Source organism: Psychromonas aquimarina ATCC BAA-1526 (assembly GCF_000428725.1).
In the GTDB taxonomy this organism is placed as follows: Bacteria; Pseudomonadota; Gammaproteobacteria; order Enterobacterales; family Psychromonadaceae; genus Psychromonas; species Psychromonas aquimarina.
The window spans coordinates 57,672-106,083 of record NZ_AUAM01000019.1; the positions used below are offsets into that span (position 1 = coordinate 57,672).

Below are 48,412 nucleotides of genomic sequence, written 5' to 3' on the forward strand. Positions count from 1 at the left end.
AATTCCACAATACCTGTTTTATCAGAAACACTTAACAGTGCTCGTTTAATCGGTCGGCTATTTTCCATTTTCTTCCACATTCCTCGGTTAATGAATCAATAAGCAAAAACCAAAATTGGTTTTTTTCACTCATACAATACAATTTCTTTGAACTCGGACGGGTATTCTACCCGAAAATGCCGGGAATTTGAGCTGTTTTATTGAATTTATGCATATTAACTATGGTTCATCATCCAACCTATCGGGCGTCCGGGCTGCAGTGCGCCGAGGATACAGCCTGTGCATTTTTGCGGCTAATGTAAAGCCAATATCTTATCCAGATATTCTAACGACAGAAGAAAAATTTAATAGAAACGTCACGACAAATGATTCAAAGCCATAGGGCGGTGATGTTGAAACCAGCGGTTAAATTCGCTGCTGGACAAGGGTTCTGAATAATAATAGCCTTGTATGATATCAACCTCTAAAAAACGCAGTTTAGCCAGTTGTTCTTCATGTTCAACACCTTCAGCAACAACAGATAGCTTCAATGCATGCGCCATATTGGTAATTGCCGTTACCAGCGCTTCCCCCTGCTGATCTTTACTAATATCAACGATAAATGCCCGATCAATTTTCAAACAGTCAAAGGGGTACTTTTTCAGATAATTTAACGACGAATAACCCGTGCCGAAATCATCCAGGGATAAACGCACACCACGGTCAACTAATTGATGCATAGTATTTAATACCGACTCCTGATTACCAAGCAGTAACCCTTCGGTTATCTCCACCTCTAAAGATGAAGGCCTGACTCCGGCAGCCGCCAGCGCCCTGTCAATCACATTCACTAAATCTCCGTATAAAAACTGCCTTGGAGAGACATTAACAGCAAGATAAAAATCATCTCCAAATTTTTTCTGCCAGATTTTCAGCTGCAGGCAGGCCTGCTCTATAACCCAGCTGCCTATACTGACTATTTCGCCGCTTTTTTCTGCAACCGGAATAAACTGATCCGGATAAACCTGTCCTAAATGATCGTTATACCAGCGGATTAATACTTCAGCTCCCATTAAACGGTCGTCCAGACTGCTGACAAAAGGCTGATATACAAGGCTTAGTTCGGAATTTGCAAGTGCTTTAGTTAAATATTTTTCGATGCGCATATTAGCCTGTAATGACTCTTCAAGCTCACCGCTATAAATCTGCGTTTGTTTCGAAGATGATGATTTTGCGGCATGCAGAGCAATATCCAGTTTTTTTAATAGAGCTTCAGTGCTTAACCCCTCATTGGGGCTGAATACAATGCCGATATTAACCGTAAGTTTAAGCTCAACATCCTGCAGCCTGACAGGAAATTCAAAAAAAGAGTGCAGCCGCTTAATTATTTTATTAAGAGCCTGCTGCGAATTTACCCTATGCAGAACAAAAGCAAATTCATCACCATTATAACGGCAGAGCATCGACAGCTGATCGCCGATCATGCATATTTTCTGCGCGGTATACTTTAAAGCCAGATCTCCAATTTCATGCCCAAGGGTATTATTAATTCGTTTGAAATCGTATAAATCAACAATACAAACTGCAGCGCTGTGATGCTCTTTAACGTTATTAAAATATTTTGTTAACTGGTTAATAAATACATTACGATTTAAAAGCCCGGTTAACGGATCATACTGCAGAAAATGTTCAATGGTTTGTGCGCGTTTTTCTAATCTGCTTACCTCTTTACCAATAATAACCAGCGAGCTGTTACTAATACTTTGTGAAAGTTTAAACTGGGAAAACTCAAATTCGTGCACCTCACCATGTGGATCGATAATCTCTTGTATGTAAAGAGGTTTCCCACTATTTCTTGCAGTAAAGCGGCTTAGGGAATTAACTAAAGCATGCGGGAATATATTCTTAGCACTCTTTCCAAGCACCTCGTCACTAGTCTGCCCCAGTAAATCACATAATAATTTATTAGCGATGATAATTTCATCATCGCTGTTTTTAACAAACACGATGTAGGGGATATGCTCAATAATAGTCCTCAACATCTGCTCCTTACCCTGAAGGAGCTCAAGCATCTCCTGCTGCCTGCTGATATCCCGGATACAGCCCTGCAGCTCCGGCCCGGCTGAACTTTTATTACTAACGGTACGGATCTCAGCCCAGATAATCGTACCATTTTTACAGATAAGCCTGCTTTGCTGAGAATGGGCTTGTAAATTTTCACGTTCGCTCTGTTCACTAATCGAATTAAAATCACCGGCATCATAAAATAATGAAGAGAACGGACGTAATAACAATTCTGCTTCGTTATAACCCAGAATAGATTCACTAAGTGCTGAAATAAAAGTGATACTGCCGGCAGGGTTCAAATGAAATAACACATTACTGGAATCTTGAATAAGCGCTTCGGCGATCTTTATTTCATGCTGTTCAAATGCTTCGCTCTGTTTTCTTTTGAGCTGCAGGGTAAAAATTTGATAACCCCAGAACAATGTGCTGAAAACAAGTAAGAAAATCATTTCTATCTGATTAACTTCTTCATTGCTGAGTTCACGGTTTAATAACGATGGAGATAGATTAATATAAAAGAAATAACAGGAAATAAGTATTAAAAAGTAACGTATGAGGATCGTCGCAGCATGGTTTTTTAACATAAGCCCCCCGAACTATTTATTAAATAAGAGTCGTAACTAGTTATAGTAAAAACCATCAAAAACCCAACAAAATAATGTCACATTTTTTACATTCAGGCAAAAAAAACCATGCAGAGCATGGTTTTTATTAAAGAAAGGAGGAAATTAAATATGGTATGGGGTGCTTAGCTCATGAACAGCATCAATAAATACCTTGGCGTTTTCAGGCGGCACATCAAGATGAATACCATGACCTAAATTGAAAACATGCCCGTTTCCTTTGCCGAACCCCTGCAGAATAGACGCGACTTCTTCTCTGATACGCTCGGGTGATGCATATAACATTGAAGGATCCATATTACCCTGCAGTGCTACGCGGTCACCGACACGCGCTTTAGCGCTCGCCATATCAATCGTCCAGTCAAGACCAATAGCATCACAGCCGGTATCAGCAATAGACTCCAGCCACTGCCCGCCGTTTTTAGTAAACAGGGTTACTGGTACTTTTTTGCCGTCATAGGTCCGCTGCAGACCGTCGACAATTTTTGCCATATACTGCAGAGAAAAATCTTTATAGTCACGCGGAGATAAAACACCTCCCCAAGTATCAAAAACCATCACAGACTGAGCACCGGCGGCAATCTGCGCATTTAAATAATCAATAACCGAATCTGCAAGTTTATCCAGCAGTGCATGTAAAATCTGCGGATCAGCAAAAGCCATTTTTTTAATCTTGGTAAATGCTTTTGAGCTGCCGCCTTCAACCATATAAGTTGCTAAGGTCCACGGACTGCCGGAGAAACCGATCAGCGGCACTTGACCTTTTAATTCGCGGCGAATAGTACGTACCGCGTTCATAACATACTGCAGCTCGCCTTCAGGATCCGGCATAATCAAATTATCAACATCCTTTCTGCAGGTAATAGGACGTTCAAATTTAGGGCCTTCGCCTTCTTCAAAATAAAGCCCCAGTCCCATTGCATCAGGAATTGTTAAAATATCAGAGAATAAAATAGCGGCATCTAAATCAAATCTACGCAGCGGCTGCAGTGTCACCTCACAAGCAAGCTCAGCATTACGGCATAACGACATAAAGTCACCGGCCTGAGCACGGGTTGCTTTATATTCTGGCAGGTAACGCCCTGCCTGACGCATCATCCATACCGGTGTTTTATCTACCGGCTGTTTTAATAACGCGCGAATATAACGATCATTTTTTAATTCAGTCATACTTATTTAATTCCATCAAAATTTAGATATGTTGCAAGTATGCTATCACTTTTAACATCTTTTATATTCAATAATTATTTATCAGGGCACAAAAATTTTCATTCTGATAACTAACGACACTGTTCGATTAATTTATCGATAAGTTTTCGTGCAAGTGTGCCGGGGTTCGGCAGCACAGGTAGATTATCAATATCGTACCAGGCGGCAGAGCAAAGCTCTTTAGGATCAATAGAGATATTTCCCGCTCTATATTCCGCGGTAAACCCCATCATCAGGGAGTGTGGAAACGGCCAGGGCTGGCTAGTAACATATTGAATATTTTTTATTTTAATACCAGACTCTTCATAAACCTCCCGTTCAACACAAGCCTCTAAAGTTTCTCCCGCTTCGGTAAAACCAGCCAGCGTTGTATAAACGGGGCGGTTATCTTTTTTATGACGCTGGTGCAGTGCCAGTAGAATTTGTTTTTCTTTACGGATGCCGACAATAATACAGGGGGAAACTCGCGGATAAACGCGGTGCTGACAGTGATAACATTTCATTGCAGTTTCCCAGTTAATGACCTGCATTTTTTGTCCGCACTGTCCGCAGAACTGATGTGTCTTATAAAACAACGATATTTGAAAAGCGCGCCCGGCCATATCGAATAAAGCATCATCTACAGTGCCAAGCAGTGAACGTAATTGAGAATATTCCCCCAGACCAACATCCGTCTTCTCCGGCAGCTCTACTAAATAGCAGGGGCTTGACTGATAATCTCCAATTTTTATTTTACCGGCAACCAGCTGCGCTGAAAAAGTTAAATCATCAAGACAGCCGTAAGGCACAAAGCTTCCCTGCGGCTGCAGCACAATTTCTCCCTGAGCAAGAATAAACCACCAGGCATTTTCCTGGTGGTTAATTTTCATATCTATTGATTTCATTTAAATTCCTTAACTGCTCGGATTACTTTTAAAAAAATAATATCCCATAAACAACAATCAGAAAGTCAATAATTCTGCACACTTAAATGGGCCTAGTAACAATTGACGGGATTGGCTGAAGCTCACAGTTATACAGGAAGATTATCTTCAAACTCAAATTCAAGTTGACGATCAGGAGAATTTTCTTTAGTTTTTAGTTTATGAAACCGATGTCTACTCAAAAGGAAGCTGTATGCTGACCAAATTAGAACAAGCAAAAGAAGAGTGGGGCGGCACCCTTACTGTTATTGACAACTGGCTGGAAGAACGTCAGAACCTGGTTGTTTTATATTGTGAATTAGCAGGTTTACCACCTTATCAGCAGGCAACCCGCTGTTTACCAGAACAAGAAAAAATAACTAAATTCTGCCAGCTGCTGCTCGACTACGCATCAACTGGACATTTTGAAGTTTACGAGCAGATCATTTCTCAATGTAAATTAGACGGTGAAAACAACCTGAAAATTGCACAGGAACTCTATTCACGTATCACCACCACAACCGATACCGCCCTGAACTTTAATGACAAATATGCGGAATCTGCCAATGACAAAGCACTGCTTGATTTTGACAGAGATCTGTCGGAATTAGGGCAGATTATGGAAGGTCGTTTTGAACGCGAAGATCAGTTATTAGAAGTTGTGCATCTGCACCATACTCTGGCGTAGAATAACAGCCGCCTAGAAACAAAAAAAACCAATACCGTAAAGCTGTATTGGTTTTTAATGTGTGCAGAAAATAACTATCTAAACGTTTACCGGAACCTGCGAATCCAAACTGTTTTTAAGTAATAAGAAATATTCTTCAATAAATTCAATTTGTGAAGCACTTGCAGGTTTGTCCCACAAACTTCCTAAAATCTGCTCAATATCCTCGACCAGCTTGTCACCTTCTGCAATAACCACAAGTCGAGTTTTATTACTCAACTGCGGCTGCTGCTGACAGAAACATAGAAGCATATCTGCAACTTGATCAGAGACAATATCTGAAATCAACTCGCCCTTATCAGAGCCCTTCTGTCCTTCAAAAATATCTAAATTGTCAGCAAAATAACTTATACAAGCATCATATGCATCGCTTTTTAATAACATCTAACTATCCTAATTAATTGGCATAATTACAATATAGTCATATTTACATAATTCACAATAGCCGCATGAAGCACATTAAATAAAATTTATATCTGCTTAAAGTTGTTTTTTATCATAATGAAGCGTAAGTCTGCGACATCTCTTTTAAGAACAGATCGCGGCGCTTAACAAAGGCTTTCTGCTGTTTCTGCGGCACTTTCTGTGACAGCGGCAGATCCACCTTCATCGCATTAACCGGTTTATTATAAACATGGAATTCGTAATGTAAGTGCGGTCCTGTAGATCGCCCGGTATTGCCTGATTTAGCAATTAAAGTGCCCATTTTCACACGCTGACCTTTACGCACCAGTATTTTACTTAAATGCAGGAAGCGAGTGGTATATTTTCGGCCGTGTTTAATCACAATATAATTACCAGCAGCCGGATGATAACCAGCCCGTATTACCACACCGTCACCAACTGCATATACTTTAGTCCCGGTGGGAGCGGCAAAGTCAGTACCGTTATGCGGACTGATCCTTTTGGTTATCGGATGCAGCCTTTTGTTATTAAAGGGAGAACTAATACGGTATTTTCCGTTAAGAGGATAACGGCGATAAGCCTTAGTTAAACCGTTACCTTCTGTGTCATAATAACGGCCGTCTTCATTTAAAAATGCACTGAAAGTCTGATGACGGGTCTTAATTAAAATCGCTAAAACTTCACTCTCAAAACTGTATTCACCGTCAATATACTTTTTGGCAACTAAGACATGAAAACTGTCACCGGGGCGAAGCTGACGGTTAAAATCAAACTTATCCTGCAGTGCACTGGATACCTGCTGAATCTGCCCGGCAGATAACCCCGCTTCTTTCGCATCAATATAAAAGCTGCCGTTGACACTTCCCTGGAAAGAGCTGTTTCGCCAGTCTCCTGGTTTTGTTTCTAATAAAGAAACATACTGCTCATCTTTTAAAGTGAAGGTTAAGGTGTTGGCACGATCGATAATAACTTTTAAAGCAAGCAGCTTATTTTCCGGACTGATTAACAGTTTTACATGCTGCCCCGGCAGTAAATTACCTAAACGCAGGTATTGTTTATCGACTTCTAATAATTCCTGCAGTAAAGCGGCTGACAAGCCTTCTTTTTGAAAAATCCCGCTCAAAGTATCACCGGCTTTAATTTCAACTTCAACTTCCTGATTGCCGGAAAAATCAGGCAGTGCTTTATCATATTCGCCTTTGTCGGCAGTTATCGGCTCTGCCACGGCATAATCATCGCTAGGGACAACCGCAGTAGGTAAAACCAGCTGACGTTTAATCGTTTTTTCTGCCGGATCCCGGGCAGGAATAAAGGAGATAACCAGCAGAAAGACAAAGAGAATAATTAAAGCAAAAAAGTGTTGTCTAGGCATATTGTTAATAAATGAAATAAACGCCTTTAAACGAGTCAGAAATAACATAATACAGCTCAATACAGTAGTCAGAATAGGAGATCGAGGGATCTAAAGCGGCCTAAGTATATCTTAAATCGACAGCTTTTTTTATAAAAAGTAATAAACATATATATTAATTAAATACGACTATTTATCCACCAGGATTTTCAGAAAACAGCTCATTTCTGCTTATACAAAAAAATATTATAGTGTTTTTCATCACAAAAAAATGTAAGATAGACGTCTAGATGGAAAAACATCTAAATCTATTCAAGCTATTATTATTTTAGGAGCTCACATGTCACGTGACTTATTTACTTCAGAATCAGTATCTGAAGGTCATCCGGATAAAATCGCCGATCAGATTTCTGATGCGGTACTTGATGCAATTTTAAAACAAGATAAAAAAGCACGTGTTGCTTGTGAGACTTATGTAAAAACCGGCATGGTGATGGTTGGTGGTGAAATCACCACTGATGCATGGGTTGATATCGAAGAGATCACTCGTAAAACCGTGCGTGATATCGGTTACACCAGTTCAGAAATGGGGTTTGATGCAGACTCTTGTGCTGTATTAAACGTAGTAGGTAAGCAGTCTCCGGATATCAACCAGGGTGTTGACCGCAGCGATCCGCACGAACAGGGCGCCGGCGACCAGGGGTTAATGTTTGGTTATGCAACGAATGAAACAGATGTTTTCATGCCTGCACCAGTTACTTACGCACACCGTCTGGTTAAACGCCAGGCAGATGTTCGTAAAAAGAAAATTCTGCCGTGGTTACGCCCGGATGCAAAAAGCCAGGTAACCTTTGCTTATGACCATGGTAAAATTGTCGGTATCGATGCAGTGGTACTTTCAACGCAGCATTCTGAAGAGATTAAACAGGATGATCTGATTGAAGCGGTAATGGAAGAGATTATCAAACCTGTACTGCCTGCAGAACTGCTGACTGAGCACACTAAATACTTTATCAACCCAACCGGCCGTTTTGTTATCGGCGGACCAGTGGGTGACTGTGGCCTGACCGGTCGTAAAATCATTGTTGATACCTACGGCGGCACAGCACGTCACGGCGGCGGTGCTTTCTCTGGTAAAGATCCTTCAAAAGTTGACCGTAGTGCGGCATATGCGGCACGTTACGTTGCCAAAAATATCGTTGCAGCCGGTCTTGCTGATCGTTGTGAAATCCAGGTTTCTTACGCAATTGGTGTTGCAGAGCCTACTTCTATCAGTGTTGAAACATTCGGCACAGAGAAAGTTAAAAAAGATCTGATCATCGATTTAATCCGTAAGCACTTCGATCTTCGTCCTTACGGCCTAATTGAAATGTTAGATCTTATTAAACCAATTTACCAAGAAACAGCAGCTTACGGTCACTTTGGTCGTGAACAGTTCCCTTGGGAATCACTAAATAAAGTTGAAGATCTAAAAGCAGATGCATTTTAATTTTTAATTACTTATTTCAGTTATTAAAAATACATGCTTAGTTTAGATGATAAGAAAGCACTCCAAGTCAAAGGTGAAGATTGTTTCATTCTGGCCGAGTGCTTTTTTGATCGCCCTTTTAAACGCCCTGCTTACCTGTTTAATCAACGAGGTAAAAGTGCCGGCACAGCACATCTGCAGCGTAATCTGATTAAATTCAATCCTGTCCTGTATAAACAGAACCAGGATGAGTTTCTGCAGCAGGTTGTTGCTCATGAAGTTGCGCATCTGATTACTTATCAGCTTTTTGGAAAGGTTCGCCCGCACGGCAGAGAGTGGCGGCAGGTGATGATTGAAGTATTTAACCGCCCGGCCAACACCACCCATAACTTAGATATTAAAGATGTTATCGGTCAGCAGTTCGAATACCGCTGCTTATGCACCAGCCACCAGCTGACGATCCGCAGGCATAATAAGGTATTAAAAGGGGCAGAATACTTATGTAAAAGCTGCAGAGGCATTTTGAGACCAAGCAGCTAGCTAGGCATACAAATCCATATCGGCTTAATTCAATCTATCCTAGCGGTTAAAATTATCTAAAATAATACCCGCCGCCGTCGTCGCGTTTAATGACTCTGCCTGATCTGAATTCAATGGGGGACGGGATTTTATCTCTTAACTAGCAACGTTTGAAATTATCTAAAATAATACCCGTCGCCATCGCCGCGTTTAATGATTCTGCCTGACTGAATTTAATGAGGGATAGTAATTTCCCCCTTAATTATCAGCGCTTAAAGTTGTCTAAAATAATACCCGTTGCCATCGCCACGTTTAATGATTCTGCCTGACCAAAGCTGGGAATGGTTATCTTATTTGTAATGAATTGCGCGACCTCATTTGAGATTCCATGTGACTCGCTGCCCATAACAATAAAAGCACTCTTCGCTAATGCTGTTTTATGAATATTATCACCTTCCAGAAAGGCACCATAAACAGGTTTGGACTGCTTAGATAAATACTCAGTTAAATTTGTAAAGCTCACCTGTACGCGGGCAAATGAGCCCATACTGGCGGCAATCACTTTCGGATTATAAAAATCTGCACAGTCGGGGCTGCAGACAACCTGTTCGATACCATACCAGTCAGCAACACGAATAATCGTACCTAAGTTTCCCGGATCGCCAACCTGATCTAATACTAAAATCAGCTCGTTACCACGAATCTGCGGCGATTCGCTTTGTTTACACTCAACCACAGCAATAACACTGTTATTTGAAACTAACGTACCGGCTTTTTTAAGCTCTTCTTCTGTTGCTTCAACAGTAACAGCAACCAGCCCTTTTTCTGCCAGCAGTTTAGCGTGTTCATTAATGTAACTGCACGTTGCAAAAATCTGTTTTACCGTAAAATCAGAGTTAAATAATTCACCGACATTTTTTTCTCCCTGCACTAAAAACAGGCCATGTTTTTTGCGCTGTTTTTTCTGCTCAAGAGCATGGATTAGTTTTAACTGATTTTTAGATATCATGATTTGTTTCCAATTTTTTAATAAAAGTACTGATTATTTAAGATAGCAGCACATTATAAGCGCATCTTCGCGGCCGTTTTCACTTGGGTAATAACCTTTGCGCCGATCTACTTCAACAAAACCCAGCTTGTGATACAGACTTAATGCATTCTCATTTGAAGCACGTACTTCCAGCCATATCTCCTGCTCATTATTAGCCAGCGAAAAATCCAGCAGGTACTGCAGCAGCATGCCCCCTAAGCCTTTACCCTGATGGTCAGGAGAAACAGCAATATTCATTAAGGTCACTTCCCCGGCAACCGAGCTTGCAACAAAATAAGCAAGCACCTGATTATCAGCTAATAACACATGATTAAAGTAGCGTTTTCCGAAATTACTCAGGAACAGTTTTTTTGACCAGGGGTGTGTATGACTCTGCTGCTCGATATTATGAACAGCCTCAATATCCTCCAGACTCATTGCTAAAATCTGCAGGTTATTTTTATTAATTAAAGGCACAGAATTGTTTCCATAGGGCTTTTTTATCTTCAGGATTGTCAGCAAGGCGCAGTAAAGAGGGAGAAGTTAATAACTTATGCCCATGGGGCTGATTGATTTCACCAACTGTTGTCCATATATATTCCGGTAAGTCTCCCTGCTGATCTTCAAACTCACTCATTGAGCAGTGATACACATCGTCCGTTTTAAACTTAAAAGCAGTAAGTATCTTTTCCATTAACGGATGCTGAAAATCTTCATCTGAACAGATCACTAATAACGAATAACGGCTTAAATCAACTGGATCTGCATTCTTAGAGCGGGGAAATAAATCTGGTTTACGGATCTGCCAGCGGGTGATTCCCATTTCTTGTAAATAAACAGCTTGTTGGTGCTTCATAGCAAGTCCAGTAAAAAATTCAGCGCGATTGTTCCGGCAAATATAACATTGAATAGGAGCTAATCGAAGTATTGATAATAAATTAACGGCTGTTAAAAACAACAAAACCGCAACGCACTGATGACGATGCTTCTCATGATTTGATAGATAATAGTTTACAGGTTATCAGAAACGAAAAAGGCTCAACAGTAAACTGTTGAGCCTTCATCTAAATGTGGCAGGGGTGGAGAGATTCGAACTCCCAACATACGGATTTGGAATCCGTCGTTCTGCCGTTGGAACTACACCCCTGTTGTTGAGCGCAATAATACCGAAACAGAAAATAAAGTAAAGCCCCCTTTGCAATAAAACGAATCAACTGCTTAGAAATACAGCAATAAGACAAAATACTGCTCAATAGACATTCAATTATTATCAGGCTCACTAAAATAGGAGTTATTCATAAATATGCGTAAGCACATCGGCACTTAATGTAAACAGCTTTTCTTTACGCTCATCACCTTTGTCAAACAACAGCACCATGGTTCTATAACCTTCCCCTCTCTGCTGATATTTTTGTTCAATACTAAAAGTAGCATTTTCATGAACGGCAGTGTCACGCATTGCTTTAACTGTCATCTGCTCTTCATAATCCTGATAATCCGTTGTTATATAGCTGTTATCAGCTATTTCACTGTCTTGAAAAGAAACAACACGCCAAGGCAGCTCACAGCTAGACTGATCAGCCGAACAGCGGTACCAGGTAAACTTAGCTTTTTGAAACTTTTCATGATCCACAGGATCGTTTAAAGATTCATTGGATAATTTCGCCGTCATCTGCGGATATCCCTGCATTTCAGTTAACGGGTCCAGATAAAATAAAATATCGATCAGATCGCCCTCGTATTTCCCTTCAAGTCCAGACCATACCCACTGGAAGGTCGATGTCTCAGAGTTCCAGTAACAGCTGACTTCTTCTGCTGTACATAAAGCCCAGCTGTCCTGCGCGGGGATACCATAATAAGCTTCAATCTCAAGTAACTCCTGAGGCCATATCGCAGGAACTTCCTCTTTTGGCGGGAGGGGAATGCCAGGTGTTACATCGCCGTCATTTTCAGGAAGCTGTACAGGAGGCTGAATTTCAGCAGGCGGTGTGCTCTCTGAATCACAGCCGCTTAAAGCAGCAGACAGGGATAAAAGTACAACAGGAGATATTTTTTTAAACATAGTGTTTTCCTTATATAGAAATTTTGCATATAGATGTTTAATTCACTCCGATTACAATAAACGATTAAAATCCTTATTTTGGAATATTAAAAATTCCTAAAAAAGATCCCCAGCTCTCTATCTTCGCTATTAATTTTCCGGGTAATGAAAAGTCCCAGAAAAATGATTATGAAAAATTTCACCTTTAAGTTAACTACTCGTAGCCAGCAGCTTCGCTCTGGTGTATTTTTATACTCTTACTACCTGAAGCAATTTAATAAGGATGTGACGCAAATGAGTAATCCAGCACCATTAATCAAACCAGCGAATCCTAACTTTTCATCGGGGCCATGTGCAAAACGCCCGGGTTATGATGTTAATAAGCTGGACATTTCAACACTAGGGCGATCGCACCGCTCGGCTGCCGGTAAAGATGCGCTGCACAAGGTGATCAGTGATACTGCGGAGCTGCTGCAGTTACCAGAAGGTTACCGCGTGGGGATCGTGCCGGCGTCGGATACCGGAGCAATGGAGATGATCATGTGGTCTATGCTCGGTGCCCGCCCGGTTGATATCTGTTACTGGGAGTCATTTGGTCAGGGCTGGTTTGCAGATATCACTAAACAGTTAAAGTTACAAAATGTAAATCCGTTAAGTGCTGATTACGGTTTACTACCTGATCTGTCACGGGTAAATCCTGATAATGATCTGGTCTTCACCTGGAACGGCACCACCTCCGGCGTGAAAGTTGAAAGCGGTGATTTTATTGCAGATAATCGCCGGGGCTTAACTATTTGCGATGCAACCTCTGCGGTATTTGCCATGCAGATGCCCTGGGAAAAACTAGATGTAACAACATTCAGCTGGCAGAAGGTATTAGGCGGCGAAGGCGGACACGGTGTTATTATTTTAAGTCCGCGTGCGGTTGAGCGCTTAGAGAGTTACACACCAAGCTGGCCGCTGCCGAAAATATTCCGTTTAACAGCAGGCGGCAAACTAATTGAAGGTATCTTTAAAGGCGCTACCATCAACACCCCTTCTATGCTTTGTGTTGCTGATTATCAGGATGCATTAAACTGGGTAAAAGAGATCGGCGGGGTACAGGCAAGTATTCACAAGTCTTTGAATAACCTTGCGGTATTAGAAGCTTATGTGTCACAAAACAGCTGGATTAATTTCTTAGCAGAAAACCCGGCAAACCGCTCCAATACCAGCGTCTGTTTATCGCTTGATTTAGATGACACTCAAATTAAACAGTTTATAAAACTACTGGCAGATAATCAGGCTGCCTATGATATCGGCGCCTATAAAGACGCACCAAGCGGATTACGTATCTGGTGCGGCAGTACTGTACAAGAAAGTGACTTAACAGCACTTTTACCATGGCTTACCTGGGCTTACCGGGAAGTCTCAAAATGAATCAACAAACCTGATAAAAGGTTGGAGCAAACATGAGCGAGAATAATTTCGATTTCGACTATATCTGTATCGGCGGCGGCAGCGGCGGCATCGCTTCTGCTAACCGTGCTTCTATGTACGGCGCTAAAGTCGCGATAATTGAAGCAAAAGACCTTGGCGGTACCTGTGTAAACGTCGGCTGTGTACCCAAAAAAGTAATGTGGCACGGCGCCCAGATCGCAGAAGCAGTCAACCTGTATTCTGAAGATTATGGTTTTGATGTAGATGTGAAAGCCTTTAACTGGGCGAAACTGGTTGAAAACCGCCAGGCTTATATCAGCCGCATTCATGACTCCTACGACCGTGTATTAGGTAACAATAAAGTAGAAGTTATTAAAGGTTTTGCTAAGTTTGTTGATAAAAACAGTGTTGAAGTCGATGGTAAAATTTATAGCGCAAAACATATTACCATTGCCACCGGCGGGCGTCCTACTATTCCTAATATCCCCGGTGCTGAATTTGGTATTGATTCCAACGGCTTCTTTGATCTAAATGAACAGCCGAAACGTGTCGCTGTGATCGGCGCTGGTTATATTGCAGTGGAAATTGCCGGCGTATTACACGCCCTAGGCACAGAAACACACCTGTTCTGCCGTAAAGAATCGGTATTACGCAGCTTTGATACAATGATTATTGAAACGTTAACCAAAGTGATGGCTGCAGAAGGCCCGACCTTACATACGTATTCCGTCCCTAAAGAAGTCGTTAAAGAAAGCGACGGCAGCTTAACCCTGCACCTTGAAAATGGTGAAAGCCAAAACGTCGACACCCTCATTTGGGCAATCGGCCGCCATCCGGCAACGGATGTGATTAACTTAGCGGCAACGGGTGTTGAAACCAATGAGCGCGGTTATATTAAAGTGGATGCTTACCAGGAAACCAATATCCCTGGTATCTACTGTGTGGGCGATATTATGGAAGGTGGTATTGAGCTTACCCCAGTGGCCGTTAAAGCGGGTCGTCTGCTTTCAGAGCGTTTGTTTAATGGTAAAACTGACGCAAAAATGGATTATGATTTAGTCGCAACCGTGGTATTTAGTCATCCGCCGATTGGAACTATAGGTTTAACTGAACAAGATGCAGTTAAACAATATGGTGAGGATAATATCAAAGTGTACCAGTCTGGTTTTACTGCCATGTACACTGCCGTCACTAAACATCGTCAACCATGTAAAATGAAATTAGTCTGCGCAGGCCCAGATGAAAAAGTGGTCGGTTTACACGGTATTGGTTTTACAGTGGATGAGATGATCCAGGGATTTGCAGTAGCAATGAAAATGGGCGCTACAAAAGCTGATTTTGATGCAGTCGTTGCTATACATCCGACCGGATCAGAAGAGTTCGTTACCATGAGGTAATTTCTCTGCACATAAAAAAGCCCCGCCTAGAAAACTAAGCGGGGCTTTTTATTATCAGTGCCTTAACTAAACTGCAAAGGGATATTTAATAGCTTCGTGATGTTCATACCCCACCACCTCAAAGTCATCCATGGTTACCCAGGTTTCTAAATCTTCTAAGCTTTGAATTTTTGGATTAATTTTCAGCTGCGGTGATGCAAACGGCTGACGTTTTAACTGCACATCACGCATCAGCTCCAGCTGGTCTTCATAAATGTGAGCGTTTACTATCTTATGGTAAGCCGTACCAGCCTTTTTACCGGTGATCTGCGCCATCAGAGCCAGGAAGGTAAATACCTGTACCTGGTTAAAGTTAAGACCCAGCGGCACGTCACATGAACGCTGATAGCTAGTCAGGTGCAGCGTATCACCCACTAATGAGAAAGTATGGGTATGCATACACGGGCGTAAACAGCCCATATCAAATTCGCCGGGATTATAAAAAGTAACAATCTCAGCACGGTCATCAATCCCTTTGCTTAAGTTATCTACAACTTTACGCAGCTGATCGATTGTCTGGCCGTCCGGTTTTGCCCATGAACGTCCCTGGATACCGTAGACACGGCCCATATCATCTTCACCTTTACGGTATTTATTATTCAGCCATGCTTCATTAAGATTGGCATTTGCATCCCAGGTTTTAGTACCTAAAGCGCGAAAGTCAGCGGCATTATCATAGCCGCGGATATAACCTAGAAACTCAGCAATCGCCGATCTATAAAAACTCTTACGCGTGGTGATCATAGGGAACTTGTTATTTTTTACATCATACTCAAGATCCGCATTAATCACGGTTAAGCAGCGTTTACCGGTACGCTCGTTCTCAATCCAGACACCATCATCAATAATACGCCGGCATAAATCTAAATACTGTTTCATCTCTTCTCACCTAAATTTGTTTAATTATGCTTTTTTAGCCCTGTTCTTTTTTTCCTTACTCACTTCAGGCAGCTTGGCTTGTTTACGATATGCAAAAGTGATTAAAGCCAGGCCTGCAATCACCATCGGCAGGGAGAGGATCTGTCCCATACTTAAACCAAAAGTTAATAAACCTAAATGTGCATCCGGTTCACGGGCAAACTCAATAATTATCCGGAAAATACCATAACCTAATAAAAATAATCCCGCCACTGAACCGGCCGGACGAGGTTTACGGATAAACATAATTAAAATAATAAACAGCAGTACGCCTTCAAGCGCAAATTCATAAAGCTGTGACGGATGACGTGGCAGCGGTCCGGCATTATGGAAAATGATACCAAACGGCGAATCAGTTACCCTTCCCCACAGTTCTGAATTGATAAAGTTGCCAATACGCCCGGCCCCAAGTCCTACCGGCAAAAGAGGAACAATAAAGTCACCCACAGCTAAAATTGAGCGCTGATTTTTTCTGGCATAATAAACGATAGCTAATATCACACCGATCACGCCGCCGTGGAAAGACATGCCGCCTTCCCAGATTCTAAACAGGTAAACGGGATTATCTAAAAACCGCGAGAACTGGTAAAAGAACACATAACCGGCACGGCCTCCGAGGATCACCCCCATAAAGCCGTAAAAAAGCAGGTCGCTAGCCTGTTCGCGAGTCCAGACACCGCCTGATTTATCGCACTGACGGTTCGCCATCCAGAACGCAAAAACAAAACCAACCAGGTACATTAATCCGTACCAGCGAATATCCAGAGGTCCAATGCTGACGGCAATTGGATCAATATTTGGTAAAACAAAATTTGATGCTGACATTTATCTACTCATATCACTGTGCTTTAAACGAAACAGCATCATAACCCAATCAACAAACGATACCAATCATCACCTTGCTTCACAGCAATAAAGACGCTAATCTGGTCGATTCTTATTCACCGGACTTTAACCTCAGAAAACATAAAACATGTCATTCTGACTGCTAAAGAAAGCCATTACACCTTACATGAGGCCTGATATACTCATGTTCTTGTCAGGCGTGATGCTGCAGGTGCTTAAGAACTATTAAGTCATTAATAACATCACAGAATTGAACACAACTGTTCATTTTATGTACAAAACTAGTGCAAAGTTAATCAATACTCCTTACAATGCACGCATAATACCAATGACGGTATGCTAAACACTGCAGGACAATAAACGGAATTATTGCCGAACAATAAACGGAAGTATTGCACTTGCAGTCCTATAATTTAAAACAGGTTTAAAATATGAATCCCACGCCCAATCTTCTGCAGCGTTTGTTAAACGTTAGCTTAGTTGTACAAATTGTTATCGGTATTGCTGCTGGTATTTTAGTCGCTTCTATCTCACCAGAGAGCGCATCCGCTATCTCTTTTCTTGGCTCTCTATTCGTGAGCGCATTAAAAGCTGTTGCCCCAATACTGGTTTTTGTTCTGGTTGCATCATCCATTGCCAACCAGAAAAAAGGCGCGCACACCAATCTTAAACCGATTATTAACCTTTACCTGCTTGGTACCCTGTTAGCGGCTTGTACCGCTGTTTTCTTCAGCGTACTTTTCCCTACCAACCTTGTTCTCGTAGCAACGGATATTCAGGCGGCGCCGCCGGAAGGTATTCAGGAAGTATTAAGTACTCTGCTGTTCAAAATCGTTGATAATCCAGTCAATGCACTGGCTACGGGTAACTTTATCGGTATTTTAGCCTGGGCTGTTGGTTTAGGTTTAGCACTGCACCATGCTAATGACAGCACTAAAGCTGCACTGCATGATGTTTCAGGCGCTGTCTCTAAAATCGTACATTTCGTTATCCGCTTAGCACCAGTCGGTATCTTTGGTTTAGTTGCCAGCACTTTTGCTTCTACAGGTTTTTCTGCATTAGCAGGGTACTCTCACCTGTTAGCGGTATTACTCGGCTGTATGGTTTTCATTGCACTGGTCGTTAATCCGACTCTTGTTTACTTGAAAACAAAAGCTAACCCGTACCCGTTAATTTTCCAGTGTTTACGTGAGTCTGGTGTAACTGCATTCTTTACCCGCAGCTCGGCAGCTAACATCCCGGTAAATATGGAATTATGTAAGAAGTTAGATCTTCACGAAGATACTTACTCAGTTTCAATTCCTCTGGGTGCAACCATCAATATGGCCGGCGCGGCAATCACCATTACCGTATTAACGCTGGCAACAGTAAATACTCTGGGTATCGAGTTTGATATTGCGACTGCTATCCTGTTAAGTGTAATTGCAGCTGTTTCAGCCTGTGGAGCGTCAGGTGTTGCCGGCGGTTCTCTACTGTTAATCCCGCTGGCATGTAGTTTATTTGGTGTGCCGAATGAAGTTGCTATGCAGGTTGTGGCTATTGGTTTCATTATCGGTGTTGTGCAGGACTCTGCAGAAACAGCATTAAACAGCTCAACTGATGTAATATTTACAGCGGCGGCATGTCGTGCTGCGGCAAGAAAAGAAGAAAAAACGCTGCAGACGTTAAATGTACAAAATTAAGTTAGTCACTTAAACAAAAATGCCGAGTTTTTATACTCGGCATTTTTATATCTGTAAAAAAATAAGAGTCTATTTACCTGCCCGGGTAAATCCGCCTAAACCCTTACGATCCAGGTAATTAACAAAAATAGCGCGGATCTCAGTACCGCTGTTTGCTTTCAACGCCAGATCACAACAGTTCTCTAATTCGTGCAGAGGCACGGCATTAATTAAATATTTTATCTTGCCCATATTGTTGGCATTCATACTCAACTTGTTATAACCCAGACCTAACAGAATTAAAGCACCGATCGGATCCCCAGCAAGCTCCCCGCAAATACTCACTTCCAGATCAAAACTACGGCTGTTATCGATAATTAATTTTAAAGACTGGATCACCGCAGGATGGTAACTGTCAAAAAGAGAAGCGACACGGCTGTTGTTTCTGTCTATGGCTAATAAATACTGAATTAAATCATTGCTGCCGATGGAAATAAAATCGACGCTTTGTGCTAACTGCGGGATAATAAAAATTGAAGACGGCACTTCAATCATCACACCGATTGCCGGCAGCGGAAAATCATCTGCCGTTAAGCCGAACTCATATTTAATCTCTTTCCATGCCTGGGTGATCAGACGTTTAGCTTCATTTACCTCTTCAATTGCGCTGATCATAGGCAGCATAATACGCAGATTACGGTGTTTTAAACTAGCGCTGAGCATGGCTCGGATCTGCACCAGAAAGATCTCCGGATGATCCAGCGTTAAGCGGATACCGCGCCAGCCGAGAAACGGATTCTCTTCAACAATAGGGAAATAACTTAACTGCTTATCGCCGCCGACATCCAGGGTGCGCATAGTGACCGGAAATTCAGAATACTGATCTAATAATTTTCCATAGGATTCAGTCTGATCCAGCTCGGTTGGAAAAGAATCCGTAAGCATAAAGGGCAGTTCACTGCGGTACAAACCAATACCGTCAAAATGGCCTGTCACAGCACCATGCTGATTAGCATTCAAACCAGTATTAAGTAGAATTGAAATACGCTGTCCGTCAAGTGTAACGGCATCCTTACTCTTGCCCAGCTCAACTAAATTTTTAAGCTCATTTTCTTCATCAAGCAGGACCTGATAATGAGTTAATAAGGGCTGATCAGGGAAGAGAATTATACAACCCGCATAACCGTCGATAATCAAGGTTTTGCGGTTAATATTATCTAGTGACAGCGACAGCCCCATTACCGCAGGAATACCTAATGCGCGGGCTAAAATAGCGACATGCGAGCTGACTCCGCCATGTACGGAGACAATGCCCTGCAGCTTCTCAGTAGGAATACTGGCAAGCATGGACAAAGTCACTTCAGATGCCACCAGAATAAGTTTATCGGGCAAGTTAACATCATCCTCAACCTGCTGGGTAAGATGATACAACAGGCGCTGTGCAACATCGCGAATGTCTGATGCCCGTTCACTTAAATAACGGTCGCTCATCGCTTCGAACTGTTTGATATAAGATTCAGCAACCACTTTAATCGCACTGGAAGCCGTTAAATGAGCTTCATTAATCTGACCGCGAATAGCATTTAAGAAGGTTTTATCTTTTAAAACATGTGAATATATATCAAACAGAGCAAAGGCTTCTTTTGACAGCTGTTCTTTTAGTGTTAATGCAAGATTAGAAAATTCATCACTGCATTTTTTTACTATCATCTCAAACAATAAAATTTCTTTACTGCTTGAATAGCTTTTCTCAATATTGACTTCAGCCAGAGTTAAAATCGGCCGTACCACATATGCTTCTGCTATTGCAATTCCAGAGCTGGCCGGACATCCCTGCAGGTGTATTGAAGCAGCCGGCTGATTAAGCTTATCAAGCTCTAAACGCAGCCCCGAGTTAGCTAGAACACTGGCAAGATGCATCGCTAAGGTCACCAGAAAAGACTCTTCTAATTCACTAAATAAACGCGGCTTCTTCTGCTGCACCACTAATACGCCTAATACCTGGCGTTTGTGGATAATCGGTGTACCTAAAAAGGAATTAAACAGTTCTTCCTGACTAGCAGGCAGGTATTTATAGTGAGGATGGTCGCTGACATTAGCAAGATTTAAAGGCTCACCTTTTTGATGCACCAGACCAACAATACCTTCCCCGAATTTAAGACGGGTTGCACCGACAGCCGTGCTGGCAAGTCCTTCACTTGCCATTAAGTTCAGCTCCTGCACATTAGGATCAGTAATAAAAATAGAGCAGCAGTCCACTTTCATGGTTAACTTTGTCTGCTGAACAAGCGTGTCCATAGCAGCCGTTAAACTTTTTGCATCTCCGACCTCTTCCACAATCTGACGCAGCTGACTTAACATGCCTGAATCCCTTACTCTAAAGAACTGAAAATAAAAACTTTTATATTCGTTAAATTAGTTTATCTGTTTTTATAAAAAGAGGCGCGCCGCCGCCGGGTGTTCTTTTTCTTTTCCGAATTACTTTTCATTAATGAAAATGCGGCTGTGGAGAATTCCTTTAAAGCTTTACGATAAACTTCACGCTTAAAGGATACAACCTGACGCACAGGGTACCAGTAACTCACCCAGCGCCAGTCATCAAATTCAGGATGCCCACATGCCTCAAATTCAATTTGCTTATCATCAGAAATCAATTGTAATAAAAACCAGCGTTGTTTCTGCCCGATGCACACAGGCTCGGGCGAATCCCAACGGACTAAGCGTTTGGGCAGTTTATAACGCAGCCAGTTACGGGTACTGGCTAATAATTTTACGTGTTCAGGTTTTAAGCCGACTTCTTCATGCAGCTCTCTATACATAGCCTGTTCAGGTGTCTCACCCTCTTTAATTCCTCCTTGAGGAAACTGCCATGAATGCTGTCCAAATCGTTTTGCCCATAAAACCTGTCCATTTTGATTACAGATGATGATACCTACATTTGGACGATAACCGTCAGTATCAATCACTAAAGCGCCTTTTCAGAGTTAAGATTCATTACATAGTTATTATGGGTTGTGCCCAGTTTATTAATGGTAATGAATACAAATTTAATCAATGACGCATTCTTTCACAGATCACCCTGCCCATCAAACCGATAAACCTAAAATTGTAGACTAACCAGCATGCTCAATTCGCAGAAAAAATGCAGTTGTTACATATCCACGTAAACTGTGCATAACTTTGTGTATAATAAACTCTTTTATCTATAACAGAGATTTATCATCTTACTGCCGATCTTTTACCTCTTCGATATATATCAATTTATCACATAAATAACAGTTAGTTACAACAAAGCCTTAATGTCAGAAAATTTAGATCTGTAATTAGATCCAGTAGTATTAATTCACAAACAGATGTGCATATCTACATAGTTCAAAAATTAACCACCTGCACTATATTGGACGATTTCAGGCCAATTATTAGACACAGATCTTGTTTTTGGTATTATTTACGGATAATAAATCTCACAGATCTCTTTTTTATGAATAAGTATTTAGTTATCCACTATAAAAGTGGATAACTCTGTGTAAGTTCCATGAGAAAATACTGAATAACCCTGAATATAAAATAATAAGGTAAGATACGCTTCAGTTAAATGAGTCTACAATCGCTTAAAAATGGTAATAAAATGATTAATCCTCCGCGCTCAACCACAGAACTCTTAAATCGATGCGAACAGATTGCAGGTTACTCCCTGTGTGAGTTAGCCGAATCAGCCGGGATTCCAATGGCAAAAGATCTGCGTACTAACAAAGGCTGGGTCGGACAGTTAATTGAATGGCATTTAGGAGCGACTGCAGGCAGTAAACCGGAGCAGGACTTTGCCCATTTAGGTATTGAACTGAAAACTATTCCAGTCGATCAGTCCGGCAAAGTGTTAGAAACTACCTTTGTCTGTTCCGCACCGATTTTAAATACAACTAATTTAACCTGGCTCAATTCCAATGTACGTAATAAATTAAGCAAAGTCTTGTGGGTGCCGGTACAGGGGGAGCGTGATATTCCCCTGGCAGAGCGTATTGTCGGCAGTGCTTTTCTATGGTCAGCAAGCCCGGAACAGGAACGTTTATTAGCCTCGGACTGGAACGAAATAATGGAAAAGATATCACTGGGGCAGATCGAATCAATTAGTGCACGGGACGGACAAGTTCTGCAGTTAAGACCTAAAGCGGCCAATGGACGCTGTTTAACCGATGCTTTTGGTGAAGACGGACAACTGATTAAAGTGCGTCCACGCGGTTTTTACTTAAAAAAGGCCCTTACCCAGGCAATTCTTAACCATCAATTTGATCTTTAATTAAGAAACAATTAAACTTGGTTAAAATTTATTCTAGCTTACAGTAGATTAACTAGCTGTCTTTTAAGGAGTTTATAATGTCTATCAAGAAGCAGTACTTGAAATCTAAACCTCAAGTCAAAGTTACTTTTGAAATTGAGAAACAGGACGCGCAGGATGCAGAGAATATTTCACTGCTTTCTGAACATAATAACTGGGTTGCTATTGAACTTAAAAAGTTTAAAAACGGTAAGTTCAAAATAGCTGAAAATATTTCCACCGAAGAGCGGGAAAGTTTTCAGTTCATTTACAAAGCAACAGCGGCAGACGGTCGAGAGTTTACCATTTTACCAGATGATGCCAGCAGCTATGTTGATAACGGCATGACCGACGGCGGTCAAAATGCAGTCCTGCAGATAGCACAATAATTTATCAAAAAAATAAATTATAAAAAAACCGCTAATCAGCGGTTTTTTTCTGTCTTTTAAATCTCATACTTGGAGCGGTCTCCCAGGTCATAATAGAGCGGCATTTTAAATTTTTTCCAGGCCATATATAAATATAAAAGAGCGGCCATAAAAAAACCACCAGCAGCCCATTCCCCTAAAGAGGCAACAACCGCCCCCCAGCTGCATACTAAAATAACCGGAACAAGTTTAAGTGTCGTTAATGAAAAACAGAAGCTTTCTTTAAAAGCAATACCCGCTAAGGTCACCGATAACAACCCCAGACTTAAATAAGCCAGCAGCAGGCCGCTTAAGGTAAAACTAACAGTCAGCAGCCATACCCCAAGCCAGCAGGCATTCACTAAAAGCAGCCGTACTGCTTTGTTATAAAGATGTAAAGATGAGGCCTGCATGAGCGTCGCCAAAGCTAAGAAAATCAAACTTTCTCTAAACCACAAAGGATAAAACAGCTGCTGCAGCGCTAAACCAGATAAAGCCAAAAACGTTAGAAACATACCGGAACGATACAAGGAGATAGTTAATTTATCCCAGCGGTCTAAATTTTCCTGAATATGCGGATCTGCCATTCACTACCCTCCGTAATAATCATCTATGCAGTCAAGCGTATACTATAATCTGTAGTTTGCCGGACATTATTTGAAAATAACAAACTAAATCAAACAGATAAATTGAGTGAAAAGACAAGTAAAGCACAGCAGTAAATTTACGTGTACTGTTTTAATTTACAGTATACAATTCTCCTGTTACCGTTAAACTTTATCTGTATACCAAAAGTCCAAATGCTGAGGAAATCATGAACAATATCGAAATTCGTGGCGCGAAAACCCACAACCTGAAAAATATAGATCTTTCCATTCCTCGCGATAAGCTGATTGTTATTACCGGCTTGTCCGGCTCAGGAAAATCATCTTTAGCATTTGATACTTTATATGCAGAAGGGCAGCGTCGTTATGTAGAGTCATTATCAGCTTACGCCCGCCAGTTTTTATCGTTAATGGAAAAACCGGATGTTGAACATATCGAAGGATTATCACCGGCAATCTCTATTGAACAAAAATCCACCTCTCATAATCCCCGCTCAACTGTGGGTACAATTACCGAAATTTATGACTACCTGCGTCTTCTGTTCGCACGTATCGGCGATCCTCGCTGCCCGACCCATAATGTCACACTAAACGCGCAGACAGTCAGCCAAATGGTCGATTCAATTTTAAGCAACCCGGCAGGCAGTAAAATGATGCTGCTTGCGCCGATTATTAAAGAGCGTAAAGGTGAACACGTTAAAACCTTTGAAAGCCTGGCCGCACAAGGTTTTTTACGGGCACGAATTGACGGTGATATTTGTGACTTAAGCGATCCGCCGGTATTAGAACTGCATAAAAAGCATACCATTGAAGTAGTGGTGGATCGTTTTAAGGTGCGCGATGATTTAAAACAGCGTTTAGCTGAATCGGTTGAAACTACACTAAACTTAAGTCACGGCTCAGCAGTATTAGCCTTTATGGATGGAGAGCAGGAAGAGCAGCTTTTCTCGGCAAACTTTGCCTGCCCGCACTGCGGTTACAGTATTGCAGAACTAGAGCCGCGTATTTTTTCCTTTAATAACCCGGCCGGCGCCTGTGAAACCTGTGACGGTTTAGGTATCGAACAATACTTTGATGCGCAGTTAGTAGTAACAGACAAAACCTTAAGCCTTGCTGACGGCGCTATTGAAGGCTGGAGCAGTAAATCTAACTATTATTTCCAAATGCTGTCGGCGGTTAGTGACCATTATGGTTTCTCTGTGGACACCCCCTTCCAGGAACTTTCTAAAAAACATCAGGGTTATGTATTAAACGGCACAGGCAGGCAGAAAATATCGTTCTCATACAGTAATGATAAAGGCGATCAGGTCTCGCGTCTGCATGCTTTTGAAGGCGTACTGCCTAACCGTTCCCGCCGTTACCGGGAAACAGAGTCAAGCGCGATGCGTGAGTACCTGAGCAAATATATGAACCGCCAGCCATGTTCAAGCTGTTCAGGTTCACGATTAAAAGAAGCCTCCCGCCACGTATTTGTTAATGATGTCAACCTGCCCTACATCGCACAATTATCAATTGCAGAAGCGGAATCCTTTTTCAGTACCCTAAAACTGCAGGGGCAGAAAGCCAAAATAGCCGATAAGATCTTAAAAGAGATCTTAGAGCGGCTTAGTTTCTTAGTAAATGTCGGGCTTAATTATCTAAGTTTAGAGCGCAGTGCTGAAACTCTTTCCGGTGGTGAAGCACAGCGGATCCGCCTTGCCAGCCAGATTGGCGCAGGTTTAATGGGAGTAATGTATGTCTTAGACGAGCCTTCCATTGGTCTGCATCAGCGCGATAATGAACGCCTGCTGAAAACCCTGACTCACCTGCGTGATTTAGGTAATACAGTGATTGTGGTGGAGCATGATGAAGATGCTATCCGTCAGGCGGATCATATTATTGATATCGGCCCGGGCGCAGGTATTCACGGCGGAGATATAATCGCTCAGGGTGATTATCAGGACATTATTAATGCAGAAAACTCATTAACTGCAGATTACCTCAGCGGGCGCAAAGAGATAGCAGTCCCAAAACAGCGCACCGCTTTAACCGATAAATGGATTAAATTAAGTGAAGCTTCGGGTAATAACCTCAAATCTGTGAATCTGGAAATACCCGTAGGTGTCTTAACCTGTATCACCGGGGTCTCCGGCTCGGGTAAATCCACCTTAATTAACGATACGCTTTACCCGCTGGCGCAAACTCAGCTCAATAAAGCCACCACGATTCAACCGTCGCCCTATAAAAAAATAAGCGGATTAAGCCATCTGGATAAGGTGGTTGATATCAACCAGAGCCCAATCGGGCGCACACCAAGATCCAATCCGGCAACCTATACAGGAATATTTACCCCTATACGCGAACTGTTTGCGGCTACACCGGAATCTCGCGCTCGAGGTTATAAACCAGGACGTTTCAGCTTTAACGTAAAAGGCGGACGCTGTGAAGCCTGCCAGGGGGATGGTGTAATCAAGGTTGAAATGCACTTTTTACCCGATGTTTATGTGCCCTGCGATGCCTGTAAAGGTAAGCGTTATAACCGTGAAACCCTATCAGTTAAATACAAAGGAAAAAGCATCCACCAGACACTTGATATGACAGTTGAAGATGCCTTTAAGTTTTTTGAACCCGTGCCTGTTATTGCTCGTAAACTAAAAACATTAATGGATGTAGGTCTTTCCTATATTCGTTTAGGACAGGCGGCAACAACACTTTCCGGGGGGGAAGCACAGCGTGTGAAGCTGGCAAAAGAGCTTTCAAAACGTGATACAGGTAAAACCCTGTATATTCTTGATGAGCCGACAACCGGTTTGCACTTCCATGATATTGCTCAGCTTTTAAAAGTCATTCATACTCTGCGCGATCATGGTAATACCATTGTTATTATTGAACATAATTTAGATGTTATTAAAACAGCAGACTGGATTGTTGATTTAGGGCCTGAAGGCGGCAATGGCGGTGGTATGATAATTGCAGAAGGTACTCCAGAGGATGTTATCAAGGTTTCCGGCAGCTATACAGGAATATTCCTGAAACCTATTTTAGAAAAATAATAATATCTAGACTACTTAATAATCGTGCTTAACAGGCTGATTCGAAGAGCTTAACAGCGTACAATAGGCAGGCAGCAGCTCTATTGTCTGCTGGCTCTCAAACTAGCTTTCAGCAGTATAAATCAACAAGCAGCTAGTTTAGGTATATAAACAGGAAAATAAATGGATTTACAACAGAAGTTAACACGGGCTTTTCTTATTACCTTTGCATTATTAATGGGCCTTGGCGCCCATTATTTTCAGCATAATCAGGGAGGAAGCGGGCTTGAATTAGCACAAAACAATGTAGTATGGATCTTTTTCTCCACTTTGATTGGTTTAGGTTTATGGAAAATCACTGTTCAGCAGAAAATTTACTATTCCCGTTTTACTCTCGTATTTTTAACTGCAGTAGTACTATTTTTAATCCCTCTATTTTATCCCAATAATGAACTGGCGGATCAAAGCTATACCCGTTTAATAGGACTGTGCGCCGGTTTTTTGCTGTTTGTTTCTCTGCAGCAGTTTCAGTTTAAGCGTATTCATATAGAGCGCCTGTTATTATTAATCGTACTTGCAGGTTTTATACAGTCCTGTTACAGCCTAATGCAGGATTATCTTTTACCTGCAGCTAATATCTTTGGTTATGATGTAGGATATGGTCGCCCCTATGGTATCTTCCAACAACCGAATGTACTGGCTTCTTTTATGGCAACAACGCTGATATTAGCAGGTTATCTGCTGCAGCTGGTTAACTGCAGAAAATTACAGTTTTTTTTGCTGCTCACCGCCCTGCTTAATATGTGGGTTATTACTGTCACCATGTCGCGTACAGGTTACCTTGGCGCACTAATCGCCCTGCTTGTATTTATTCCCTGGGCGTGGCAGAGTAATAAAAAGAAACTGGGGGCTTTTATTATTGCTATTTCCTTAGGGCTTGGTTTTGCAATGATCAAAGGCGAAGCTCTAGATACACGAAACATTGACAACCTAAAAGAAGCTGGCATTCGAGTTACTATATACGAACACAGCTGGAAGATGATAAAGGACAAACCACTGTTAGGATACGGATATGGTGGATTCGAAAAAAATTATTTAATCACTCACGCAGAACAAGTTGCGGATAAACTATCTCGCCCAGGGCTAACACATTTAACCCACCCGCATAACGATATGTTATTCTGGGCAGTGGAGGGTGGCCTAATACCAATAGTGGCGATTTTACTGCTGGTTATCTGTTTTATTCGTTTAATGCGGGCTTTCAAATTACCCCATGCATTAGCTTTAACAGCGTTAGTTATCCCCATTGCTATACATACGCAGACAGAGTACCCGCTTTATCATTCTGCTCTGCACTGGCTGGTGCTGATTGTATTGGTGTTTTATATCGATTATGAATCGGAAACGATACAGGAAAAAATCTTCAGGCCGACCTTTGCACTGCAGGTTTTCGCTCTGTTAATTCCACTGTTTAGCACTGTTTTTATGGTTACAAACCTGTATACCATATCTAAAATCACCAACTATGAACGCAGCAAGCAACCCGACATTCGCTTATTAATGGATATTATCAACCCTTTAGTTTTTGAAGATAGATTTGAGTTTCATCTTAATTATTTCCGTTTGTCCATGGCGATCAGGCTTAATAAAGCAGAAGAGATTCAGTCGGTTATAGACTCAACCAAGAAAGTACTTGAAGTTAAACCAAAGTCATTCTTTTATATTATTTTGTATCTGGCTTATATTAATAACAATCAGGTAGAAAAAGCCAAAGAAGTGTTAGATTATGCGCGCTATTTATACCCACGAGATAAACAATTAGCAGATATTGATAAACCGGTTAAACAAACTGAAAGTAGTAGTTCAGCTCAAAAATCAGCTGCTAGTTCGAGCCAGATAACAGAAAGCAGAGCATTACAAACTCAATAATAAATCAGAGTGTAAATTTATAATGAAACGGATTTTCAGATATAAAATAGTTAAAATTGCACCACCGCTATTCTTCAGTCTATTGCTGACTCATAAAGTGTGCGCGGACATTTATATCTATATCGACCGTAGCGGTAATCAGCATTTCTCACAGCGTAAAGTGAATGATAATTACCGTTTATTATTACGCAGTGAAACGAATGAAAATCCAGGCAGCTTTAAAAACTGGAAAGAAAAAAGTTACAGCAATATCAAAATACCAAACAGCAAAACACTGCAGAATAGATACCATGATTTAATTGTCCAGGCAGCCGGTAAATATAATTTAGAACCGGAATTTATTCACGCAGTGATCACTGCAGAATCAAGTTATCAGCGTAAGGCAGTCTCCACAGCGGGAGCAAAAGGGTTAATGCAGCTGATGCCGGTCACAGCTAAACGCTTTGGTGTTGATGATCCCTTTGACCCTAAACAGAGCATTCATGCAGGTGCGCTTTATTTAAATAAACTGCTGAAAGAGTTTAAAAGTAAGAAACTAGCCTTAGCTGCTTATAATGCAGGAGAAGGGACGGTAAGACGTTACAATCGGCAAATTCCGCCCTACCCTGAAACACAAAACTATGTAGCAAAAGTAATGCGCTTTTACCACTACTACAAAGATAATCTATAAAAATACGCCAGATACAAAAAAGCTCCGGCAAATGCAGGAGCTTTTAGTGTTTACTTAATTAACTTAAGTAATTCTTAGAAGTATACACGGCCGCCGAACATCCACATATCATCTTTCTTCGTATCGTAAATACCGTCACCGCCTAGATCAAACTGGTAACCAGCGTAGCCAACAACGTTTGACAGGAAGTTGTACTCAACCTGCAGGGCAGATGTGCTGCTAACTGTCTTGTTTAATTTGTCATTTTCAACTTCTTCAAAGTTAACACTGAAGTTTAAGCTGTTTGCAAGCGCATAAGCGGCAAGGAATTCGTAGTTATTAGTTTTCTCGAAATCACCAATAAATTCATTCTGTGCATAAACACCGGCAATGTATAAACCTTTACCGTAACTACCGTAAGATGCTGAAATAACTTGAGCTGTTGCATCTTCCTGTTTACCAGAAAAAGTAACATGACCTGTGTTATAAGCATAGTTTAGGGAGAAGTCCATTACTTTATAGCTTAATGCGATCTGTGCACGCTCACCGTATGATGTGATTGAACCAACAGTATCACTATGAGCCCCCTGCCAGCCTAGACCAATACTTAAAGCACCAGAATCACCAAAGTCTACACCGTTGCGGTAGCTAACCATCTTATCAGCACGGCCTGTACCGATATTGCCGTGATCTGTGTATAAGAATTCATTTGCAAAAGCGATTGGTAAATCCGCTACGCCGGCTACATCGTAATACGGCGCCCACTGAGTACCAACAACTGTACGACCGTAAGCTTCATGTGTCAGGCCAAGGTAACCAAGACGAGTAGTAAATGAGTTATCACCACCATCCAGCATATCCAAAGCCCACTCTGCTTTTGCATCAACAACAAAACCGTTGCCAAGGTCACGAGTTGCTTCGATATTAATACGTGGAGAGACTGAGTTTACTTCAGTATCACCTTCTTCAGATCCTGCTAGACCAGCAGATACGTGTCCACCAACAGCAAAAGTATTTACTTCATCGTTGTATAGTTCAACAGCAGATACTGCATTTGCAAATAAAGCAGCTGGTACTGCAACAGCTAATAGTGTTTTTTTCATAATCAATTCTCTTAAGTCAGTGGAATAATTTAATTAATTTGAACTTTATTGGACATTGTTTGTCAATGGGTAGAACACTAACAAAATCAAAACGACATTAAAACATAAAACAAGTCAATTATTTATAAAAATTAAATATTCTCGATGATGAAAACAAAGAGTTGCGGTTACTTTAAAGGCCATTTCTGCATAAAATGGCCTTTATGAGGATTTGATAATAAATTAAGAGATTACTGGATCTGCTTGTTCGCCCAGTCTGCAAACTGCTTTCTGGTTTCGTCATCGGCTTCATTCCACCAATAATAAAGCTTTTCTTCTGCTGTATTCGGCTTGCCCGTTAATGCACTGGTTTCCTTTAGCGCCCGCCCTTTTACCTCGCTGTCATGTTTATCAATCATATTACCGATCACACCGCGATCAACTTCAACAGATAACTTCTGAGAATAAGAAGCGAGCTTACCATGCTGATCTGTAACTTTAACCTCAGGGGATTTAGCAAAGGCCTTAGCTTTGCTAAGAGAAGTTATTTTTTCTGCTGAGGAAAGCTGGTACTGGCCGCCGGTGGTTACCTGCAGAGAAACTATAATAGGCGAGGACTTAACCGGCGTAAATCCGTTGCCTACGTCATCTCTCACAGTCTCTTTGTATTGTATCGCCACTTTCTGCAGACCAACGGGCAGGGTCACCTTATTTATTTTATTAAACAGCGAGCTTGATACCTCCTTACCATTCACGGCAATAAATTCAAATTCTTTAGATATTGTCAGTGAATCTGCCCATATATTAGAACTGCCCAGCAGCAGTAAACTTACAGCAATAAATTTTTTCATTGTTTACACCTTAAAAATATCTGTATACAGATTTAATAATAGAGAGCCGTCAAACCACATGGGTTAAATGGGCGATAGAGTTTCATTGGCTGATTTAAACATATTCATATCAGAGTTGAAAACAGTTTAAGCACTTCAGCGAGTTAGAAAGGAATAATCGAAGTGCTTTATTTGAAATGGGTATAGATTAAAAACTAATCGGTTTACGGGCTTTCTTTACTTTATGCTGTTTTTCAGATTTCTTTTGCGTTTTTTCGGCAGCGGTCTGCGTCGCCAGATAAGAGGTTTCGACACGATCTTCCTGCTCAACAAACTCATAATCTGCAGTTTCACCTTTTAAAGCGATTTGATAATGCTGATCATTAAAGCTGATCAGATCCCCTGCATACACTTTTTTGCGCTTTTGAGTTTCAACCTGACCATTAACAAAAACATAACCTTCCGCGATCACCTGCTTCGCTTCTCCGCCGCCGGAAACCAGGCTTTCGAATTTTAATATCTTATATAATTCAGTCGGTTCCTGCTTTATTTCTACCAAGGTAGCGTAAATTTCCTGCTCTTCTTCAAACTCGTGGTCAGTCATATCAACTTCTCTTCTCAATTATTTTGCAGTTAAACTATGATCCCAGTCTTTCCAGACCACTTCATAACCCTGCGCTTTCACCAATTCTGCCATCTGCGCGGGGGATCTGTCATCAGAAATTTCAAACTGTTCAAGGGCTTTTTCAGCCTGCTGTGCATAACCGCCCGGCTGAGTACTGGAACCCGCACTTAATGTGGTAATACCTAACGGTAACACATGATTTCTAAAATGCTCTGATTCACGTGTAGAAAGCGACAGCTCTACTTCAGGATTGAATAAACGATAAGCACAAATAAGCTGCACCAGCTGCTTATCATTCATTTCAGACTTTATTTCCATACCACCTTCACAGGGGCGCAGACGCGGAAATGAAATCGTATAACGGCTCTGCCAGTATTTTTTCTCAAGATAACTAAGATGGGCCGCCACATAAAAACAATCGGTGCGCCACTCTTCCAAACCGATTAAACAGCCAAGCCCCATTTTATGAATGCCCGCTTTGCCAAGCCGGTCATGTGTATCGAGGCGATAGATAAAGTCAGATTTTTTACCTTTAAGGTGATGCTCTGCATAGGTAACTGAATTATAAGTTTCCTGATAGACCAGAACCGAATCAACACCATAATCAATTAACACTTCATATTCATTCTGCTCAAGGGGCTGTACTTCGATGGTGATATGAGAAAAATGCTTTTTAATAACAGGTAAAGCCTGCTTGAAATATTCAACACCGACCTTACGTTCAGATTCGCCCGTCACTAATAAAATATGCTCAAAGCCCATTTTTTTTATGGCCAGACACTCATCTTCAATCTGCTGCATATCTAAGGTGGTACGGCGAATAGCATTGTGCATTGAAAAACCGCAATAGGTGCAGATATTACTGCACATATTCGACAGATACAGCGGGATATAAAACTGCTGGGTTTTACCAAAACGCTGCTGGGTGAGACGCTGAGATTTCAAAGCCATCTGCTCTAAAAAGGGCTCAGCAGCCGGTGAAATTAATGCTTTAAAGTCTTCTAAATCTAAACGCGATTTAGATAAAGCCCGCTTAACATGCTCTGCATTCTTACTATATATAGAAAGACGAATATCGTCCCACTGATAGTTTTTTATCTGCTCGCTAAAGGTCATTCTATTATTCCGCTTCTAAAAAAGCCGTCAGCGGACTTGATGCAACAGCATGGTTTACCTGCCCGGCTAAACCGGAAAGATAAGCCTGCCGTCCAGCCTGGACCGCTTTAGCAAATGCTTCACTCATAGCAACCGGGTTGGCGGCCACTGCCATCGCAGTATTTACCAGTACCGCATCGGCGCCCATTTCCATGGCTAAGGCAGCATGGGAAGGACTGCCTATTCCAGCATCAACAATCACCGGCAGATTAGCCTGCTCAATAATAATTTCTAAAAACTCCATGGTTTTTAGTCCTTTATTTGAACCTATCGGCGCACCTAAAGGCATCACGGCGGCACAGCCGGCAGACTCTAAATGTTTACATAAAACCGGATCGGCATGTACATAGGGTAAAACCACAAAACCATCATTTGCTAAGGTTTCAGCGGCCTGCAGCGTTTCTATCGGATCCGGCAGCAGATATTTAGGATCCGGATGAATTTCTAACTTAACCCAGTTTGTCTGCAGTGCCTCCCGTGCCAGCCGGGCGGCAAAAACAGCTTCTTTGGCATTACGCGCTCCGGAGGTATTAGGCAGTAAATTCATGCCGTTCTTAATCAGCGGAGCAAGAATATCATCATCTTTGTGCTGCATATCAACACGTTTTAACGCCATAGTGACTAATTCCGACTGCGAAGCCTGCAGTGCATCAACCATGGTCTGCTGATCGTTAAATTTACCTGTCCCGGTGAACAGACGCGAAGTGAAGGTTTTATCCGCAATCACCAGCTGGTCATTATCGACCATTTCATTAAATAACATAATCAGCCCCCTGCTATTGCCTGGAAAAGGGATATCTGGTCCCCCTCCTGTAAAAAATAATCCCCCCATAATGAGCGGCTTAAAATATTCTGGTTAACTGCAACAGCTGTGCCTTGTAATGGTTTATCCAGCACTTCCAGCAGCTCCTCAATATTACAGTCTGGTGCAACCTCTAAGGCTTGTTCATTTACAAATATATTCATCTGTTTTTCCCGCACACGCTGCATTCAGAATCTTTTTTGACGGCAAAAGTCTGCCAGTCAAGCGTTTTACCATCAAACAGCTTGAGTTTATTTTTTACACCTGAGGGTAACCCGACAAGATGTTTAATCGCTTCAAGCGCCTGCATAGTGCCGATCGTACCAACTACGGGCCCCAGTACGCCTGAATTACTGCAGTTAAGAGCCTGCTCGTCACTGTTAGGAAATAAACAGTGGTAACAGGCAGAATCAGCCTGGCGATGATCAAAAAACATTAACTGCCCTTCTAAACGAATGGCGGCACCGACAATCAGCGGTACTTTTGCTTTTACACAAGCTGCATTGATCATCTGACGACTCGCCATATTGTCTGTGCAGTCCAGCACCAGATTGACCATCATCAGCTCCATCAGAAGCTGATCTTCTGCCATCTCCTGATTAATACTGCGCACCCGAATTTCCGGGTTAATCATTTCCAGACGATGTTTCATCAGCTCAACTTTATCGCCGCCGATATCACCGGTCTGATAACCGATCTGGCGCTGCAGGTTACTCACTTCCAGGCAGTCAAAATCACATAAAACCAGTGAACCGACCCCTGCACCTGCCAGATACATAGCGGCCGGAGAGCCTAATCCGCCCATACCAATAATCAGCACTTTGCCGTTTTTAAGATCTTTCTGCCCCAACTCACCAACATCTTCTAATAACAGATGACGGCTGTAACGTAACATTTCCGATTCAGTAAGCATGCTTCACCTCAATAAGATTAATAAATCAGTTAGTTTAAAACTACTGCATCACTTGATTAAACGAATCAATCACAGTTTCGGGATCATCACTCAAAGTTATTGCTGTTACCACAGCAATGCTGCCGACCCCGGTTTTCCACACTTCAGGCGCACGCTCCAGGTTAATACCGCCAATCGCCACAGTTGCAGTACCTGCAAGCAGCTGCGCATATTTAGCTAAACGTCTTAATCCCTGCGGATCCGACGGCATATCTTTGGTCTGCGTGGCAAAAATATGGCCGAGCGCAATATAACTTGGCCTTAACTGCTTAGCACGCAGCATCTCATAATAACCATGGGTGCTCAGACCTAAACGTAAACCCGCATCGGCAATCACAGCAAGATCCGCAACATCCATATCTTCCTGACCTAAATGCACACCATAGGCCTGATGTTTAATCGCCAGCTCCCAGTAATCATTAATAAACAGGCGGGCATTATATTTTCTGCCTAACGCCACAGCATCAATTATCTGCTGTTCAACCTGCTCCGACTGCTTATCTTTAATACGCAGCTGCACTGTTTTTACGCCCGCCTTTAACACTTTTTCAATTAACGCAATACTGTCTAATACTGGGTATAGTCCCAGCTGCTGCGTACCGCAAGAAGCAAAACCCGGTCCCGCCTCTAAAGTACCGGTTAGATCTAATTCATAACCAATTTTAGACTCCGGCAGAACAACTTCTGGAAAGTCTGCTTTATTGCTCGGCCAGCCGATATGTGCAACCGCACCTTCGCCTTTGCCAAACGCTTTTGATGCTTTTAAGCCTTGATTTAGATAGGCTTTGGCAATGACTAAAGCATCTTCGATAAAATAATCCAGCGCCATGGCGGCGGTAAGAGCACTGGCTAACGTGCAGCCGGAACCATGAGTATGTACATTAGTTAAACGTTCACTGCTTAAGGCTATTTCACGTTTACCATCGGTCCAGTAATCCAGCGCAATTTCATCCACCAGCGGAAAATGCCCGCCTTTAATCAGCACGCTTTTACAGCCCATTGAGATAAGCTTTTCAGCGGCACCTTTTAATGATTCACCACTGATTAAAGCATGGCCGGATAGAGTAAGTACTTCACTGGCATTCGGCGTTAACAAATCCACACAAGGCAGTAGGTCAGATTTTATGACCTCATTTATACCTTCTTCAACCATACTGTCACCCGTTGATGCCACGGCAACCGGATCGTAAATAACAAAAGGAGGATTAGTCCAGGTTTGTTTAAACTCGGCTAGTTTTTCAGCGAGGATCTGTACGTGTTTAATACTGGCGATTAAACCAATTTTGATAACCTTGGCGGGCATATCTTCGGCTAAACGCAGCAGCTGCTCACTAAACATCTGTTCAGAAACGCTTTCTACTAAACTCACAGACTGTGAATTCTGCGCAGTAACAGCACTGATAACACAGCATCCGTCTGCACCTAATGCTTTAAAAGTATGAAGATCGGCTTGAATACCTGCACCGGCACTCGAATCGGATCCGGCTATTGTCCAGACAATATTACTCATTTTTTACCTGCTGATTTGAACAGTCTGCACTGTTTAATATATTAATGTTTTCGGATACAGTAGCTTAGCTGTGTTTCAGGAAATGAAACACAGCTAACAAGCAGAAAATTAAACCTTATCTAATACCGGAGGCTGATAAATTTCAGCGCCAGAAGCATTAAATTCATCGGCTTTATCCGCCATACCCTGCTCAGCAGTCATAGTAACGGTTTCATCCAGCAGTTGAATAGAAATTTCACCACTGTCTAATTTATCTGCAAAAGCACGCACATCCTGGGTAATTTTCATAGAGCAGAATTTCGGCCCGCACATGGAGCAGAAATGCGCAACTTTACCGGATTCCTGAGGCAGGGTTTCATCATGGTATTCACGCGCAGTGACCGGATCCAATCCAAGATTAAACTGATCTTCCCAGCGGAATTCAAAGCGTGCTTTGGATAAGGCATTATCACGGATCTGTGCTCCGGGATGTCCTTTTGCAAGATCAGCCGCATGAGCGGCAAGTTTATAGGTAATCAAACCGACTTTTACATCATCTTTATTCGGCAGGCCTAAATGCTCTTTTGGTGTTACGTAACATAACATTGCGCAGCCGTACCAGCCGATCTGAGCAGCCCCGATACCGGAAGTAATATGGTCATAACCCGGCGCAATATCCGTAGTCAGCGGGCCCAGGGTGTAGAAAGGCGCTTCAAAACAGTCTTCAAGCTGCTTATCCATATTCTCTTTGATCATCTGCATTGGAATATGGCCCGGGCCCTCAATGATAACCTGTACATCATATTCCCAGGCAACTTTAGTTAACTGACCTAAGATTTCTAGTTCCGAATATTGTGCCTGGTCATTTGCATCTGCAATCGACCCCGGGCGTAAACCGTCACCTAAAGAAAGCGCAACATCGTACTGCTGACAGATCTCACAGATTTCACGGAAGTACTCATAGGCAAAGTTTTCTTTATGATGAGATAAACACCATTTCGCCATAATCGAGCCGCCGCGGGAAACAATACCGGTGACACGCTTGGCAGTCATAGGTACAAAACGCAGCAGTACACCAGCATGAATAGTAAAGTAATCCACGCCCTGCTCAGCCTGCTCAATTAACGTATCGCGGAACACTTCCCAGGTAAGGTTTTCTGCCACACCGTTAACTTTTTCTAAAGCCTGATAAATTGGAACAGTACCGATCGGCACCGGCGAGTTACGCATGATCCACTCTCGGGTTTCATGAATATTACGACCAGTGGACAGATCCATTACCGTATCGCCTCCCCACAGGGTTGACCATACTAGTTTCTCAACCTCTTCTTCAATTGAAGAGCTCACCGATGAATTACCGATATTTGAATTTACTTTCACTAAGAAGTTACGCCCGATAATCATCGGCTCTAATTCAGGATGGTTAATATTGGACGGGATAATAGCTCGGCCTTCAGCAACTTCTTTACGTACAAACTCAGGGGTAATTGTCTCCTGCAGATCTGCACCAAAACTATGACCAGGATGCTGAAAATGTAACGCTTCACATTTTACACGGTCACGTCCCATGTTTTCCCGAATTGCAACATATTCCATTTCCGGAGTGATAATACCCTGGCGTGCATAGTGCATCTGAGTAACACATTTACCTTTTTTAGCACGCAGCGGTTTGGGTAAATCGGCAAAACGCAGTTCATCTAATGTCTCATCAGCTAAACGTGCTTTAGCAAAATCAGAACTTACATTAGCTAAGGTTTCAACATCATCACGGGCAGAGATCCAGGCTTCGCGTAATTTTGTTAATCCGACATGCACATCAATGTCACTTTTTGGATCAGTATAGGGACCTGATGCATCATAAACCGGAATCGGCTCATTTTTTTCAAAAACTGGGTGATCGGAGCTTCCGCCGACAAAGGTATCGGCCTGATGAATCTGACGCATCGCAACTTTAATCGGGTGAATTTCACCATTGATAAAGATTTTTTCAGAATTCGGATAAGATTCATTATTTAAATTCTGGATATAATCCTGCGCGGCCTGGCGGCATTCTTTACGGGATAAGTCTTTACGACTGGTGGTTTTTAAATTTGAGTTTACTTGATTAGACATAGCATTCTTTACCTTAATTATTTAAGAGTGTTTAAGAGTGCTTGTCGAAAATTCAGTGGAAAGAGTAAAAAAAACGGATCTGTTTTCTTTATGCTTGTTCCCTTCGCAGGTATTAACCCAATCAGGTTCCACGGATTCCACATCAAGATATAAACTGTTTTATTTATATCAGTGGTCTCAGCCCTAGGGCGCTCCGACAAGAAGCAGGCAGTATAGAAGAAAAAACTTTAAAATCAAATAGAACAATTAGCATTTTTTATGAAGTTCAGCCTGCGCCTAACAAATACTCAGTTAACAGTGCGATAACAACTTCTGCTTCAGCATGCTTTGAAACATAGCGACAGGCATGTAGTTTTTGGACTCCATGAAGAACTAACCACGGCCCTAAAATTAAGACATAAAAAACCCTGATAACTTTCATTACCAGGGTTTAACAACTTTAAAATAGCTTCTTATTTAAAAGAAATTATTTCTTAGCAGCAGCTTTTTCAGCTTTAACTTTCTCGGCAACAGCTTATGCTGCGCCTTTCTTTGGGCATAGAGACAAGGCATGCTGTCTGAGAATCAGGCATAAAAAAACCCTGATAACTTTCATTACCAGGGCTTAACAACTTTAAAATAGCTTCTTATTTAAAAGAAATTATTTCTTAGCAGCAGCTTTTTCAGCTTTAACTTTCTCGATAACAGCTTCTGCTACTGAGTTAGGACAAGGCATGTAGTTTTTGAACTCCATAGAGAACTGACCACGGCCTGAAGTCATTGTACGTAGAGAACCGATGTAACCGAACATTTCTGAAAGAGGTACGTCAGCTTTAATACGAACACCAGTAGCACCAGCTTCCTGACCTGCGATCATACCACGACGACGGTTAAGGTCACCGATAACATCACCAACGTGATCATCTGGAGTGAACACGTCTACAGACATGATAGGCTCAAGAAGCTGCGCACCCGCTTTAGGGATAGACTGACGGAATGCACCACGTGCTGCTAATTCAAATGCTACTGCAGATGAATCCACGGCGTGGAAACCACCATCGTAAAGTTCGATTTCAACGTCAAGTACAGGGAAACCAGCTAGTACACCAGTATCCATCATGCCCGCAAAACCTTTCTCGATAGCCGGGAAGAATTCTTTCGGTACGTTACCACCAACAACTGTTGATGTGAATGCAAAACCAGTACCTGGTTCACCAGGCTTGATACGGTAATCAATTTTACCGAACTGACCAGAACCACCAGACTGTTTCTTATGTGTGTAAGAATCTTCAATTTCCTGCGTGATTGTTTCACGGTAAGCAACTTGAGGTTCACCAACAACTAGGTCAACACCGTAAGTACGTTTTAGAATATCTACTTTGATATCTAAGTGAAGTTCACCCATACCAGACAGGATTGTTTCACCTGAATCTTCATCCGTTTCAACACGGAAAGTCGGATCTTCTGCAACCATTTTACCAATCGCAATACCCATTTTCTCAGTTGAACCTTTATCTTTTGGTTGAACAGAGATAGAGATTACCGGCTCAGGGAATACCATTGCTTCCAGGATGATTGGATCTTTTGGATCACATAATGTGTGACCAGTTTGAACGTTAGTCTTCATACCAACGATAGCGATGATATCACCCGCTTGTGCTGAAGTAAGCTCGTTACGGTCATCTGCCTGCATTTCACACATACGGCCGACACGCTCAGTTTTACCTGTAGCCGCGTTCATGATCGTATCACCTTTCTTAAGTGTACCAGAGTAGATACGAACGAAAGTCAATGAACCGAAACGGTCATCTGTGATTTTGAATGCTAACGCTTTAAGAGATTCTTCAGCATCAACAGTTGCTACACGGCCAGTTGGTTCACCTTCTTCATCTGTAAGAGGCTGCGGATCAACATCTGTAGGACAAGGCAGGTAATCAACAACAGCATCAAGGATAAGTTGGATACCTTTGTTTTTGAATGCAGAACCACAGTAAGTCGGGAAGAAGTCCATTGTACGTGTACCTTTACGGATACAACGTTTGATATCTTCCATAGACGGCTCTTCGCCTTCCATGTAAGCTTCTAATAGATCATCATCCTGCTCTAGAGCAGTATCAAGCAGCATTTCACGGTATTCTTCAACTTTATCAACCATGTCCGCAGGAACATCTTCAACTTTATAGTTTTCTGGAAGACCTGTTTCGTCCCAAACGTATGCTTTACGAGTTAGAAGGTCAACAACACCAACGAAATCATCTTCAATACCGATTGGTAGAACCATTACTAGCGGGTTAGCAGCTAGTACGTCTTGAGTCTGCTTAACAACGCGGTAAAAATCAGCACCCATACGGTCTAATTTGTTTACGAAGATAATACGTGCAACTTCTGAGTCATTCGCGTAACGCCAGTTAGTTTCTGACTGAGGCTCAACACCACCAGAACCACAGAATACACCGATACCGCCGTCAAGTACTTTAAGAGAACGGTAAACTTCAACAGTGAAGTCAACGTGTCCAGGAGTATCGATAACGTTAAAACGGTGGTTATCCCAGAAACAAGTTACAGCAGCAGACTGGATAGTAATACCGCGCTCAGCTTCCTGTTCCATGAAGTCAGTTGTAGATTCGCCGTCATGTACTTCACCAGTTTTGTGGATCTGACCAGTAAGTTTCAGGATACGCTCTGTAGTTGTGGTTTTACCCGCATCAACGTGCGCGAAAATACCAATATTTCTGTATTTAGTTAAATCTGTCATTTTTTATACTCTGTATGTAAAAAATTGAAATCAATATTCCCGGCGCATTATACAATTTTTACCGTTAAACAGAACACAGAATTAACAATAAATAGAAAATATGTCGCTTTTTTCACCATTATTTCGATTGATTTTTAAAAAAACATCAATTATCGACCGCTTAAGCGCAAAATATTGCCGAAATCTCCTGCTCAAATCATTTTTACAATAGAAAATTTACTCTTAATTAGCGGGAATTAATACCAGAGCAAATAAGATACAAAAGACAAAAGTACTTAAAGCGGTATTTTTTAACTCGCGATTAAACAGCTCTCCATCACGAAGATCTTTGAAAACCGCTTCATATAAAGAGAGGCAGCTTTTAATCAGCGGACTTAAGGTCAGCAGAAACATAAACTGCCAGATCTGCACATTTTCAATATTGAACAGATAACCCGCAGCTAATAAAGGTGCACACAAAACCAGGAACAGATGATATTTAAAAGCGGCTTTCCTTCCCCATATAACCACCAGCGTGGTTTTGTTGGAGTCTTTATCCGTATACATATCACGGATGTTATTAATATTTAAAACCGCGACCGATAACATACCGACACTGCATGCCGGTAATAATAACCACCAGTTAAAGGTCAAAGCATAAAGGTAATAACTGCCTGCAACCCCTAATAAACCAAAAAAGATAAATACCGCCAGATCCCCCATTGCCCGATAACCATAGGGCAGCCTGCCCATGGTATAGGTAATGGCGGCGGCAACAGAGAGCACACCAAACAGTAAAAACAGCAGCCAGCTGTGCAGATCCGAGCCTAATGCGGCTGCCAGTAAACTGAAACCTGAGATAAAGCATAAAACAGTTACTGCAATAATCGCTTTTTTCATACTCGAACGGCTGATCAGTCCCGTCTGCATGGAACGCTTAGGTCCGACACGCTTTTTATTATCTGCACCACTGACTGCATCTCCATAGTCATTAGCAAGGTTAGATAATATTTGTAATAACAAAGCGGTGATAAGTGATAATACAAAAATCAGCAGATCAAATATTTGTGCCTGAACAGCTAAGCCTGCACCTAAAATAATCGAAGAGGCCGCCAGCGGTAATGTGCGTAAACGCATGGCGCTTATCCAAACTTTAATTTGATTCACGTAAAATCCTAAACAATGATTGATTGTCTATTCCACTAGGAATAAGGTTATTTTCGCGTTACATTAACAAACCTAAATCTATAAATATATAAGCAGCCTATGCCTGTAACAAAACCTATTTATAAATCGATGATTAATTTTATTACCGAGCAATTACAACAGTTTGCAGAAAAGCAAGGTAACAAACCAAGGTTCAATCTCGATATTTCACTTTCCGCCTTGAATTTATTAAGTTTATTAAAAGGTCAGTCAGCCGCCGATGTTCCTATTTTTCCTACTATTTACTGGCAGGACAAAGAACAGCAGGAGACAATAGCCTGCTTCGGCTGCATAGATGAAAGAGACAGTATTCCATTACCTGAAGATCAGGCCCGCTATTTTGGCGGCCTCGCCTTTCAGCAGCATGGTCAGCAGTGGCATGATTTCCCGGCAGTACGTTTTATCCGTCCAGCACTGGAATTTAAGCGGCATAAAGAAAGCCTTACTTTGACCTGTCACTTTAACGGTCAGAACAATATTGAAGAAACAATCGCGCTGGTCAAGCGGCTGCAGAAACCGCTTCCCATTAACAGTGTTAATAACCATATAATTTCCCGCAGTGATCTGCCCGATCAGACACAATGGGCCGAGCTGGTTGATTTAGCCATTGAATATAAAGCGTTATTACCTAAAGTGGTATTATCTCGTCAAACTGAGCTGATTTGCGAACAAGCTGTTAACCACTGGGATCTGCTCAGCTGCTGGCAGAGCGCTAACCCGAACAGTTTTCATTTCAGCTTTCAGTTTTCCGAAAAACATGCCTTTATCGGCTGCTCGCCGGAGCGCCTCTTCTCACGAGAAAATAATCAACTTAAAACCGAAGCACTGGCCGGCACGGTTAACCGCGGGCGTAATGACAGAGAAGACAGCATATTATTGCAGAGTCTGTTAAGCGATAAAAAAATAGATCGTGAAAACTACCTGGTGCAGGAGTTTATTATCGCCAACCTTAAACGCTTAAAAGCACAGGTCAGCTGCGAAGAACCGCACGTAATGCAGCTGCAGCATGTACAGCATTTATGTGTACCGATAAATGCGGCATTAGATGCTGATACCAGCGACGCGGACTTATTATATAAGCTTCACCCCACTCCTGCTGTAGGCGGCTCACCTAAGCTGCCCGCCTTACAGTTTATCAATGATAAAGAACCCTACCTGCGCGGCTGGTATGCCGGAGCGGTCGGGTATATCAGCAAGCAGAAAAGTGATTTCAGCGTAGCTATCCGCACCGCCCTGATTGCCGGCGACCATATAAAGTTATTTGCCGGTGCAGGCATTGTAACCGGCTCTATCGCAAGTCAGGAGTGGCAGGAGTTAGATAACAAAATAAATACCATCTTAAATATTTTATCTGCCTGAGGATTTTATAAGCATGAGAGAATCATTTAATAAAGATTCCAAGTTTACAGAGCAATATTCAAATATTAACCTGTTATGGGCGGCACTTATTATTGAAGAGCTGGTACGTAACGGTATTACTGATTTCTGCATTGCACCGGGCTCCCGTTCAACACCGTTAACTCTGGCGGCTGCCAATCATAAAAAAGCCGTCAGCCATATACATTTTGATGAACGCGGTTTAGGATTTCTAGCCTTAGGCATTAGTTTAGCCTCTCATAAACCTGTGGTTATCATCACCACTTCAGGAACCGCGGCCGCTAATCTATATTCCGCAGTTATTGAAGCGAAGCAGAGTGAAGTGCCGTTAATTATACTATCAGCAGACAGACCGCCGCAGTTAATTAACTGCGGGGCTAACCAGGCAATCAATCAGCATGGCCTGTTTTCTGATTACCCGAGCTTTTTTGCACAAATCCCCAGTCCGACAGAGCAGATTAAACCGAGCTATCTGCTAACAACCATTGATCAAGGTCTGGCTAAGCAGAAAGAGCAGCCGGCGCCGATCCATTTTAATCTTGCTTTTTGTGAGCCTTTATATCCGGATAATAATATTATCAACTACCAGGACTATTTATCCCCTCTGGCTCAGTGGTTAAATGCAGAGCAGCCTTTCAGCAGCTATATTCACAAACAGAGCAGCAGAGTGAATTTTGAAGCTTCGCTGGCAGATAAAAAGGTATTAATAATTGCCGGACGCTTAAATGATAAAACTCAGGCGTTACAAACTGCACAGTTTGCACAGGATTTTAACTACCCGATGTTTGCCGATATTCAGTCATCGCTGAGCGGCAGTAAAAACAACATTTGTTATTATGATCTGTTACTTCAGGATGCATCTTTCCAAAAAGAACTGCAGCAGGCTGATATCATCCTGCAGTTTGGTGATCAGCTTATCTCAAAACGCTTAAGCCGGTTTATAGAGCAGTTTGCCGGAGAGTACTGGCTGGTCAAAGAAGGCTGTCGCCGTATTGATCCGAACCACCGCGTAAATAAACGCTTTACAATGAATGCCGGTGAATGGATTCAGGAACAAAAGAAACAGCTTCCGCAAATAGAAAAAAACTGGTTAATTAGACTTAAAGAATATAATCAGCAGATATCAAAACAGATCCTAACCCCGTTTTTCAACAATAATTGTCTCTCTGAGATTTCCGTTGTTCACAGCTTAGATAATTTACTGCCTGCTGATAAACCATTTTTTATCGGCAACAGCATGCCGGTGCGGATCGCAGACATGTTTATGAAAAAAAACCGCTCTCAGGTCTTCACTAACCGCGGGGCAAGCGGTATTGACGGCCTGACGGCAACCACGGCGGGTGTCAGTAAAGGCAGCAGTAAAGTCACCACCCTGTTAATAGGAGACACCTCCTTTCTCTATGATTTAAATTCTTTAGCATTATTAAAACAGCTCAAGCAGCCCGTTATTATTATTGTTATCAACAACGACGGCGGCGCAATCTTTAATCTTTTAGCCGTACCAGAAGCTCAAAAACAGGACTATTACCAGCTTCCACACGGTCTAAACTTTGCAGACAGCTGCAGGCAGTTTTCTATCGATTATTATAAACCTGCTAAACTTGATGAATTTGAACAGAATTACCAGAAAGCTTTACAAAACTCGGTCTCTTTAATTGAGATTTGTGTCGAAAACAACCAGACTAACAGTCAACTTGAAACACTTAAAGAGCAGATAAAAAATGCCACTTTTTAGTCAGACCCAGGGTAACCCGGCTCATCCGGCTTTAGTTTTTTTACATGGTTTTCTAGGCAGTCACCAGGACTGGTTTGAAACCATCGAACAGCTGAAAAACAACTTTTATTGTATCAGCCTGGATCTGCCTGGACACGGCCACTCGGTTACCACAGTAAGTCCTCTGCAGGGAGGATTTGCAAGCTGTCACCGTTTAATTAAAAATGCACTGGATGATCTGCAGCTGCAGAAATATGTCTTGATCGGTTATTCGCTTGGCGGAAGAATTGCACTTGATTATGCCCGCACCCAGAACGATACAAGAATCCAAGGCCTGCTTCTAGAGTCCTGCCATAGCGGATTAATAAGCGGCAGTGAAAAAGAACTTCGTTATAAGCATGACCTGCAGTGGGCAAAGCGTTTCGCTACACAAAGTGTTAGTGACAGCTTATATGAGTGGTATGAACAGGATATTTTTAGTGACCTTTCAACGGAGCAGAAAGACAGAGTGATTGAGAAACGCAGTCATAATTACGGCGTCTGCTTAGCAAATATGCTCCTTTCAACCAGTCTCGCTAAACAGAGCGATGCACTGCCGTTTATGCTCAGCTGCGGCCTGCCGGTCTATTACTGTTTTGGTGAAAAGGATAAAAAATTTAAACAGTTAAGCACTCGCTTTAGCGCCGCGAATATTCAGGTAACAGAATTTTTTGGTTTAGGTCATAACCTTCATCAGCAGGACCCGTTACAATACGCACAGTTTATTCAGCAGCACTTTAGTGAATAACTTTTTAACAATACACCTACTAATAATAAGAAGAGAATCAGATGGCTGACTTAGATTTTTACGCGCCGATTACCTGGCAGAAAAGTGAATTAAACTTTACTGATATTATTTATGATAAAGCAGAAGGCATTGCCAAAATCACCATTAACCGCCCGCAGGTTAGAAACGCCTTTCGTCCGCAGACCGTTAATGAAATGATTCAGGCACTGCATGACGCTCGTTATGACGATAAAATCGGTGTCATTATTCTTACCGGTGCAGGAGATTTAGCATTTTGCTCCGGCGGCGATCAAAGTGTTCGCGGTGATTCCGGCTATAAAGATGAAAGCGGCGGACATCACCTTAACGTCTTAGATTTCCAGCGCCAGATTCGTACCTGCCCTAAACCTGTAGTGGCTATGGTTGCCGGTTACGCCGTGGGCGGCGGTCATGTTCTGCATATGATGTGTGACTTAACCATAGCAGCGGAGAATGCTCAGTTCGGCCAGACAGGACCTAAAGTGGGCTCCTTTGACGGCGGCTGGGGTGCAAGTTATATGGCGCGTATTGTCGGTCAGAAAAAAGCACGCGAAATCTGGTTTTTATGCCGCATGTATGATGCACAGGAAGCCGTTGATATGGGACTGGTTAATACTGTTGTGGCGCTGGCTAATTTAGAAAAAGAGACGGTAAAATGGTGTCGTGAAATTCTGCAGAACAGCCCGATGGCTCTGCGCTGCTTAAAAGCGGCCCTTAATGCAGACTGTGACGGACAAGCCGGCCTGCAGGAATTAGCCGGTAATGCCACTATGCTGTTTTATATGAGCGAAGAGGGCCAGGAAGGCCGCAACGCATTTAATGAAAAGCGTAAGCCTGACTTTTCTAAATTCGGCCGCAATCCTTAACTAATAATTACGGGTGACAGCCCTGTCACCCTTTATTTTCATCTCCAGCCTGTCGCAATAGATAAAAACTATCAATTTAATTGGTATAAACAATTCGATTCTGTCTATAATTTCCCGCATGCTATAAACATAAAATAGCAGACCACAGTGTTATTAACTTATTCTTATTTAAGAGGAAAATCTCATGGTATTAGTAGGCAAGCAAGCTCCTGACTTTACTGCAGCGGCAGTACTAGGTAATGGCGAAATCGTAGACAGCTTTAACCTTAAAGAGTTCACTCAAGGTAAAGAAGCGGTTATCTTTTTCTACCCTCTTGATTTTACTTTTGTATGCCCTTCAGAGTTAATCGCATTCGACAAACGTTTTGGTGATTTCCAGGCGCGCGGTGTTGAAGTTATCGGTATCTCAATTGATTCACAGTTCTCACATAACGCATGGCGCAACACAGCTATCAACGATGGTGGTATTGGTGCAGTTCAATACCCGCTTGTTGCTGATGTTAAACACGAAATCTGTAAAGCATACGATGTTGAACTGGAAGAAGCGGGTGTTGCACTACGTGGTTCATTCTTAATCGACAAAAATGGTGTCGTTCGCCATCAGGTAGTAAACGATCTTCCGCTTGGCCGTAATATTGATGAAATGCTGCGCATGGTAGATGCACTGCAGTTCCATGAAGAACACGGTGAAGTTTGTCCTGCACAATGGGCTAAAGATAAAGCCGCTATGGACGCTTCTACAGAAGGTGTTGCGAAGTACTTATCTGAGCATTCAGACGATCTGTAATTAAAGACTTCAGTTAACCAGCTCTCCAGCCAATTAACTAAGAATAAAACGGCCTCTTTATCGAGGTCGTTTTTGTACCTGCTGTAGGTTTGGATGAGCTGCAGATAAAACGGCTATGGATGATTCTACAGAAGGTGCTGCAGCTGCGTTAACAAAGAAAGCCTATCTGAGCACTCAGACGATCTGTAATTAAAGACTTCAGTTAACCAGCTCTCCAGCCAATTAACTAAGAATAAAACGGCCTCTTTTTAGAGGCCGTTTTTGTCTCTGCGCAGCAGAATAAAGTCAGAGATAGAATTAGCTAACTCAAAAAACACTATCAGTGGAAATACCGCTCATAAATGTACTGTACATTTATTTAAGTGAAGAATAATAAGCTG

42 protein-coding genes, 1 tRNA gene and 1 riboswitch (1 of these 44 running past the window's edge) are annotated in these 48,412 nt (G+C 42.1%); of the genes, 16 read left to right on the forward strand and 27 right to left on the reverse strand.

The features are described from left to right. The 4 genes from purH to nudC all read right to left on the reverse strand — a co-directional run. Nucleotides 1–68 carry the start of a bifunctional phosphoribosylaminoimidazolecarboxamide formyltransferase/IMP cyclohydrolase gene (purH, locus tag G337_RS0108625; protein ID WP_028863532.1) on the reverse strand. 1,525 nt of this gene lie to the left of the window's left edge, so only the first 68 of its 1,593 coding nucleotides appear in the window; its start codon is at nucleotides 66–68; its stop codon lies beyond the left edge, outside the window. 288 nt (nucleotides 69–356) lie between these two features. Next, nucleotides 357–2,630: a sensor domain-containing protein gene (locus G337_RS0108630; RefSeq protein WP_028863533.1), complete on the reverse strand. Its 2,274-nt coding sequence runs from the start codon at nucleotides 2,628–2,630 to the stop codon at nucleotides 357–359. A gap of 144 nt (nucleotides 2,631–2,774) precedes the next feature. Beyond that, nucleotides 2,775–3,839 carry a uroporphyrinogen decarboxylase gene (gene hemE, locus G337_RS0108635; RefSeq protein ID WP_028863534.1) on the reverse strand — a complete coding sequence of 355 codons (1,065 nt, stop codon included), beginning with the start codon at nucleotides 3,837–3,839 and terminating at the stop codon, nucleotides 2,775–2,777. Nucleotides 3,840–3,949: 110 nt separating this feature from the next. Beyond that, nucleotides 3,950–4,762, reverse strand: coding sequence for an NAD(+) diphosphatase (gene nudC, locus G337_RS0108640; RefSeq protein WP_028863535.1), 813 nt, complete (start codon nucleotides 4,760–4,762; stop codon nucleotides 3,950–3,952). A gap of 232 nt (nucleotides 4,763–4,994) precedes the next feature. Here nudC and G337_RS0108645 point away from each other — a divergent pair, with 232 nt between their 5' ends. Beyond that, a complete protein-coding gene (locus G337_RS0108645) occupies nucleotides 4,995–5,468 on the forward strand; it encodes an Rsd/AlgQ family anti-sigma factor (RefSeq protein WP_028863536.1) in 474 nt (157 codons plus the stop codon). 78 nt (nucleotides 5,469–5,546) lie between these two features. Here G337_RS0108645 and G337_RS0108650 read toward each other — a convergent pair whose 3' ends face one another. Next, nucleotides 5,547–5,891 carry a DUF3802 family protein gene (locus G337_RS0108650; protein WP_028863537.1) on the reverse strand — a complete coding sequence of 115 codons (345 nt, stop codon included), beginning with the start codon at nucleotides 5,889–5,891 and terminating at the stop codon, nucleotides 5,547–5,549. Between the two features lie 112 nt (nucleotides 5,892–6,003). Continuing rightward, nucleotides 6,004–7,332, reverse strand: a complete 1,329-nt coding sequence (locus tag G337_RS25880) for a peptidoglycan DD-metalloendopeptidase family protein (protein WP_037027263.1) — start codon at nucleotides 7,330–7,332, stop codon at nucleotides 6,004–6,006. Nucleotides 7,333–7,603: 271 nt separating this feature from the next. Here G337_RS25880 and metK point away from each other — a divergent pair, with 271 nt between their 5' ends. Together metK and G337_RS0108665 are read left to right on the forward strand one after the other, a co-directional pair. Then, nucleotides 7,604–8,752 (forward strand): methionine adenosyltransferase, encoded by a 1,149-nt coding sequence (metK, locus tag G337_RS0108660; RefSeq protein WP_019616479.1) that lies wholly within the window; start codon nucleotides 7,604–7,606, stop codon nucleotides 8,750–8,752. 33 nt (nucleotides 8,753–8,785) lie between these two features. Next, nucleotides 8,786–9,271: a SprT family zinc-dependent metalloprotease gene (locus G337_RS0108665; RefSeq protein WP_028863538.1), complete on the forward strand. Its 486-nt coding sequence runs from the start codon at nucleotides 8,786–8,788 to the stop codon at nucleotides 9,269–9,271. Nucleotides 9,272–9,515: 244 nt separating this feature from the next. Here the strand turns inward: G337_RS0108665 and G337_RS0108670 are convergent, their stop codons facing one another. The 5 genes from G337_RS0108670 to G337_RS0108690 all read right to left on the reverse strand — a co-directional run bounded on the left by G337_RS0108670 (nucleotide 9,516) and on the right by G337_RS0108690 (nucleotide 12,342). After that, on the reverse strand, nucleotides 9,516–10,259 hold the full coding sequence (locus tag G337_RS0108670) for a TrmH family RNA methyltransferase (protein WP_028863539.1): 744 nt from the start codon (nucleotides 10,257–10,259) through the stop codon (nucleotides 9,516–9,518). 33 nt (nucleotides 10,260–10,292) lie between these two features. After that, a complete protein-coding gene (gene rimI, locus G337_RS0108675; RefSeq protein WP_028863540.1) occupies nucleotides 10,293–10,757 on the reverse strand; it encodes a ribosomal protein S18-alanine N-acetyltransferase in 465 nt (154 codons plus the stop codon). After that, on the reverse strand, nucleotides 10,744–11,136 hold the full coding sequence (locus G337_RS0108680) for a DNA polymerase III subunit psi (protein ID WP_028863541.1): 393 nt from the start codon (nucleotides 11,134–11,136) through the stop codon (nucleotides 10,744–10,746). The genes rimI and G337_RS0108680 overlap by 14 nt, the downstream gene beginning before the upstream one ends. A 215-nt stretch (nucleotides 11,137–11,351) precedes the next feature. Beyond that, nucleotides 11,352–11,427 (reverse strand) — tRNA-Trp (locus G337_RS0108685). Between the two features lie 144 nt (nucleotides 11,428–11,571). Beyond that, the gene (locus G337_RS0108690; protein WP_028863542.1) at nucleotides 11,572–12,342 is read right to left on the reverse strand and encodes a hypothetical protein; all 771 of its coding nucleotides are present in this window, start codon (nucleotides 12,340–12,342) and stop codon (nucleotides 11,572–11,574) included. Between the two features lie 273 nt (nucleotides 12,343–12,615). On the opposite strand from G337_RS0108690, the gene G337_RS0108695 reads away from it, so the two are divergent. Continuing rightward, on the forward strand, nucleotides 12,616–13,740 hold the full coding sequence (locus G337_RS0108695) for a phosphoserine transaminase (protein WP_028863543.1): 1,125 nt from the start codon (nucleotides 12,616–12,618) through the stop codon (nucleotides 13,738–13,740). Nucleotides 13,741–13,772: 32 nt separating this feature from the next. Continuing rightward, nucleotides 13,773–15,137, forward strand: coding sequence for a glutathione-disulfide reductase (gene gorA / locus G337_RS0108700; protein ID WP_028863544.1), 1,365 nt, complete (start codon nucleotides 13,773–13,775; stop codon nucleotides 15,135–15,137). Between the two features lie 66 nt (nucleotides 15,138–15,203). Here gorA and G337_RS0108705 read toward each other — a convergent pair whose 3' ends face one another. After that, the gene (locus tag G337_RS0108705) at nucleotides 15,204–16,055 is read right to left on the reverse strand and encodes a thymidylate synthase (protein WP_028863545.1); all 852 of its coding nucleotides are present in this window, start codon (nucleotides 16,053–16,055) and stop codon (nucleotides 15,204–15,206) included. Between the two features lie 24 nt (nucleotides 16,056–16,079). Then, complete coding sequence (gene lgt, locus G337_RS0108710) at nucleotides 16,080–16,919, reverse strand: prolipoprotein diacylglyceryl transferase (protein ID WP_028863546.1); 840 nt, start codon at nucleotides 16,917–16,919, stop codon at nucleotides 16,080–16,082. A gap of 452 nt (nucleotides 16,920–17,371) precedes the next feature. On the opposite strand from lgt, the gene sstT reads away from it, so the two are divergent. Then, entirely contained in the window at nucleotides 17,372–18,622 is a 1,251-nt protein-coding gene (gene sstT / locus G337_RS0108715) for a serine/threonine transporter SstT (RefSeq protein WP_028863547.1), read from the forward strand. A 69-nt stretch (nucleotides 18,623–18,691) separates the two neighbouring features. On the opposite strand, the gene ptsP is transcribed toward sstT, so the two are convergent. Both ptsP and rppH read right to left on the reverse strand, forming a co-directional pair. Beyond that, nucleotides 18,692–20,962, reverse strand: a complete 2,271-nt coding sequence (gene ptsP, locus G337_RS0108720; RefSeq protein WP_028863548.1) for a phosphoenolpyruvate--protein phosphotransferase — start codon at nucleotides 20,960–20,962, stop codon at nucleotides 18,692–18,694. 59 nt (nucleotides 20,963–21,021) lie between these two features. After that, complete coding sequence (gene rppH, locus G337_RS0108725) at nucleotides 21,022–21,567, reverse strand: RNA pyrophosphohydrolase (protein WP_028863549.1); 546 nt, start codon at nucleotides 21,565–21,567, stop codon at nucleotides 21,022–21,024. A gap of 662 nt (nucleotides 21,568–22,229) precedes the next feature. On the opposite strand from rppH, the gene mutH reads away from it, so the two are divergent. Together mutH and G337_RS0108735 are read left to right on the forward strand one after the other, a co-directional pair. Next, complete coding sequence (mutH, locus tag G337_RS0108730; RefSeq protein WP_028863550.1) at nucleotides 22,230–22,898, forward strand: DNA mismatch repair endonuclease MutH; 669 nt, start codon at nucleotides 22,230–22,232, stop codon at nucleotides 22,896–22,898. A 77-nt stretch (nucleotides 22,899–22,975) separates the two neighbouring features. Next, on the forward strand, nucleotides 22,976–23,305 hold the full coding sequence (locus G337_RS0108735) for an early set domain-containing protein (protein ID WP_028863551.1): 330 nt from the start codon (nucleotides 22,976–22,978) through the stop codon (nucleotides 23,303–23,305). A gap of 56 nt (nucleotides 23,306–23,361) precedes the next feature. Here the strand turns inward: G337_RS0108735 and G337_RS0108740 are convergent, their stop codons facing one another. Further along, complete coding sequence (locus G337_RS0108740; protein ID WP_028863552.1) at nucleotides 23,362–23,910, reverse strand: DUF2301 domain-containing membrane protein; 549 nt, start codon at nucleotides 23,908–23,910, stop codon at nucleotides 23,362–23,364. A 227-nt stretch (nucleotides 23,911–24,137) separates the two neighbouring features. Between G337_RS0108740 and uvrA the strand changes: the two genes are divergently transcribed. The 3 genes from uvrA (at nucleotide 24,138) to G337_RS0108755 (ending at nucleotide 29,538) form a co-directional block, all read left to right on the forward strand. Further along, nucleotides 24,138–26,960 carry an excinuclease ABC subunit UvrA gene (gene uvrA, locus G337_RS0108745; protein WP_028863553.1) on the forward strand — a complete coding sequence of 941 codons (2,823 nt, stop codon included), beginning with the start codon at nucleotides 24,138–24,140 and terminating at the stop codon, nucleotides 26,958–26,960. Between the two features lie 162 nt (nucleotides 26,961–27,122). Continuing rightward, the gene (locus tag G337_RS0108750) at nucleotides 27,123–28,868 is read left to right on the forward strand and encodes a PglL family O-oligosaccharyltransferase (protein WP_028863554.1); all 1,746 of its coding nucleotides are present in this window, start codon (nucleotides 27,123–27,125) and stop codon (nucleotides 28,866–28,868) included. Between the two features lie 97 nt (nucleotides 28,869–28,965). Continuing rightward, the gene (locus G337_RS0108755; RefSeq protein WP_245597646.1) at nucleotides 28,966–29,538 is read left to right on the forward strand and encodes a lytic transglycosylase domain-containing protein; all 573 of its coding nucleotides are present in this window, start codon (nucleotides 28,966–28,968) and stop codon (nucleotides 29,536–29,538) included. 74 nt (nucleotides 29,539–29,612) lie between these two features. Here G337_RS0108755 and G337_RS0108760 read toward each other — a convergent pair whose 3' ends face one another. The 11 genes from G337_RS0108760 to menA all read right to left on the reverse strand — a co-directional run bounded on the left by G337_RS0108760 (nucleotide 29,613) and on the right by menA (nucleotide 42,444). Continuing rightward, nucleotides 29,613–30,620, reverse strand: a complete 1,008-nt coding sequence (locus G337_RS0108760; protein WP_028863556.1) for a porin — start codon at nucleotides 30,618–30,620, stop codon at nucleotides 29,613–29,615. A gap of 230 nt (nucleotides 30,621–30,850) precedes the next feature. After that, on the reverse strand, nucleotides 30,851–31,450 hold the full coding sequence (locus G337_RS0108765) for a YccT family protein (protein ID WP_028863557.1): 600 nt from the start codon (nucleotides 31,448–31,450) through the stop codon (nucleotides 30,851–30,853). A gap of 187 nt (nucleotides 31,451–31,637) precedes the next feature. After that, on the reverse strand, nucleotides 31,638–32,033 hold the full coding sequence (locus tag G337_RS0108770; RefSeq protein ID WP_028863558.1) for an RNA-binding S4 domain-containing protein: 396 nt from the start codon (nucleotides 32,031–32,033) through the stop codon (nucleotides 31,638–31,640). Between the two features lie 18 nt (nucleotides 32,034–32,051). Beyond that, nucleotides 32,052–33,170: a 2-iminoacetate synthase ThiH gene (thiH, locus tag G337_RS0108775; protein WP_028863559.1), complete on the reverse strand. Its 1,119-nt coding sequence runs from the start codon at nucleotides 33,168–33,170 to the stop codon at nucleotides 32,052–32,054. A gap of 4 nt (nucleotides 33,171–33,174) precedes the next feature. Next, the gene (locus G337_RS0108780; protein ID WP_028863560.1) at nucleotides 33,175–33,972 is read right to left on the reverse strand and encodes a thiazole synthase; all 798 of its coding nucleotides are present in this window, start codon (nucleotides 33,970–33,972) and stop codon (nucleotides 33,175–33,177) included. Nucleotides 33,973–33,974: 2 nt separating this feature from the next. Next, nucleotides 33,975–34,175 carry a sulfur carrier protein ThiS gene (gene thiS / locus G337_RS0108785; RefSeq protein ID WP_028863561.1) on the reverse strand — a complete coding sequence of 67 codons (201 nt, stop codon included), beginning with the start codon at nucleotides 34,173–34,175 and terminating at the stop codon, nucleotides 33,975–33,977. Then, nucleotides 34,172–34,924 carry a HesA/MoeB/ThiF family protein gene (locus G337_RS0108790; RefSeq protein ID WP_028863562.1) on the reverse strand — a complete coding sequence of 251 codons (753 nt, stop codon included), beginning with the start codon at nucleotides 34,922–34,924 and terminating at the stop codon, nucleotides 34,172–34,174. Before G337_RS0108790 ends, thiS begins: the two co-directional genes overlap by 4 nt. A gap of 40 nt (nucleotides 34,925–34,964) precedes the next feature. Then, entirely contained in the window at nucleotides 34,965–36,473 is a 1,509-nt protein-coding gene (gene thiE / locus G337_RS0108795; RefSeq protein WP_028863563.1) for a thiamine phosphate synthase, read from the reverse strand. Nucleotides 36,474–36,581: 108 nt separating this feature from the next. After that, nucleotides 36,582–38,564 (reverse strand): phosphomethylpyrimidine synthase ThiC, encoded by a 1,983-nt coding sequence (thiC, locus tag G337_RS0108800; protein WP_028863564.1) that lies wholly within the window; start codon nucleotides 38,562–38,564, stop codon nucleotides 36,582–36,584. 81 nt (nucleotides 38,565–38,645) lie between these two features. Next, nucleotides 38,646–38,770, reverse strand: a riboswitch (TPP riboswitch). Between the two features lie 434 nt (nucleotides 38,771–39,204). Then, nucleotides 39,205–41,298, reverse strand: coding sequence for an elongation factor G (fusA, locus tag G337_RS0108810; RefSeq protein WP_028863565.1), 2,094 nt, complete (start codon nucleotides 41,296–41,298; stop codon nucleotides 39,205–39,207). Nucleotides 41,299–41,520: 222 nt separating this feature from the next. Next, complete coding sequence (menA, locus tag G337_RS0108815) at nucleotides 41,521–42,444, reverse strand: 1,4-dihydroxy-2-naphthoate octaprenyltransferase (protein WP_028863566.1); 924 nt, start codon at nucleotides 42,442–42,444, stop codon at nucleotides 41,521–41,523. 99 nt (nucleotides 42,445–42,543) lie between these two features. Between menA and G337_RS0108820 the strand changes: the two genes are divergently transcribed. The 5 genes from G337_RS0108820 to G337_RS0108840 all read left to right on the forward strand — a co-directional run bounded on the left by G337_RS0108820 (nucleotide 42,544) and on the right by G337_RS0108840 (nucleotide 48,032). Further along, a complete protein-coding gene (locus G337_RS0108820; protein WP_028863567.1) occupies nucleotides 42,544–43,842 on the forward strand; it encodes an isochorismate synthase in 1,299 nt (432 codons plus the stop codon). Nucleotides 43,843–43,855: 13 nt separating this feature from the next. Continuing rightward, complete coding sequence (gene menD / locus G337_RS0108825; RefSeq protein WP_028863568.1) at nucleotides 43,856–45,595, forward strand: 2-succinyl-5-enolpyruvyl-6-hydroxy-3-cyclohexene-1-carboxylic-acid synthase; 1,740 nt, start codon at nucleotides 43,856–43,858, stop codon at nucleotides 45,593–45,595. After that, the gene (menH, locus tag G337_RS0108830) at nucleotides 45,582–46,361 is read left to right on the forward strand and encodes a 2-succinyl-6-hydroxy-2,4-cyclohexadiene-1-carboxylate synthase (RefSeq protein ID WP_028863569.1); all 780 of its coding nucleotides are present in this window, start codon (nucleotides 45,582–45,584) and stop codon (nucleotides 46,359–46,361) included. Before menD ends, menH begins: the two co-directional genes overlap by 14 nt. A gap of 41 nt (nucleotides 46,362–46,402) precedes the next feature. After that, entirely contained in the window at nucleotides 46,403–47,245 is an 843-nt protein-coding gene (menB, locus tag G337_RS0108835; RefSeq protein ID WP_028863570.1) for a 1,4-dihydroxy-2-naphthoyl-CoA synthase, read from the forward strand. Nucleotides 47,246–47,429: 184 nt separating this feature from the next. Next, the gene (locus G337_RS0108840) at nucleotides 47,430–48,032 is read left to right on the forward strand and encodes a peroxiredoxin C (protein WP_028863571.1); all 603 of its coding nucleotides are present in this window, start codon (nucleotides 47,430–47,432) and stop codon (nucleotides 48,030–48,032) included. Nucleotides 48,033–48,412 lie beyond the last annotated feature (380 nt).

Bases quoted from the DNA above. Each gene is read 5' to 3' on its own strand.
- G337_RS0108630 (WP_028863533.1), bottom strand. From the start codon at position 2,630: ATGTTAAAAAACCATGCTGCGACGATCCTCATACGTTACTTTTTAATA.
- hemE (WP_028863534.1), bottom strand. From the start codon at position 3,839: ATGACTGAATTAAAAAATGATCGTTATATTCGCGCGTTATTAAAACAG.
- nudC (WP_028863535.1), bottom strand. From the start codon at position 4,762: ATGAAATCAATAGATATGAAAATTAACCACCAGGAAAATGCCTGGTGG.
- G337_RS0108645 (WP_028863536.1), top strand. From the start codon at position 4,995: ATGCTGACCAAATTAGAACAAGCAAAAGAAGAGTGGGGCGGCACCCTT.
- G337_RS0108650 (WP_028863537.1), bottom strand. From the start codon at position 5,891: ATGTTATTAAAAAGCGATGCATATGATGCTTGTATAAGTTATTTTGCT.
- G337_RS25880 (WP_037027263.1), bottom strand. From the start codon at position 7,332: ATGTTATTTCTGACTCGTTTAAAGGCGTTTATTTCATTTATTAACAAT.
- metK (WP_019616479.1), top strand. From the start codon at position 7,604: ATGTCACGTGACTTATTTACTTCAGAATCAGTATCTGAAGGTCATCCG.
- G337_RS0108665 (WP_028863538.1), top strand. From the start codon at position 8,786: ATGCTTAGTTTAGATGATAAGAAAGCACTCCAAGTCAAAGGTGAAGAT.
- G337_RS0108670 (WP_028863539.1), bottom strand. From the start codon at position 10,259: ATGATATCTAAAAATCAGTTAAAACTAATCCATGCTCTTGAGCAGAAA.
- G337_RS0108680 (WP_028863541.1), bottom strand. From the start codon at position 11,136: ATGAAGCACCAACAAGCTGTTTATTTACAAGAAATGGGAATCACCCGC.
- G337_RS0108690 (WP_028863542.1), bottom strand. From the start codon at position 12,342: ATGTTTAAAAAAATATCTCCTGTTGTACTTTTATCCCTGTCTGCTGCT.
- G337_RS0108695 (WP_028863543.1), top strand. From the start codon at position 12,616: ATGAGTAATCCAGCACCATTAATCAAACCAGCGAATCCTAACTTTTCA.
- gorA (WP_028863544.1), top strand. From the start codon at position 13,773: ATGAGCGAGAATAATTTCGATTTCGACTATATCTGTATCGGCGGCGGC.
- G337_RS0108705 (WP_028863545.1), bottom strand. From the start codon at position 16,055: ATGAAACAGTATTTAGATTTATGCCGGCGTATTATTGATGATGGTGTC.
- lgt (WP_028863546.1), bottom strand. From the start codon at position 16,919: ATGTCAGCATCAAATTTTGTTTTACCAAATATTGATCCAATTGCCGTC.
- sstT (WP_028863547.1), top strand. From the start codon at position 17,372: ATGAATCCCACGCCCAATCTTCTGCAGCGTTTGTTAAACGTTAGCTTA.
- ptsP (WP_028863548.1), bottom strand. From the start codon at position 20,962: ATGTTAAGTCAGCTGCGTCAGATTGTGGAAGAGGTCGGAGATGCAAAA.
- mutH (WP_028863550.1), top strand. From the start codon at position 22,230: ATGATTAATCCTCCGCGCTCAACCACAGAACTCTTAAATCGATGCGAA.
- G337_RS0108735 (WP_028863551.1), top strand. From the start codon at position 22,976: ATGTCTATCAAGAAGCAGTACTTGAAATCTAAACCTCAAGTCAAAGTT.
- G337_RS0108740 (WP_028863552.1), bottom strand. From the start codon at position 23,910: ATGGCAGATCCGCATATTCAGGAAAATTTAGACCGCTGGGATAAATTA.
- uvrA (WP_028863553.1), top strand. From the start codon at position 24,138: ATGAACAATATCGAAATTCGTGGCGCGAAAACCCACAACCTGAAAAAT.
- G337_RS0108750 (WP_028863554.1), top strand. From the start codon at position 27,123: ATGGATTTACAACAGAAGTTAACACGGGCTTTTCTTATTACCTTTGCA.
- G337_RS0108760 (WP_028863556.1), bottom strand. From the start codon at position 30,620: ATGAAAAAAACACTATTAGCTGTTGCAGTACCAGCTGCTTTATTTGCA.
- G337_RS0108765 (WP_028863557.1), bottom strand. From the start codon at position 31,450: ATGAAAAAATTTATTGCTGTAAGTTTACTGCTGCTGGGCAGTTCTAAT.
- G337_RS0108770 (WP_028863558.1), bottom strand. From the start codon at position 32,033: ATGACTGACCACGAGTTTGAAGAAGAGCAGGAAATTTACGCTACCTTG.
- thiH (WP_028863559.1), bottom strand. From the start codon at position 33,170: ATGACCTTTAGCGAGCAGATAAAAAACTATCAGTGGGACGATATTCGT.
- G337_RS0108780 (WP_028863560.1), bottom strand. From the start codon at position 33,972: ATGTTATTTAATGAAATGGTCGATAATGACCAGCTGGTGATTGCGGAT.
- thiS (WP_028863561.1), bottom strand. From the start codon at position 34,175: ATGAATATATTTGTAAATGAACAAGCCTTAGAGGTTGCACCAGACTGT.
- G337_RS0108790 (WP_028863562.1), bottom strand. From the start codon at position 34,924: ATGCTTACTGAATCGGAAATGTTACGTTACAGCCGTCATCTGTTATTA.
- thiE (WP_028863563.1), bottom strand. From the start codon at position 36,473: ATGAGTAATATTGTCTGGACAATAGCCGGATCCGATTCGAGTGCCGGT.
- thiC (WP_028863564.1), bottom strand. From the start codon at position 38,564: ATGTCTAATCAAGTAAACTCAAATTTAAAAACCACCAGTCGTAAAGAC.
- fusA (WP_028863565.1), bottom strand. From the start codon at position 41,298: ATGACAGATTTAACTAAATACAGAAATATTGGTATTTTCGCGCACGTT.
- G337_RS0108820 (WP_028863567.1), top strand. From the start codon at position 42,544: ATGCCTGTAACAAAACCTATTTATAAATCGATGATTAATTTTATTACC.
- menD (WP_028863568.1), top strand. From the start codon at position 43,856: ATGAGAGAATCATTTAATAAAGATTCCAAGTTTACAGAGCAATATTCA.
- menH (WP_028863569.1), top strand. From the start codon at position 45,582: ATGCCACTTTTTAGTCAGACCCAGGGTAACCCGGCTCATCCGGCTTTA.
- menB (WP_028863570.1), top strand. From the start codon at position 46,403: ATGGCTGACTTAGATTTTTACGCGCCGATTACCTGGCAGAAAAGTGAA.
- G337_RS0108840 (WP_028863571.1), top strand. From the start codon at position 47,430: ATGGTATTAGTAGGCAAGCAAGCTCCTGACTTTACTGCAGCGGCAGTA.